The sequence below is a fragment of the Streptomyces sp. NBC_01465 genome, from assembly GCF_036227325.1.
In the GTDB taxonomy this organism is placed as follows: domain Bacteria; phylum Actinomycetota; class Actinomycetes; order Streptomycetales; family Streptomycetaceae; genus Streptomyces.
The window spans coordinates 8,229,184-8,285,729 of the sequence record NZ_CP109467.1 but is presented as its reverse complement, the minus strand read 5'-3'; the positions used below and the strand labels follow the sequence as shown (position 1 = coordinate 8,285,729).

The 56,546-nt window shown below is 70.9% G+C and carries 52 protein-coding genes (2 of these 52 only partly in view); 22 read left to right on the top strand and 30 right to left on the bottom strand.

What is annotated here, in order from left to right; genetic code table 11:
• The 3 genes from OG707_RS38390 to OG707_RS38380 form a co-directional block, all read right to left on the bottom strand.
• Positions 1-204, bottom strand: the 5' end (the start) of a protein-coding gene (locus OG707_RS38390; RefSeq protein WP_329126503.1) for a putative bifunctional diguanylate cyclase/phosphodiesterase. 1,971 nt of this gene lie to the left of the window's left edge; 204 of the gene's 2,175 nt are visible here — the first part of the coding sequence; it begins with the start codon at positions 202-204; its stop codon lies off the left edge, out of view.
• Complete coding sequence (locus OG707_RS38385; protein ID WP_329126502.1) at positions 201-1,013, bottom strand: SAM-dependent methyltransferase; 813 nt, start codon at positions 1,011-1,013, stop codon at positions 201-203. Before OG707_RS38385 ends, OG707_RS38390 begins: the two co-directional genes overlap by 4 nt.
• 201 nt (positions 1,014-1,214) lie before the next feature.
• Complete coding sequence (locus tag OG707_RS38380) at positions 1,215-2,156, bottom strand: SCO0930 family lipoprotein (protein ID WP_329126501.1); 942 nt, start codon at positions 2,154-2,156, stop codon at positions 1,215-1,217.
• A 213-nt stretch (positions 2,157-2,369) separates the two neighbouring features.
• Here OG707_RS38380 and OG707_RS38375 point away from each other — a divergent pair, with 213 nt between their 5' ends.
• Both OG707_RS38375 and OG707_RS38370 read left to right on the top strand, forming a co-directional pair.
• A complete protein-coding gene (locus tag OG707_RS38375; RefSeq protein WP_329128244.1) occupies positions 2,370-2,870 on the top strand; it encodes a hypothetical protein in 501 nt (166 codons plus the stop codon).
• A 17-nt stretch (positions 2,871-2,887) separates the two neighbouring features.
• Complete coding sequence (locus OG707_RS38370; RefSeq protein WP_329126500.1) at positions 2,888-3,655, top strand: bestrophin-like domain; 768 nt, start codon at positions 2,888-2,890, stop codon at positions 3,653-3,655.
• Position 3,656: 1 nt separating this feature from the next.
• On the opposite strand, the gene OG707_RS38365 is transcribed toward OG707_RS38370, so the two are convergent.
• Positions 3,657-4,421 (bottom strand): glutamate racemase, encoded by a 765-nt coding sequence (locus OG707_RS38365; protein ID WP_329126499.1) that lies wholly within the window; start codon positions 4,419-4,421, stop codon positions 3,657-3,659.
• Positions 4,422-4,594: 173 nt separating this feature from the next.
• Here OG707_RS38365 and OG707_RS38360 point away from each other — a divergent pair, with 173 nt between their 5' ends.
• Positions 4,595-5,047, top strand: a complete 453-nt coding sequence (locus OG707_RS38360; protein ID WP_329126498.1) for a hypothetical protein — start codon at positions 4,595-4,597, stop codon at positions 5,045-5,047.
• Positions 5,048-5,056: 9 nt separating this feature from the next.
• On the opposite strand, the gene hemC is transcribed toward OG707_RS38360, so the two are convergent.
• Positions 5,057-5,989 (bottom strand): hydroxymethylbilane synthase, encoded by a 933-nt coding sequence (hemC, locus tag OG707_RS38355; RefSeq protein WP_329126497.1) that lies wholly within the window; start codon positions 5,987-5,989, stop codon positions 5,057-5,059.
• 112 nt (positions 5,990-6,101) lie between these two features.
• Here hemC and OG707_RS38350 point away from each other — a divergent pair, with 112 nt between their 5' ends.
• Positions 6,102-6,275: a hypothetical protein gene (locus OG707_RS38350; RefSeq protein WP_329126496.1), complete on the top strand. Its 174-nt coding sequence runs from the start codon at positions 6,102-6,104 to the stop codon at positions 6,273-6,275.
• A 46-nt stretch (positions 6,276-6,321) separates the two neighbouring features.
• Entirely contained in the window at positions 6,322-6,789 is a 468-nt protein-coding gene (locus OG707_RS38345) for a universal stress protein (RefSeq protein WP_329126495.1), read from the top strand.
• 3 nt (positions 6,790-6,792) lie between these two features.
• Here OG707_RS38345 and OG707_RS38340 read toward each other — a convergent pair whose 3' ends face one another.
• Positions 6,793-7,998, bottom strand: a complete 1,206-nt coding sequence (locus tag OG707_RS38340; protein ID WP_329126494.1) for a CapA family protein — start codon at positions 7,996-7,998, stop codon at positions 6,793-6,795.
• 152 nt (positions 7,999-8,150) lie between these two features.
• Between OG707_RS38340 and OG707_RS38335 the strand changes: the two genes are divergently transcribed.
• Positions 8,151-8,744 (top strand): sigma-70 family RNA polymerase sigma factor, encoded by a 594-nt coding sequence (locus OG707_RS38335; protein ID WP_443071448.1) that lies wholly within the window; start codon positions 8,151-8,153, stop codon positions 8,742-8,744.
• Here OG707_RS38335 and OG707_RS38330 read toward each other — a convergent pair.
• The gene (locus OG707_RS38330; protein ID WP_329126493.1) at positions 8,666-8,875 is read right to left on the bottom strand and encodes a zf-HC2 domain-containing protein; all 210 of its coding nucleotides are present in this window, start codon (positions 8,873-8,875) and stop codon (positions 8,666-8,668) included. The two genes, OG707_RS38335 and OG707_RS38330, sit on opposite strands and share 79 nt — an antisense overlap.
• Before the next feature lie 113 nt (positions 8,876-8,988).
• Between OG707_RS38330 and OG707_RS38325 the strand changes: the two genes are divergently transcribed.
• Positions 8,989-9,477 carry a hypothetical protein gene (locus OG707_RS38325; protein ID WP_329126492.1) on the top strand — a complete coding sequence of 163 codons (489 nt, stop codon included), beginning with the start codon at positions 8,989-8,991 and terminating at the stop codon, positions 9,475-9,477.
• Positions 9,478-9,491: 14 nt separating this feature from the next.
• Here OG707_RS38325 and OG707_RS38320 read toward each other — a convergent pair whose 3' ends face one another.
• From OG707_RS38320 to OG707_RS38305, 4 genes are read right to left on the bottom strand one after another with little or no spacing between them, the layout of a single operon-like run.
• Positions 9,492-10,682, bottom strand: coding sequence for a sensor histidine kinase (locus OG707_RS38320; protein WP_329126491.1), 1,191 nt, complete (start codon positions 10,680-10,682; stop codon positions 9,492-9,494).
• Positions 10,679-12,160 (bottom strand): sodium/solute symporter, encoded by a 1,482-nt coding sequence (locus OG707_RS38315; RefSeq protein WP_329126490.1) that lies wholly within the window; start codon positions 12,158-12,160, stop codon positions 10,679-10,681. Before OG707_RS38315 ends, OG707_RS38320 begins: the two co-directional genes overlap by 4 nt.
• The gene (locus OG707_RS38310) at positions 12,157-12,519 is read right to left on the bottom strand and encodes a hypothetical protein (RefSeq protein WP_329126489.1); all 363 of its coding nucleotides are present in this window, start codon (positions 12,517-12,519) and stop codon (positions 12,157-12,159) included. Before OG707_RS38310 ends, OG707_RS38315 begins: the two co-directional genes overlap by 4 nt.
• Positions 12,520-12,564: 45 nt before the next feature.
• Complete coding sequence (locus OG707_RS38305) at positions 12,565-13,317, bottom strand: LytR/AlgR family response regulator transcription factor (protein ID WP_329126488.1); 753 nt, start codon at positions 13,315-13,317, stop codon at positions 12,565-12,567.
• 72 nt (positions 13,318-13,389) lie between these two features.
• On the opposite strand from OG707_RS38305, the gene OG707_RS38300 reads away from it, so the two are divergent.
• A complete protein-coding gene (locus OG707_RS38300) occupies positions 13,390-14,046 on the top strand; it encodes a zf-HC2 domain-containing protein (RefSeq protein WP_329126487.1) in 657 nt (218 codons plus the stop codon).
• Here OG707_RS38300 and OG707_RS38295 read toward each other — a convergent pair.
• From OG707_RS38295 to OG707_RS38275, 5 genes are all read right to left on the bottom strand, one after another.
• Entirely contained in the window at positions 14,034-14,876 is an 843-nt protein-coding gene (locus OG707_RS38295; protein WP_329126486.1) for an amidohydrolase family protein, read from the bottom strand. The two genes, OG707_RS38300 and OG707_RS38295, sit on opposite strands and share 13 nt — an antisense overlap.
• A 4-nt stretch (positions 14,877-14,880) precedes the next feature.
• Positions 14,881-15,192, bottom strand: a complete 312-nt coding sequence (locus OG707_RS38290; RefSeq protein ID WP_329126485.1) for an L-rhamnose mutarotase — start codon at positions 15,190-15,192, stop codon at positions 14,881-14,883.
• The gene (locus tag OG707_RS38285) at positions 15,189-16,145 is read right to left on the bottom strand and encodes an aldo/keto reductase (RefSeq protein WP_329126484.1); all 957 of its coding nucleotides are present in this window, start codon (positions 16,143-16,145) and stop codon (positions 15,189-15,191) included. Before OG707_RS38285 ends, OG707_RS38290 begins: the two co-directional genes overlap by 4 nt.
• A 24-nt stretch (positions 16,146-16,169) precedes the next feature.
• Positions 16,170-17,516, bottom strand: a complete 1,347-nt coding sequence (locus tag OG707_RS38280; protein WP_329126483.1) for a wax ester/triacylglycerol synthase family O-acyltransferase — start codon at positions 17,514-17,516, stop codon at positions 16,170-16,172.
• Between the two features lie 104 nt (positions 17,517-17,620).
• On the bottom strand, positions 17,621-19,693 hold the full coding sequence (locus OG707_RS38275) for a SpoIIE family protein phosphatase (protein WP_329126482.1): 2,073 nt from the start codon (positions 19,691-19,693) through the stop codon (positions 17,621-17,623).
• Between the two features lie 127 nt (positions 19,694-19,820).
• Between OG707_RS38275 and OG707_RS38270 the strand changes: the two genes are divergently transcribed.
• Together OG707_RS38270 and OG707_RS38265 are read left to right on the top strand one after the other, a co-directional pair.
• Positions 19,821-20,642: a YndJ family protein gene (locus tag OG707_RS38270; RefSeq protein WP_329126481.1), complete on the top strand. Its 822-nt coding sequence runs from the start codon at positions 19,821-19,823 to the stop codon at positions 20,640-20,642.
• Positions 20,639-21,187: a DUF1990 family protein gene (locus tag OG707_RS38265; RefSeq protein WP_329126480.1), complete on the top strand. Its 549-nt coding sequence runs from the start codon at positions 20,639-20,641 to the stop codon at positions 21,185-21,187. Before OG707_RS38270 ends, OG707_RS38265 begins: the two co-directional genes overlap by 4 nt.
• On the opposite strand, the gene OG707_RS38260 is transcribed toward OG707_RS38265, so the two are convergent.
• Together OG707_RS38260 and OG707_RS38255 are read right to left on the bottom strand one after the other, a co-directional pair.
• Positions 21,180-23,531 (bottom strand): alpha-L-fucosidase, encoded by a 2,352-nt coding sequence (locus OG707_RS38260; protein ID WP_329126479.1) that lies wholly within the window; start codon positions 23,529-23,531, stop codon positions 21,180-21,182. The genes OG707_RS38265 and OG707_RS38260 overlap by 8 nt on opposite strands.
• 96 nt (positions 23,532-23,627) lie before the next feature.
• The gene (locus OG707_RS38255; RefSeq protein WP_329126478.1) at positions 23,628-24,833 is read right to left on the bottom strand and encodes an ROK family transcriptional regulator; all 1,206 of its coding nucleotides are present in this window, start codon (positions 24,831-24,833) and stop codon (positions 23,628-23,630) included.
• 152 nt (positions 24,834-24,985) lie between these two features.
• On the opposite strand from OG707_RS38255, the gene OG707_RS38250 reads away from it, so the two are divergent.
• The 4 genes from OG707_RS38250 to OG707_RS38235 are packed head-to-tail and all read left to right on the top strand — an operon-like array spanning position 24,986 to position 28,825.
• Positions 24,986-26,026, top strand: coding sequence for a sugar ABC transporter substrate-binding protein (locus tag OG707_RS38250; RefSeq protein WP_329126477.1), 1,041 nt, complete (start codon positions 24,986-24,988; stop codon positions 26,024-26,026).
• 8 nt (positions 26,027-26,034) lie between these two features.
• Positions 26,035-26,760 (top strand): ATP-binding cassette domain-containing protein, encoded by a 726-nt coding sequence (locus tag OG707_RS38245; protein ID WP_329128195.1) that lies wholly within the window; start codon positions 26,035-26,037, stop codon positions 26,758-26,760.
• Positions 26,757-27,929 (top strand): sugar ABC transporter permease, encoded by a 1,173-nt coding sequence (locus OG707_RS38240; RefSeq protein ID WP_329126476.1) that lies wholly within the window; start codon positions 26,757-26,759, stop codon positions 27,927-27,929. The genes OG707_RS38245 and OG707_RS38240 overlap by 4 nt, the downstream gene beginning before the upstream one ends.
• Complete coding sequence (locus OG707_RS38235; protein ID WP_329126475.1) at positions 27,926-28,825, top strand: ROK family protein; 900 nt, start codon at positions 27,926-27,928, stop codon at positions 28,823-28,825. Before OG707_RS38240 ends, OG707_RS38235 begins: the two co-directional genes overlap by 4 nt.
• 515 nt (positions 28,826-29,340) lie before the next feature.
• Here OG707_RS38235 and OG707_RS38230 read toward each other — a convergent pair.
• The 6 genes from OG707_RS38230 to OG707_RS38205 form a co-directional block, all read right to left on the bottom strand.
• On the bottom strand, positions 29,341-30,180 hold the full coding sequence (locus OG707_RS38230) for an ABC transporter ATP-binding protein (protein WP_329126474.1): 840 nt from the start codon (positions 30,178-30,180) through the stop codon (positions 29,341-29,343).
• Between the two features lie 3 nt (positions 30,181-30,183).
• Positions 30,184-31,278, bottom strand: a complete 1,095-nt coding sequence (locus OG707_RS38225) for a FecCD family ABC transporter permease (RefSeq protein WP_329126473.1) — start codon at positions 31,276-31,278, stop codon at positions 30,184-30,186.
• A gap of 2 nt (positions 31,279-31,280) precedes the next feature.
• Entirely contained in the window at positions 31,281-32,306 is a 1,026-nt protein-coding gene (locus OG707_RS38220; RefSeq protein WP_329126472.1) for a FecCD family ABC transporter permease, read from the bottom strand.
• A gap of 63 nt (positions 32,307-32,369) precedes the next feature.
• A complete protein-coding gene (locus OG707_RS38215) occupies positions 32,370-33,431 on the bottom strand; it encodes an iron-siderophore ABC transporter substrate-binding protein (RefSeq protein WP_329126471.1) in 1,062 nt (353 codons plus the stop codon).
• A gap of 25 nt (positions 33,432-33,456) precedes the next feature.
• Positions 33,457-35,286, bottom strand: coding sequence for an ABC transporter ATP-binding protein (locus OG707_RS38210; RefSeq protein WP_329126470.1), 1,830 nt, complete (start codon positions 35,284-35,286; stop codon positions 33,457-33,459).
• Positions 35,283-36,974 (bottom strand): ABC transporter ATP-binding protein, encoded by a 1,692-nt coding sequence (locus tag OG707_RS38205; protein WP_329126469.1) that lies wholly within the window; start codon positions 36,972-36,974, stop codon positions 35,283-35,285. The genes OG707_RS38210 and OG707_RS38205 overlap by 4 nt, the downstream gene beginning before the upstream one ends.
• Before the next feature lie 181 nt (positions 36,975-37,155).
• Between OG707_RS38205 and OG707_RS38200 the strand changes: the two genes are divergently transcribed.
• The 3 genes from OG707_RS38200 (at position 37,156) to OG707_RS42485 (ending at position 38,911) form a co-directional block, all read left to right on the top strand.
• Positions 37,156-37,698, top strand: a complete 543-nt coding sequence (locus tag OG707_RS38200) for an inositol oxygenase family protein (RefSeq protein WP_329126468.1) — start codon at positions 37,156-37,158, stop codon at positions 37,696-37,698.
• A 25-nt stretch (positions 37,699-37,723) separates the two neighbouring features.
• Positions 37,724-38,584, top strand: coding sequence for an SDR family oxidoreductase (locus tag OG707_RS38195; protein ID WP_329126467.1), 861 nt, complete (start codon positions 37,724-37,726; stop codon positions 38,582-38,584).
• A 66-nt stretch (positions 38,585-38,650) separates the two neighbouring features.
• Positions 38,651-38,911: a hypothetical protein gene (locus OG707_RS42485; RefSeq protein ID WP_443071447.1), complete on the top strand. Its 261-nt coding sequence runs from the start codon at positions 38,651-38,653 to the stop codon at positions 38,909-38,911.
• A gap of 88 nt (positions 38,912-38,999) precedes the next feature.
• Here the strand turns inward: OG707_RS42485 and OG707_RS38185 are convergent, their stop codons facing one another.
• The 4 genes from OG707_RS38185 to OG707_RS38170 all read right to left on the bottom strand — a co-directional run bounded on the left by OG707_RS38185 (position 39,000) and on the right by OG707_RS38170 (position 48,839).
• Positions 39,000-40,472 (bottom strand): SDR family NAD(P)-dependent oxidoreductase, encoded by a 1,473-nt coding sequence (locus OG707_RS38185; protein ID WP_329126466.1) that lies wholly within the window; start codon positions 40,470-40,472, stop codon positions 39,000-39,002.
• 126 nt (positions 40,473-40,598) lie between these two features.
• On the bottom strand, positions 40,599-42,938 hold the full coding sequence (locus tag OG707_RS38180; protein WP_329126465.1) for a GH92 family glycosyl hydrolase: 2,340 nt from the start codon (positions 42,936-42,938) through the stop codon (positions 40,599-40,601).
• A 29-nt stretch (positions 42,939-42,967) separates the two neighbouring features.
• On the bottom strand, positions 42,968-46,099 hold the full coding sequence (locus tag OG707_RS38175) for a discoidin domain-containing protein (protein ID WP_329126464.1): 3,132 nt from the start codon (positions 46,097-46,099) through the stop codon (positions 42,968-42,970).
• Positions 46,100-46,241: 142 nt separating this feature from the next.
• Positions 46,242-48,839: a PA14 domain-containing protein gene (locus OG707_RS38170; protein WP_329126463.1), complete on the bottom strand. Its 2,598-nt coding sequence runs from the start codon at positions 48,837-48,839 to the stop codon at positions 46,242-46,244.
• Positions 48,840-48,971: 132 nt separating this feature from the next.
• On the opposite strand from OG707_RS38170, the gene OG707_RS38165 reads away from it, so the two are divergent.
• From OG707_RS38165 to OG707_RS38145, 5 genes are all read left to right on the top strand, one after another.
• A complete protein-coding gene (locus tag OG707_RS38165; protein ID WP_329126462.1) occupies positions 48,972-49,985 on the top strand; it encodes a LacI family DNA-binding transcriptional regulator in 1,014 nt (337 codons plus the stop codon).
• 144 nt (positions 49,986-50,129) lie between these two features.
• Positions 50,130-51,227 (top strand): ABC transporter substrate-binding protein, encoded by a 1,098-nt coding sequence (locus OG707_RS38160; RefSeq protein ID WP_329126461.1) that lies wholly within the window; start codon positions 50,130-50,132, stop codon positions 51,225-51,227.
• Positions 51,228-51,229: 2 nt separating this feature from the next.
• Positions 51,230-52,741, top strand: a complete 1,512-nt coding sequence (locus tag OG707_RS38155; protein ID WP_329126460.1) for a sugar ABC transporter ATP-binding protein — start codon at positions 51,230-51,232, stop codon at positions 52,739-52,741.
• Positions 52,734-53,696: an ABC transporter permease gene (locus tag OG707_RS38150; RefSeq protein ID WP_329126459.1), complete on the top strand. Its 963-nt coding sequence runs from the start codon at positions 52,734-52,736 to the stop codon at positions 53,694-53,696. Before OG707_RS38155 ends, OG707_RS38150 begins: the two co-directional genes overlap by 8 nt.
• Positions 53,624-54,712 (top strand): ABC transporter permease, encoded by a 1,089-nt coding sequence (locus OG707_RS38145; protein ID WP_443071446.1) that lies wholly within the window; start codon positions 53,624-53,626, stop codon positions 54,710-54,712. The genes OG707_RS38150 and OG707_RS38145 overlap by 73 nt, the downstream gene beginning before the upstream one ends.
• Here the strand turns inward: OG707_RS38145 and glgC are convergent.
• Both glgC and glgA read right to left on the bottom strand, forming a co-directional pair.
• On the bottom strand, positions 54,707-55,924 hold the full coding sequence (gene glgC, locus OG707_RS38140; RefSeq protein ID WP_329126457.1) for a glucose-1-phosphate adenylyltransferase: 1,218 nt from the start codon (positions 55,922-55,924) through the stop codon (positions 54,707-54,709). The two genes, OG707_RS38145 and glgC, sit on opposite strands and share 6 nt — an antisense overlap.
• A 29-nt stretch (positions 55,925-55,953) precedes the next feature.
• A protein-coding gene (gene glgA, locus OG707_RS38135; protein WP_329128194.1) for a glycogen synthase crosses the window boundary here: on the bottom strand, positions 55,954-56,546 show its 3' portion. The gene runs 574 nt beyond the window's last position; 593 of the gene's 1,167 nt are visible here — the last part of the coding sequence; its start codon lies beyond the right edge, outside the window; its stop codon occupies positions 55,954-55,956.

The window sequence follows — 56,546 nt, the reverse complement described above, 5'->3', positions numbered from 1 at the left end:
CGCCGCGTCGAAGGGCAGGGCGTGCAGGGCCTCGCTCAACCGGTGGGCGAGCGGCAGCAGATGCTGCTCGAACTCCGCCCGGGTGAGGGAGGTCGCCGTCGCCGGGAAGATGGCCCGGCTCCAGATCGTTGCGAACCGCCCGATTCTGTCTGCGCTGCAGTCCTGTCCGGTCGGGGGGCCGGACGCCTGCGGGGGTACGCTCACGCCTTGCGTCCCACTCCTGCGAAGCCCGCGAAGGCGAATGGGTCTTCCTGGTCGACCGGCGCCTCCGGACGCCAGTCCGGCATGGTGACGAGTCCGGGCTCCACGAGGTCGAAGCCGTCGAAGAACCCTCCGATCTCCTCGTGGGTGCGCATCACCAGCGGGTTGCGGATGTTGTTGTAGAGGTCGACCGCACCGCCGGCCTGCTCCTGCGGGACCGGAATGGTCTCGTACGAGGCGTGGCAGAGGATGAGGAGGCTGCCGGGCGCGAGAGCGTCGCGCAGGTGGGCCACCGCGCTGTACGGGTCGTCGCTCTCCTCGATGAAGTGGAGCACGGAGACCAGGAGCAGGGCCACCGGGCGGTCCAGGTCGAGGAGTTCGGCGACCTCGGGGCTGTCCAGGATCTCCTGGGGCTTGCGCAGATCGGCGGCGACGATCCGGGCCCGGTCGTTGCCTTCGAGTACGGCCTGGCTGTGGGCGACCGCCACCGGGTCGTGGTCGACGTACACGACGCGGGACTCGGGGTCCGCGGCCTGGGCGACCTCGTGGACATTGCCGAACGTGGGGATGCCGGAGCCGATGTCGAGGAACTGGGAGACGCCCTCGTCGGCGGCGAAACGTACAGCCCGGCGCATGAAGGCACGATTCGCCTGCATGACCTTGGGCAGCCCGGGCACGAACTCCATGGCCTTGCGGGCGGCTTCCCTGTCCACCTCGAAATTGTGCGATCCGCCCAAGTAGTAGTCGTAGATCCGCGACACGCTCGGCACCGATATGTCGATGCCCTGCGGGGCCCAGGCAGGACGCTCCATCAATGTCTCCAACAAGTCGCCACGACGGTCACGGCCATGTCCATGGCCAGTGTTCGAGCCGAGGCTACTGACCCTCCGGCAGGAGAGCGAGCAAAAACGGAAATTGGCGGTCCGTTATTGGTCACACGCCTCCGGCATGTGCGACCGGCCCGTCGCCGCAACGGGGGGTGCGGCGACGGGCCGGAAGTCCGTGGGGGAAGACTACTTGGAGGCGCCGATCAGCTTGGCATCGGGCGAGATCGCGTACCAGGTGCCGCCGATGCCCTGCCCATTGGTGTCGCCGGGCTTGGTGTCGCCGGAGAAGGTGTAGGTCGGCCAGCAGTTGAGGGACTGCTGCTTGAGTCCGTCGGGCCGGTTGAAGGTGACAAATCCCTTTTTGATGATGCCGGCGGTGTCGCTCTTCGCCACGGGGGCGACTACCGGCCACTTGTCGAGGCATGCGCCGGTGCAGGCGGACTTCATCGGCCAGGCGGAATCCTTCTTGAAGCGGTACACCGTCATTCCGCGCCGGTCCACGACGATGTCGCCGAGCTTCGGGTCCTTGCGGACGGAGAGGCCGGGCAGCGCGGCGACGGCTGCGGGCGCGGCCGCCGCCTTCTTGCCGTCGGGCGCCGAGGCGAACCAAGTACCGCCCACACCCTGCCCGTTGGCGTCGCCCGGCTTGGTGTCCTTGGCGAAGCGGTACATGGGCCAGCCGCCCAGAGTGAGCTGCTTGCTGCCGTCCGTCCTGACGACCTCGCCGATCACCGACGCATCGGTTCCGGCCGCGGCGGTGACACTGCCCGCGGGAACAGGTGGCCACACCTTCGCGCAATCACCGTCGCAATTCGATTTCGGCGGACTCGCGGTGTCCTTGTCGAAACGGTAGAGAGTGAATCCGGCGCTGTCGGTGACGACCTTGCCCAGTTTCTTGCTGTCCCAGACCGCGAGTTGTCCGGCGGGTTTCGCATTCCCTGCCGTCGCGTCCGAGCCGTACCCGTCCCCCGCACCGTATGCGCCGTCGCCGGCCTGCGCCGCGGGGCTCGCATTGCCCACGGCCTGCCCGTTCGCCGTCGAGGCGCCGTTGCCCTGACCGCACGCCGTCGTCAGCGCCAGCACTGCGACCGCCGTCACCGCGAGCGAGGCGTTCCGCCAGGTATTCATGTGAACTCCAGCTGTCCGTTTGTGGGTTGCGGCGCGAGGGGTGCGCCGTTCATGGCCCTAGGTACGGTCCGCGGTGCCGCTCGTGTTCAATGCGCGCCCAGAATTTTTTCGGGCCCCTGTTGAACACCTCCGGTCTCAAACGCAAAGCCGCAGTTCTCCCACCTTCCGGGGGAATCCGGGTCAACCCCGGAGTGTTTCCCTCCACTTCAGCTCATGCTGCTCGTCGTGTACCGATCGCAGCTGACCCTCATCCCGCTCATCGGGCGGCTGCTCGCCGCGGCAGCCTTCACGTGTCTGCTTCTCACCCCGCTGCCCGCCGCGGCGGACAACTGCTCCTTCGCCTCCGTGTCGCAGAACGGCGAGGCGGCTTCGGGTACGGCGATCGCGGTGTCCGGGTCGTCGAGCTGCAAGGCGGAACACCGGCCGCCCGTACGGAAACCGCCTCCGGTCCGCCACGCGCCACCGCCCCCGCCGCCTCCTCCACCACCGCCTCCGCCGCCGCCGCCTCCGCCCGTACCGGAGCCGCCGAAGCCGTCGCCGACTCCCACGGTCCGCCCGAAGCCGCCCCCGCCGCGGCCCGTCGAGATCCCCACGTACCGCAAGCCTCCGCGCAAAAAGGCTTCGACCAGCCCCTCACTCGTCTCGTTGACCCTGCTCGTCACGGCTCCCGCGGTCTTCGCGGTCGCCGTCCTGCGCCCCCGTTCCTCCCGTTGACCTGACGGAGATGTCCCATGTCGGAATGGCTCGTTCTCTCCATCGCGATGGCTGCCGCCTGTGCCGTCGTGCTGACGATCACCCTCATCAACAACCGCAGAATCGGCGATGACGACGACCCCACCGAAACCCCGGACGTCATCGAGTACATGACGATGATGATCGGCGTGGTCTACGCGATCGTCCTGGGACTGGCCATCGCCGGCGTCTGGGAGGCGCGCAGCGCGGCCCAGGAGTCCGTACGCCAGGAGGCCCAGGCCCTGCACGAGGTCGACGTCCGCTCGGAGGTCTACCCGGCCGAGGTGCGCGGCCGGATCCGTACCGACGTCAACGCCTATGTCTCCTATGTGATCGACACCGAGTGGAAGCACATGGCCGAGCACGGCGAGCTCACCGACAAGGGGACCGGGCTACTCACCCAGGTGCGCCGCGACGTCACCGACTACCAGCCGAAGACCGACCACGAGGGCCAGGCGTACCAGCCGCTGGTCGACCAGGTCGCGGCCGCCGACGACGCCCGCGGGGCGCGCGGTCAGAGCGCGGGCGCCACGATGCCGGGGGTGGTCTGGTTCGGCCTGATCACCGGAGCCCTGGTCACGGTCGGGCTGATCTTCACGCTCCAGATCCGCCGCTCCCCCAGTGAACTCCTCCTGGCGGGCCTGTTCTCCGCGCTGATCGCCTTCCTGCTCTTCCTCATCTGGGACTTCGACTCCCCCTTCGGCCGCGGCATCGCAGCCACAGCCGCGCCGTTCCTCGACCTTTTCCCGGGGGTCGGGACCGGCTGACCTACAGCAGCCGGCCCTCGGCGTACGCCAGTGCCCGCCCCGGAAGCGGAGCCTCTCGTCCGCCGAGGAGAACGGTCAGGGCGCCGTCGGCGGGCGCTCCGGGGTCGGGGCGCCCGCCGATCCGGCGCAGCGCCTGGGCGGCGACCGCGGAGGCGGATCCGTACAGGGTGGGAGGCGGCGTGTGCGGCCGCCGGAGGGCCGCGCGGATGTGCTCCGCGACGAGTTCGTAGTGCGTGCATCCGAGGACAACGGCCGTGGCGTCACCGGGAGTCCGCTCGGCCGCGGCGTCCACCATGCGGGCGACAGCCTCCTCGTCCGCGGCCTCGACGGCGTCCGAGAGTCCGGGGCACGGGACCTCGGTGACCGTCGCGCCGCCGGCGAACTCCCGGATGAGTTCGCGCAGATACGGGCTGCCCGTGGTGGCCGGCGTCGCCCAGACGGCCACGGGACCGCCGCCCGCCGCCGCCGGCTTGATCGCCGGGACGGTTCCGATGACCGGCACGTCGGGTTCAAGGCGGGCGCGCAGCGCGGGCAGAGCGTGCACGGTGGCGGTGTTGCACGCCACGATCAGTGCGTCGGGACGGTGCGCGACAGCGGCTTCGGCCACGGCGAGGGCGCGGACCGTGACGTCACCGGGGGTACGCGGCCCCCAGGGCATCCCGTCAGGGTCGCAGGAGAGGACAAGATCGGCGTCGGGCCGCAGCCGGCGTACCGCGGCGGCTGCCGCGAGGAGGCCGATTCCGACGTCCATGAGAGCAATCTTCAAGGGTGCAGCCTTCCGGTGTGCCGGTCTGTCCCGATGGGGTCGCCGGCGAGTCTTGCCGCCTCCCCGGCCCCACCGGCACAGCCAATCCCGGCCGAGTGGCCCGCTGCGCGCCCGCAGGCCCGCGTCGCCTACCGTCCATGGTGTCGGGACCGCACCGGACCACGGAGGCTCTCATGCAGACCGCTTCGCTGCCGTACGTCGACGAACACACAGCCGTCGTCTCGGCGGACGCCGACGCCGTCTGGCGCGGCGTCGGCGAGACGCTCGACCGGTCCTTCGCGGGATCCGCGATGGCCCGCTATGCCCGCCTGATCGGCGCATCCGAGACCACGAAGTCCGGACCGCGGCCCTTCGCCGAGAGCTCGACGGTTCCCGGGTTCCGGGTGACCCGCGCGGTGCCGGGCCGCGAGATGGTCCTCGAGGGCCGTCACCGCTTCTCGACGTACGCCCTGACCTTCCGTCTCGAACCCGCAGGACCGGGCAGGACGCTCCTGCGCGCCGAGACCCGGGCCGCCTTCCCCGGTCTGGCCGGCGGCGTCTACCGGGGGCTCGTCATCGGGACACGCGGTCACGTCCTGGGGATGCGCCGCATGCTCGCGTCCGTCCGCCGCCTCTCGGAGCGTTGACGCCGCCGGTCAGTGCGCGATGCCGTCGATCAGGTCGCGGGCGCCCTGGCGGAGGAGTGCCACCGCCACCGAGGTGCCGAGGGTGGCCGGGTCCAGGGGGCCCGCCCATTCGTGGGCGTTGAGGACGGTCTTGCCGTCCGGGGTGAACACCCGGGCGCGCAGGGAGAGTTCGCCGCTGCCCTCGACGTGTGCGTAACCCGCGATCGGGCTGTTGCAGTGCCCCTGGAGGACATGGAGGAACATACGTTCCGCGGTGGCCTCCTTCCACGACGTGGGGTCGTTCAGGCCGGTCACGGCGTCGATCGTGTCCGTGTCGTCCTCGCGGCACTGCAGGGCGAGGATGCCGGCGCCGATCGGCGGGCACATCGCCTCGACGGAGAGGGTCTCGGAGATCACGTCCGTACGGCCGATCCGCTCGAGACCGGACTGCGCGAGGAGCAGCGCGTCCGCGTCGCCCGCCGCCAGCTTCTCCAGGCGCCGGTTGGCGTTGCCGCGCATCGGCACGCACTCCAAGTGCGGGTGCGACGAGGCGAGTTGGGCGATGCGGCGGACCGCCGACGTACCGATCCTCGTCCCGGCGGGAAGTTCCCCGAGGGTGCGGCCCTCGGGGTCGATGAGCGCGTCACGGATGTCGTCGCGCTTGAGGAACGCCGCGAAGACGGTGCCCGCCGGAAGGGGACGGTCGGCGGGGATGTCCTTGACGCAGTGCACCGCGAGGTCGGCCTCGCCCGCGAGCAGCGCGGCGTCGACCTCCTTGGTGAAAGCACCCTTCCCGCCCAGTCTCGCCAGGTCGCCCATCCAGCGGTCGCCCGAAGTGGTGACAGGGACCACCTCGGTGCGCAGTCCCGGGTGAAGTACGGCCAACTCGGCGCGTACGCGCTCCACTTGGGCGAGGGCCATGGGAGAGGAGCGGGAGACGATACGCAGCGCGGCGGTGGACATGCACCCACGATAAAGGCGCGACGCACCGTGTATTGACCAGGGGGCTTGAAACGTCACAGACGGGGCAGGCGCGTGGTACGGAGTTGCAGGCACTGGTGGAGGTGTGGTCGTCATGGCGTCGCGGCGAGTGCTGGAGAAGTTCCCTGCCGGTGGTCCCCACGGAAGCTGGCCCGCGGAGGAGTTCGCGGCGGAGCAGCGCCGTGCCGGGGTCAAGGCGACCGTGGTGATGGATCTGAACGCGGACGCGTTCCTGGTGGTCGCTTCCCAGCGTGAGGGAAACGAATAGAACACCTGATGGGGACGGATGCGCGATCAGCCGATAGCCTCCTGCCGTGACAGATCAGCAGCATGAGCGGCAGCAGTTCGAGCGCGGCACGGACGGCCCCAAGGTGATCGTCGTCGGCATCGACGGGTCCGAATCCTCGATGCGCGCCGCGGCGTACGCCGGTGGCCTCGCCAGACGGCAGAACGCGTTGCTGGCCATCGTCTACGTACAGCCGGTGCTCTCCGCGGGGGCCGCGATGGGCGCCCCCGTCGCGGACACGACCTCGGAGATCGCGGAGGGGCTCGTGGCGGAGATCCGCAGCGCCCTCGACCGGGTGAAGGGGATCTTCGACGTGCGGTGGGAGTTCCACACCTTCCGCGGCGATCCGTACAACGGCCTGGTCACCGCCGCCGACGAGCTCAAGGCGGACGCCGTGGTCGTCGGGGCGTCGGAGTCCGCCGGCCACCGGATCATCGGATCCGTGGCCGTGCGTCTCGTCAAGGCGGGCCGCTGGCCTGTCACGGTCGTCCCGTAGCGGTCAGCTCCTGGCCATGGTCAGGCCGTCGGCCGCCGCTCCCCTGCTCAGCACCGCCTTGCGGATCGCACCTGCCACGGGACAGTACCCGGGGCTCCGGGGCCTGCCCCCGGGCAGGCACAGCACGACGCGGCCGGTGCGGAGGTTCATCCACTGCGGGACGAACTCCGCCTTCGCCACCGTCCAGCGGCCGCCCTTCTTCGCGGGCGGAGCAAAGGTGAAGCGGCCGATGGAGCTCTCGTTGCCGCGGTCGTCCTGGGCGCCGGTGGGGTTGAACATCTCGCCTGCGATCTGGTCGCCCATGCCGTAGATGATCCAGGTTCCGTTGACCTTCTCGTACGCCTGCGGGATGTGCGCGTGCGTGCCGAGGATCAGATCGATGTCGGGGCGGCCCGCGGTCTTCGACGCGGTGAGCGCGCGCCCGAGGCTCAACTGCTGGTCGTTCGGGGCGTCCTGCCACTCCGTTCCCCAGTGGATGCTCACCACCACCACGTCCGCGCCCGCCTTGCGCGCCGCCCTGGCATCGGCGACGATCTGCCGCTCGTCGATGAGGTGGACCGCCCAGGGCTGTCCTTCGGGGGCCGGGATGCCGTTCGTGTCGTAGGTGTACGCGAGCTGGGCGACCTTGGCGCTGCCGCCCTTGAGCCAGGCGGGCCGCGCCGATTCGGCCGCCGTACGGCCCGAACCCGTGTGGGCGATGCCCGCCGCGTCGAGTGCCCCCAGGGTCCTGCGGATCCCGGCGGACCCTGCGTCGAGGGTGTGGTTGGAGGCGGCCGAGCAGGAGTCGTAGCCGGTGGCCGCGAGCGCGGCGGCCACCTGGGGCGGGGACTTGAAGGTGGGCCAGCCGGTGTACGGGCCGCCGTTCGCGCCGTACACCGTCTCCATGTGACAGATCGCCAGGTCGGCGTGGGAGACGAGGGGTTTCACCGCGGCGAGCATGGGCCGGAAGTCGTAGCCGCGGCCGTGCGCGTCCTGGTGCGCGCGCTCGATGACCGACGTGTGCGGAAGTACGTCGCCCGTCGCCACCAGCGTGAACCCGCGCTGCGCGGCCGGTCCGCCGCCCGCGCCCGGTGAGGCCGGGCGTTCGGAGTCCTGGTGCGCGTGGTGCGGGGCGGGGCGTGCGGTCTCGTGCCCGGCGGTGCAGGCCGTCGTGGCCGCAAGGAGTACGGCGGCCGCCGCGGCCAGCCGCTGTGGCATGCGCTTCGTCATATCCGAATTGGGCCGGTGGGAGGGCCAATGGTCAAGCATCACGGCCGACGCTGCGACCGTTCGGCGTGCCGCTCGTCGCACCGTTCAACCGCTTGTCGCACAGCGTTGCGCAAGCGCTGTCGCCGACCGCCCTGCTGCGCTGCCATACGCCCGTGACCATCACTTCGACATCCCGAGGCACCGACGAACACGCCCTCGTCGAACTGCAGCGTGTGCACGGGCGGGCACTGCTGCACTTCCTGCTGGGTCTCACCTACGGGGACCGGCAGCGCGCCGAGGATCTGCTGCAGGAGACGCTGGTGCGCGCCTGGCAGCATCCCGAGGCGTTCGACGGGCCCCACGAGTCCATGCGGCCCTGGCTGTTCACCGTCGGACGCAGACTGGCGATCGACGCACGGCGCTCCCGGCTGGCCCGCCCCACCGAGGTGCACGACGGCGTCCTGGAGTCCACCGCGGCCGCCGGGGACCTCACGGAGCGGTCGGCTGCGGCGCTGGACGTACGGGAGGCGGTGCGGGCGCTGAGTCCCGAGCACCGGGCCGTGCTGGTGCAGATCTACTTCCGCGGGCTGAGCGTCAACGAAGCGGCCGAGGTCCTCGGGATACCGGCGGGGACCGTCAAGTCCCGTTCGTACTACGCCCTTCGGGTGCTGGGGCGCCGGCTGCCCGGTTACGGCTCCTCGTCCCCGAGCAGTTCCTCCTCGCTGGAGAGCGCGAGCAGTGACGGGGCCTCGGCGACCTCCAGATAGGCGGCTCCGCAGGCGTCGCAGGCCTGGAGATGGGCTGCCACCCGGCTGTCCTCGTCGGGCGCGAGCGCGCTCAGTACGTACGCGCCGAGGAGCGGCCGCACATGGGGGCCCGGCGGGGGTGCGTCGGTCATGGGCATCCTCGCCTTCGATGACGAATCCTGTCCTTCTGGCCACGGGGCGGCTCCCGTCCCGGTTCAATGCTCCACGGAGTTGCCTGGTCGAGAGATGAAAGAGGCGAGACGGGATGCGTCCCGAGAGTAAGAACGGGACCAGTGGTGAAGGACTACTGGTGCCGATGGCATGGATGTACGCCGAGTACATCGCCGACGAATTACTGCGCACGGGTGATCTGATGCCGCCCACGACACTGGAGTTCCGGGCGGGGCGTGATGCGCTCGCGCTGACGATCTTCCTGTCGGACGGTGCGGTCGGCGGTGCCCGGGTGGTGGCCCGTCTCGACGAGTGGCTGGCGCTCACCGCGTACAACACCCGGTGGCGTGAGTGGGTCTGCCGACGGCTCGATCAGCTGCAGGAGCGGGAGGACGGGAACGGGCCCGATCTGCCGCTGGCGCGGACGGCCTGGCGGTGGCTGGAGGAGACCGAGCTGCTCGCGGCCGATCTCGACGCCGTGGTGCCCGGGGTGGTGCCCGAGGTCGAGGACGGACCGCAGGTGTGGACTCCGGCCTGGCAGCTGGGGCTGCCGCTGGGGCATCTGGCGATCACCCTGTTCTGAGCAGGCCGGGGGGGTTACGAACCGTGCACGCCCGCACGGTACTTCGGTATGCGCAGCGTGACTTTCATGCCCGCTCCGGCGCCCGTGTCGATGACCAGGCCGTAGGCGTCTCCGTAGACCTGGCGCAGCCGCTCGTCCACGTTGAGCAGGCCGATGCCGGAGGAGGCACCGCCCTCGCCGCGCAGGATGGAGCGCAGCCGCTCCGGCTCCATCCCGGTGCCGTCGTCCTCGATGACCACTTCGGCCTCGGCTCCGGCGTCGAGCGCGCTGATGGTGATGCGGCTGCTGTCGACGGCGCCTTCGAGCCCGTGTTTGACGGCGTTCTCGACGAGGGGCTGCAGACAGAGGAAGGGCAGGGCGACGGGCAGGACTTCCGGTGCGACCTGGAGGGTGACGCTCAGGCGCGATCCGAAACGGGCCCGTACCAGCGCCAAGTACTGGTCGATGGAGTGCAGTTCGTCGGCGAGGGTGGTGAAGTCGCCGCGCCTGCGGAAGGAGTAGCGGGTGAAGTCGGCGAATTCCAGCAGGAGTTCGCGGGCGCGCTCGGGGTCGGTCCGTACGAACGAGGCGATGGCGGCGAGGGAGTTGAAGATGAAGTGCGGGGAGATCTGGGCGCGCAGCGCTTTGATCTCCGCTTCGATCAACTGGGTGCGGGAGCGGTCAAGTTCGGCGAGCTCCAGCTGTACGGAGACCCAGCGGGCCACCTCGCCGGCCGCGCGGGCGAGGACCGCGGACTCGCGCGGCGCGTAGGCGACCAGCGAGCCGAGCACCCGGTGGTCGACGGTCAGCGGAACCGCGACCGCCCAACGCAGGGGGCAGTCCAGGTCGTCGCAGGCGCTGGTGAACGCCGTGTCGCGGCCGGTGTGCAGGAGGCCCGCGACCTGGCCCATGAGCTGCGGTGCGTGGTGGTCCCCCGCCCCGTCCCAGGCGAGGACCTGCTCGCCGTCGGTGAGGCACAGGGCGTCGGTGCCGAGCAGGGAGCGGAGCCTGCGCGCGGCCTTGCGGGCGCTCTCCTCGGTGAGCCCGGCGCGCAGCGGAGGCGCGGCAAGGGATGCGGTGTGCAGGGTCTCGAAGGTGGCGCGCTCCACGGGGGTGCCGACGTCGCTCGTACGGGAAGGACGTGCGGTACGGCGCCCGAGGACGAACCCTCCGGCGAGCAGCAGCGGGCCCAGCACGATCAGCGCGGCGGCCGCCTCCCCGCTCATCGCAGCGCCTCGGGGAGGTGGAAGCGGGTCATGGCGGCGTGCGTGCCGGCCGGTATCCGGGCCGGGGTGGCCAGCGACACCAGCACCATGGCGAGGAAGCCGACGGGGACCGACCAGACGGCGGGCCAGGCGAGCAGCGTGTGGGCCCAGCCCGGCGGGACGGCGCCGCTCATCGTGACCGAGACGGCGATCAGTGCGGAGCCGCCGCCGAGGAGGAGTCCAGCGACGGCGCCCGGCGGGGTGAGCCGCCGCCACCAGATGCCGAGGACGAGCAGCGGGCAGAAGGACGAGGCGGAGACGGCGAAGGCCATGCCGACGGCGTCGGCGACCGGGACACCGGTGGTCAGCAGGGCCCCCGCCAGGGGTATCGCCATGGCGAGCAGGGTGGCGAGGCGGAAGTGGCGTACGCCGCGGGACTCTTGGGTGAGGACGCCCGCGACGGCCATGGTCAGGCCGGAGGCGGTCGAGAGGAACGCGGCGAAGGCGCCGCCCGCGACCAGTGCGCCGAGGAGGTCTCCGCCGGTGCCGCCGATGAGCCGCCCGGGCAGGAGCAGTACGGCGGCGTCCGCGTCCCCGGTGAGGGAGAGCTCGGAGGCGTACAGGCGGCCGAGCGCTCCGTAGACGGGCGGCAGCAGATAGAAGACGCCGATGAGGGCGAGGACGACAACGGTCGTGCGGCGGGCGGAGCGACCGTCGGGGCTGGTGTAGAAGCGGACGACGACGTGCGGCAGACCCATGGTGCCGAGGAAGGTCGCGACGATCAGTCCGTAGGTCGCGTAGAGCGGGTGGTCGGCCCGGCCGAGGCTGCCCGCGATGGCGAGTGCGGGGACGGCGGCGGGTGCACCGGCCGGGATGTGCGGGCGGCCGTCGTGCTGCCAGGCCAGGACCAGGAAGAGGGCGGGGACCAGGAGGGCGGTGAGTTTCAGCCAGTACTGGAAGGCCTGGACGAAGGTGATGGAGCGCATGCCGCCTGCGGCGACCGCGAGGACGACGACGGTGGCGACGATGGCCGGACCGAGCCAGTCGGGGGCGCCGGTGAGGATCGCCAATGTGAGCCCTGCGCCCTGGAGTTGGGGCACGAGGTAGAGCCAGCCCGCGCCGATGACGAAGGCGCTCACCAGCCGGCGTACGGTCTGCGACTCCAGGCGGCCCTCGGCGAAGTCGGGCAGGGTGTACGCACCGGAGCGGCGCAGCGGGGCCGCGACGAAGAGCAGGAGGACCAGGTAGCCGGCGGTGTAGCCGACCGGGTACCAGAGCATGTCGGGGCCGTGGACGAGGACGAGGCCCGCGATGCCGAGGAAGGAGGCGGCGGAGAGGTATTCGCCGCTGATCGCGGCGGCGTTGAGGCGTGGGCCCACCGTGCGCGAGGCGACGTAGAAGTCCGAGGTGGTGCGGGATATGCGCAGGCCGAAGCCGCCGATGAGGACGGTGGCGAGGACGACGACGGTCACCGCCACCACCGCATAGGCCTGGCTCACGCGGCGGGGCGTCCCTTCACGAGTCGGGCGAAGTCGCGCTCGTTGCGCTCGGCCCTGCGGACGTACCACCAGGCGATGAGGACGAGCAGCGGGTACGCACCGAAGCCGAGGACCAGCCAGACCGCGGTGGAGCTGCGCAGTGCGGCGAAGGCCAGCGGGAGGGTGCCGGCGAGGAGGGCGAGGAACGCGAACGCGCTCAGTCCGGCTCGCAGTTGGCTGCGGATGAGCGAGCGTACGTAGGCGCCGCCGAGTGCGGTCTGTTCGTCGATCTCCGACTGGGCGCGGTAGCGGGGCAGCGGTCGCACGCGCCGGGGCTCGCCCGTCACGCGCTCGCGTCGGGGTGCGGGCTCTACGGACATGGCGCGGAGTGTACGCAAGCGGTCGGGGTGTCGGGAAGGGCCTGGTCAGCGACCGGCCTGCCGCAGGAGCAGGTCGCGCAGGGTGCGGGCGTGGCGGCGGCTGACGGGGAGTTCGGCCGCGCCGATGCGGACGCTCATGGAGCCCGCGTCGAGGCGCAGTTCGTCGATACGGGAGAGCGCGACGAGGTGGCTGCGGTGAATGCGTACGAATCCTCGCGAGCGCCAGCGCTCCTCCAGCGTGGTGAGCGGGATGCGGACGAGGTGGCTGCCTTCGGCGGTGTGCAGGCGGGCGTAGTCGCCCTGGGCCTCGGCGTAGGCGATGTCGGCGACCGCGAGGAAGCGGATGATTCCGCCCAGTTCGACGGGGATCTGGTCGGCGGCGGTGTCCAGGACGGGGGCCGGGCCGCTGCCGACTTGTTCGGCGACGCGTCGTACGGCCTCGGCGAGGCGCTCGCGGCGGACGGGCTTGAGGACGTAGTCGACGGCCTTGAGGTCGAAGGCCTGGACCGCGAAGCCCTCGTGGGCGGTGACGAAGACGATGAGCGGGGGCCGGGCGAAGCCGGCGAGGAGGCGTGCGATGTCGAGTCCGGTGAGGCCGGCCATGTGGATGTCGAGGAAGGCGACGTCGATGGCGTTGTCGTCTTCGGGTCCGGCGCCGAGGGCGTCGCCGATACGGCGCAGCGCCTCGGTGGCGCTGGTGGCGCCCTCGGCGCTGCGTATCCGGGGGTCGGAGCGGAGCAGGTAGAGAAGTTCTTCGAGGGCCGGTTCCTCGTCGTCGACGGCCAGTACGCGCAGCATGAGGCCGGAGTGTAAGGGGTGAGTGATTCGGCGGCCGGGTGCGTACCTGGTGGTGAGCTGAGAGGACGAGGCATGAGGCCGCTGGAACCGCATCACGACGTCGGCGCCTATGCGCTCGGTGTACTCGGCGAGGCCGAGGCCTTCCGCTTCGAGGACCACCTCATGGACTGCCCCTACTGCGCCGGGCTGTTGGGCGATTTCGGGCGGATGGAGGCTCATCTCGCCTGGTACGCGCGGAGCACCCCGCCGGGCGCGGAGGCGATGGCCTCGGACGGCGGGCGGCTGCTGCACCGGGTGCTCGGCCTGGTGGAGGCCCGCCAGAGGACGGGCCGCAGACGGCGGTTCGTGCTGCTGGTGGCGGCCGTCGTGCTGGCCGCGGGCGGTGCCTTCGCCCTCGTACGGACCGGGGCCGGCGGGGCGGAGGGCGGGCAGCGGTGGGCGGCCACCGACCCGGCTTCGGGGGTGTCGGCGGTGGTCGCGGCGCGGCCCGCCGCCTGGGGCACGGAGGTGGGTCTTGACGTGCGCGACGAACCCCGGGCCACGACCTGTGTCCTGGTCGCCGTCGGGCGCGGTGGCGAGGAGCAGACGGTGGCCACCTGGTCGGCGTCGGACGGGAAGACCGTCCGGGCCGCGGGCGGGGCGGCCCTCCCGCTGGAGCGCATCGACCACTTCGAGGTACGGACGGCCGCGGGAGAGCGCCTGGTGTCGGTCGGGCCTCAGACTCCGTAGACGCGGGCGGCGGTCGCCCCGAAGACGTCCGCACGCTCGTCCGGGCTCAGTCCGTCCGTCAACGTGCGGGCCACTTCAAGGACTTCACCGTACGTGGCCGCCAGACGGCACACCGGCCAGTCGGATCCGAACATCAGCCGGTCGGGACCGAAGGCGTCGAGCACGGTCTTGGCGTACGGATGGAGGTCCTCGGCCGTCCAGGTGTCCCATGCGGCCTCGGCGACCATCCCGGACAGCTTGCAGACCGTGTTGGGGAGGGCGGCGAGCGCCCGCACCTGTTCGGCCCAGGGCTCCAGTGTCCCGGACGCAATCGGCGGCTTGCCCAAGTGGTCCAGCACAAAGGTGAGTTCGGGGTGCTGCGCCGCGGCCTTCGCCGCCGCGGGCAGCTGGTGCGGCAGGACCAGAAGGTCGTACGCAAGCCCGGCGGCGGCCACCGCCGCGAGCCCGCGCTGTACGTCCGGCCGGAGCAGCCACTGGGGGTCGGGCTCACCCTGCACCTGGTGGCGGATGCCCACCAGCCGGTCCCCGCCGGGGAGTTCACGCAGGGCGGCGAGCGTGTCGGCCACGTCCGGGGCGGTGAGTTCAGTCCAGCCGACGACCCCGGCGACCAGGTCGCTGCCGTCCGCGAGCGCGAGGAATTCCGGGGTCTCCTCGGCCACGGTGACCGTCTGTACGAGGACCGTGGCCGCGACCCCGGCCGCGCGCGCCTCGGGTTCGAGGTCGGCAAGCGTGAAGTCGCGCCTCAGTGGGGCAAGTTCGGGACCGGTGATCCAGTCCTGGTCCCGTACGGACAGATCCCACACATGGTGGTGGGCGTCGATGATCCGCATGCGCTCAGAGCTCCCAGGCGACGGGCAGTCCGGCCGAGGACCCCTCCGACGAATAGTCGTGGGCGACGTCGAGGAGCTGGTCCATGCGGGCCTGCCAGGCGATGTTCACCGGCAGCTTCTCCAGCTCGGCCAGCATCCGCGCGTAGTCCTCGCACTCGATGAGGTGGAAGAGGTCGGTGCCGCTGCGCCAGATCGTCCAGGAGGTGGCGCCCGCGGACCGTATCGCCGCGGTCAGCTCCTCGGGGACCTCGCGGTGTGCGGCTTCGTACTCCTCGATCCGGTCGGCGCGGACCTTGGTGTGCAGGGCGACTCTCAACTCGGCTCCTCGGTGTGCAGTTCGTCCCAGAGCGCGGCGGGGGTCTCGTGGCGCATCATGGCGGCGGCGTCGCGCACCTCGTCGGCCGACCGGGTGCCGACCAGGACGCTCGCCACGGCGGGGTGCCGGGCGGGGTAGCGGAGGGCCGCGGCCCGCAGCGGGACTCCGTGGCGGCCCGCGACGTCCTTCAAGTGCAGGGCACGGTCGAGGAGTTCGGTGGAGGCGGCGGTGTAGTTGTAGGTCGCGCCCGGCCGGGGGTCGGCGAGCAGCCCGGAGTTGAAGACGCCTCCCACGACGACGCTCTTGCCGCGCGCGGTGGCCTCGGGCAGCAGCTCGGCGAGGGCGGTGCGGTCGAGGAGGGTGTAGCGGCCCGCGCAGAGCACGGCGTCGACGTCGGTGTCGCGGAGGAAGCGGGTGAGCATCGCGGTCTGGTTCATTCCGGCGCCGATCGCGCCGACGACGCCTTCGGCGCGCAGTTTCTCCAGGGCCGGGTAGGCCTGGCCGAAGGCGGCCTCCGCATGGTCGTCCGGATCGTGCAGATAGACGAGGTCGATCCGGTCCAGGCCGAGGCGCAGCAGGCTGTCCTCGATGCTGCGGCGGATCCCGTCGGCGCTGAAGTCCCAGACGCGTCGGGCGTCGGCGGGGACGGCGAAGCCGTTGGCCAGGTCGTCACCCCCGCCCGCTGCGGGCTCAAGGATTCGTCCGACCTTGGTGGAGACGACGTACTCCTCGCGCGGCCGGTCCCGCAGCGCCGCGCCGAGCCGGCGCTCGGAGAGCCCCAGTCCGTAGTGCGGCGCGGTGTCGAAGTACCGAATGCCTTCGTCCCAGGCCGCGTCCACCGCGGCCCGGGCTTCCTCGTCGCCGACCGGGGTGAAGAGATTGCCGATCCCGGCCGCGCCGAAGGAGAGTTCGGTGACTTCGACCCCGCTGTGTCCGATCATGTTCCGCCGCATGCGACGAATATTCATCGGATCACTTCAGTGCGTCAACACCTCTGCGAGCAATTCTGCGAGCTCCTCCTTCATGCACGCCGCGAGACGGTCGGCGTCCGGCACCGCCTTGCCGTCGGCGACCAGCCCCACATGCACCCGACCGCCGTACGTGGAGAGCGCGACGGCGAGGGCCTGCCCGCGTGCCAGCGGGGCCATCGGATAGATCTCGCGCAGCGGGCAGCCGCCGAGCGAGAGGGTGGAGCGCGGCAGCGGGACACTGGTCACCAGTACGTCGAAGAGCACCCGGGCCGCACTGCCCGCCAACGACGCCCCGAACCGGTGCGCCAGCGGCGGCAGTTGATCGGCGAGAACGGCCACCGCACCGGCCCCGCGCGAGGGTCCGGCCGCCTTGTTGCGGTCCATGGCGTCACGTACAACACCGAGCCGCAGCCAGGGGTCCGGTTCGGAGACCGGCAGACCGACAAGGTAGGCCGAGAGCTTGTTCCCGGAGCTGGGAGGTGCGCCCGGGCGGCGCCGGGACACCGGCACCAGCGCCCGCGGGTCGGCGCCCGGGAGCTCCTCGCCGCGCTCCAGGAGCCAGCGCCGCAGCCCTCCGGCGACCGTGGCGATCAGCACGTCGTTCGCCGTACCGCCCACCGCGCGCCGGACCCGCAGCACATCGGTCTGGTCCAGTACGGCCGTCGCCATCCGCCGCGTCCCGCTCGAACTCGCGGTCAGCGCCGAGTCCCCCCACAGATCGAGCCTGCTGGCCCGCATCACCGAGGCCCCGATGCCCACCGCCTGCCCGAACTCCTCGATCCTGTCCCGTGCGAAGCCCGCGACCTGCCGCGGCCCCGGCAGCCACGAACGGGGCGGTACGGCCTTCCTCCGCCGGGTGCCGGCCACGGCACGCGCACCCGCGATCTGGTCGAAGATGCCGGCCCCGATCGCCACGGCGCGCATTCCGTCGGCGAGCGCGTGATGCATCTTCACCAGGACGGCGAAGGAGCCGTCTGCGCCACCCGTCAGCACGTACATCTCCCAGGGCGGGATCCCGCGCTCCAGCGGGCGCTCCATCAACTCCCCCGCGAGATCTCTGACTTCTGCGTCGAAGTCGGCTGCGGACAGCCGTACGAGCCGCACATGGCGGGTCACGTCGAAGTGCTTGTCCTCGCTCCAGGCGGCCCCGCCCACGGGCAGCCACACCCCCCGTACGCACATCCTCAGCCGGGGGATGGCGGCGGCCCGGGCGGCGAGGACGTTCACCAGTTCCTCGTCGCCGGAGCCTGGTGCGGGATCGAAGACGGCGAGCGCTCCCAGATGCATGGGGTGCTCGGCGGATTCGAGGTGCCAGAACGCGAGATCAAGCGGTGCCAGAAGCTCGGTGCTCAACGGATCCTCGATGTCATCGGAGGCGGGTGAACCAGCAGTCAATCGCCCACGGTCGGTTACGGTCAAGTACGTTCAGGATACGGACCGTTACCAGCGCGTATCCATCACATTGCCTCGCGCCGCGGCACGATGAACTCGCACCACACGCATTTACCGCTGCCTCGCGACTCGACTCCCCACACCTCCGCCAACCGGTCCACCAGCATCAGCCCGCGCCCCGAGACCCCCGACTCCCCCGCCTCACGGCGGCGCGGCAGAGCGCTGGACCGGTCCTCCACCTCGACGCGCATCCGGCGCTCGGGACCCGCGAGAACCCGGATCGTGACGATGGCCCCGCCGTCGGTGTGCATCAGCGCGTTGGTGATCAACTCGTCGGCGGCCAGCTCGATTTCATCGGACCTCTCCCGGGCGCCCCAGGCCCGGACCGCCGCACGGATCATGTGCCGCGCCGAGCTCAGCGCCTCCGGGTCGGCGGCGGCCACATGCTGCCGCAGCCGGCCGCCCGACTGCGGCAGGTCCCCGACCGTACGGCGCAGAAGCAGCAGCGCCACGTCGTCCGCGCCGCTGCGGTCGTCGACCACCTCGCACAGCCGGTCGGCCAGGAGCTGCAGATCCCTCGGGCCGCTCTCGACCGCCATCGACAGCGCCTGCATGCCGTCGTCCAGGTCCGCGCCGGGCTGCTCCACGAGGCCGTCGGTGTAGAGCAGCAGGGCATGTCCGGGGTCCAGCTCCACGGTGGTGACGGGGTATTCGAGCTGCCGGAACTCGGCGGAGAGCCCGAGCGGCAGTCCGCCCTCGACGGGCAGCCGTCGGCAGCTGCCGTCGGCGTGCCGCATCAGGGGGTCGACGTGCCCGGCGCGCACCACCTGGATGACGCCGGTGGACAGGTCGACCTCGGCGTAGGTGCAGGTGGCGAAGCGGTCGGTGTCCAGTTCGTGGAGGAAGACGGATGCGCGGGCCACGACGGTGGCGGGGGTGTGCCCCTCGGCCGCGTACGCCCGCAGCACGATGCGGAGTTGGCCCATGACGGCCGCCGCATGGGTGTCGTGCCCCTGTACGTCGCCGATGACGGCCCCGACCCGGCCGCCGGGCAGGGGGATCACGTCGTACCAGTCACCGCCGATGTCCCGGCCGAGCCGGGCGGAACGGTAGCGGACGGCGATCTCCGCCCCCGCAACCTCGGGGATGCGGCGAGGCAGCATCGCCTGCTGGAGCCCCTGGGCCAGGTCGTGCTCCTGTTCGTAGAGCATGGCGCGCTGCAGGCTCTGGGCGATGGAACTGCCGAGGGCGACCAGAAGGTTGCGCTCGTCGCTGGTGAAGCCCGTCTTGTCGCGGTAGAGCAGCCCGAGCGCGCCGATGGGGCGGGCCTGCGCGATCAGCGGCAGATACGCGGCGGCGGTGATGCCCAGGCCGCTGATGTGCGGCCACAGGCCCGGGTAGGAGGTCGCGAAGTCCTCGGGCGACTCGATGAAGCGGGGTGCGAGGGTGCGGATCACCTCGCTCATCGGGTACGGCTCGTCGACCCGGGTGTAGCGCGTGCCGGGCACGAAGCTGTTCTCCGGCCCCTCGGCGACGAGGTGGATGCGGCCGGCCTCGTGCAGACCCATGACCAGGCTGGTGGCCCCCAGGTGTTCGAGGCCCTGCGAGTCCTTCAGTACGTCGATGACGTCGCGGACGGTGCGGGCGTGCGCCAGGGCCGCGGTGGTCCCCTCGACGAGGCTCGTACGGCGGCGTCGCTCGGTGTCCAGCTCGTGGCGGGCGGCGGACTCGGCGAGCTCCTGGGCCGCGTCGCGGACGATGCCGATGATGCGGTGCGGCCGGCCTTCGGCGTTGCGGCGGATGAAGCCCTGGGTGTGGACCCAGCGCAGGAAGCCGTCGCGGCCGCGGACGCGGAAGTAGGCGCCGTAGGTGGTCGCGCCGTTCTTGAGTGCCTGGGAGACCATCGCGTCGAGCCGGGTGCCCTCGTCGGAGGGGACGCGGCGGCCGAGGGTCTCGGGGTGGCCGTCGTACTCGTCGGCGTAGAGGTCGAACACGTCGAGGGCGGACTGATCGAGGTGCATCAGTCCGCTGTCGAGATCCCAGTCGAAGCTGCCCATCCGGTTCAGGGCAAGGCTCAGATCCGGGTGTGCGGGCCAGTCGTCCGGAAGGGACGAAGTGCCCGCCGTCCGATCCACCATGGAGCCACTCTGCCACGGTTTGTCCCATTACTCGAACGGTCGGGGATTCGGACTTGAACACGTTCAATTCACGGTCTACGCTCAAGCTGCGTCTTGAACGCGTTCAACCAAGGGGTGGGGGGAACAGATGTCCGTACTGGTCGATCTGATCGTGATGCTGGGGATGCTGGTCGTGGTCCCCGCGGGGCTGCGGCTGATCGGCGACCCCCGGCTGGATCCGGTCCGTCGGCTCTGGCCGCTCGCGGCGGTGCCCGGCGCCCTCTCGCTCTGGCTGGAGCGCGGTCCGACGGCGACCGCCCTGGCCTCGGTCTACGCCCTGGCCACCGTGTTCCTCGCGGCGCACGCGCCACTGCGGCTGTACCGCAACCGCTCCCTCGCCGCCGCCGAGATCGCGGTGCTCACCGCGCTGGTCACCCCGTCCGTCGCCGGCCTCGCCCTGGTCGCCGAACGCTCGGGGCACGAACTGTTCGGCTTCGGCCTGGGAATCCTGGCGCTGACCGTGCCGCACTTCCACTTCGCCGGATTCAGCGCGGCCCTGGTCGCGGGCCTCTGCTGCCGGACGAGCGGCGGACGTACGGGAAAGCTGGCCGCGCTGAGCGTGCCACTGGGAACGCTGCTCGTACTCGTCGGCTACTTCGTCGACGACTGGGCAGAACTCGCAGGGGCACTTGTCCTCACTGCGGGCATGTGGGCCGTTTCGCTGCTGACCTGGCGGGACATTCGTACGCGCGGCCGGGACCGGCTGACGCGGGCGATGCTCGCCACCGCCGCCGGTGTCCTGGTGGCAACCATGCTCCTCGCGCTGAGCTGGGCACTCGGCGAGGCCACCGGAATTCCGCATCCCACCCTGACCTGGATGGCCGCCACTCACGGCCTCGGCAACGCGCTCGGCTTCGCACTCTGTTCGGTGCTGGCCTGGCGTCGCATCAAGGAGACTGCTGCCGTATGAATCTTCTGAGCCGGATGAACCGGACCGACCGCTCGGGCGCCCTCAACTACGAGGAGCGCGGCGCCACCCGCCTGCTCCCGCTGCCTCCCGGCTACCACCACCTCCAGGTCCGCTCCCCCGTCGGTCACGGCCGCGCGGCGTTCGAGGCCGCGGGCTCCGCCGTGACCGGCTGGCGGATGCACCGCGCCACGGGTGCGCGGGTGACGGCGGAGGTTCCGCGCGTCGAGCCGGAGACGTTCGTCGAGGTGTCGCTGGGGTTCGGGCCGCTGCGGTTCCGCGCCCCCTGCGAGGTGATCTGGACGGCGTACGAGAGCGAACGGACCGGGTTCGCGTACGGCACCCGCGCCCGCCACCCGGAGTGCGGCGAGGAGTCGTTCGTGGTCGAGCTGGCCGCGGACGGGACCGTGTGGTTCACGGTCACTGCCTTCAGCCGGCCCGCGAGCTGGTACACCCGGCTCGCGGGCCCGCTGGTCCCGGTGCTCCAGCGGGCCTACGCCCACCGGCTCACCGCGGTCCTCCGGCGGATCGCCGACGGCGCTACCTGATCTGCTCGATCTTGAAGACCCAGGCGTAACGGCCCGCGGCCCTGGCACCCGCGGGCACGTCGATCACCATTTTCCCGCCGCTCGTACGCCAGTTGAGCGGCCGGCCGTAGCCGAGCATGGTCACCTTGTCGCCGCTGCGGACCGGTACCGGCGCCTCGACGGTGAGCATGGCGCCGGGCTGTGCCAGCGAGTGGATGTAGAAGGCCTTGCCCGGCTGGACGGTGAACCGCAGGTCCTCGCCCAGCTCCGGCATCCGCGCCCAGTACGTACTGCCGTAGATCGCCTCGCCGTTGACCTTCAGCCACTGGCCCGTCTCGCGCAGCCTGGTCTGCATGATCTCGGGGATGGTGCCGTCGGCGCGCGGCCCGATGTCGAGCAGGAAGTTCCCGTTCTTGCTCGTCGCGTCGACGATCGTGTGCACGATCTCCTCCGCGGACATGTACATGCTGTCGGGGGTGGCCTGGTTGTACCCGTAGCTGAACGGGTCGAGACCCCGGCTGGCCTCCCACTTGTCGGTGACGACCGAGTCGTACGTCGTGTACTCGGGCGTCGTGAAGTCGTGCGGGCCGATGCCCGAGCGGTTGTTGACCGTCACCTCGATCGGCCGGTTGCGGTTCTTGGCGTGGTTGAAGTACTCGGCCAGGACCCGGTGGCTGTCGTTCACGCCGCCGATGTCGCACCAGATGATCTCGGGGTCGTAGCCCTCGATCAGCTCCAGCATCTGCGGGGCCTGGAGGTCCTTCACGTAGTCCTTGCCGGCGGTGTAGCCGGTGTACGGGACGGGTTCCAGGGTGTACGGGTTGCGGGGCGCGTGGCCCATCCAGGGGTTGTCGGGGTTGAACCACTCGGGCATCGAGAAGTACAGGCCGCGGTGGAGTTCGGGCGCGTACGTCCGGGACGCCTCGAAGAGCTCCTTGATCAGGTCGCGCCCCGGGCCCATCTTGACGGCGTTGCGGTCGGAGACCTTGGAGTCCCAGAGCGCGAAGCCCTCGTGGTGCTTGGAGGTGAGGACGTGGTACTGCGCACCGGCGTCGCGGAAGAGCTCGACCCAGGAGCGCGGGTTGAAGTTCTTGGCCGTGAACTGCGGTATGAAGTCGTCGTAGTTGAAGTTCTCGCCGTACACCTCGCGGTGGTGGGCGTAGGTGGGGTTGTTCGGGTCCTGCATCTGGTCCCAGTACCACTCGGCGTACTGCTTGCCGACCGGCGCCCAGGCGGGCACGGAGTACACGCCCCAGTGGATGAAAATGCCGAATTTGGCGTCCTGGAACCAGTACGGGGCCTGGTGGGTGGAGAGCGAGGCGTCGGTGGGCTGGAAGTCCGGCACACCCAGAGTGAGTTGACTCGGTGATGCCGCCGCCTCCTGGCCGCGGCCGCGGGCCACGACCCGGCCCGACTGCTGGGTTCCCGGCTCCACGCCGGGCCTGCTGCGGATGCCGATGCGCACTCTGGCCTGGTCGCCGGGGGCGAGCCGCGGGATCCGGGCGGGCTGGACCGTACGGGCGCCCGCCACGTCGACGGAGACGGTGAGCGCGTCGGAGGCGAGGATCCCGACGGTGCCCGCGTTGACGACGGTGGCTTCCACGCTCTGGGCGCCCGAGTCGAGGGAGCTGGTGGTGGAGTGGGCGGCGCGCAGGGTCAACGCCCGCCCGTCGGCGGCCGGTTGGAGCGAGAGCGCGAAGACGTGGAGCGATGACTTGTTGGCCTCGGCCGGGTTGGTGGTGGGCAGGGTGACGCCCACGATCTCCTTCGACGGGTCGATCGCGACCTCGGAGACGCCGAAGGAGACGCGGTTGGCGTCCTTGCCGCCGGACGGGTTGTAGCGGTAGGGGGCGGAGAGCGGTCCGCTTCCGGAGTACCAGTCGGGGCCACCGAGACCGGCCGTACCGGTCGAGCCGTCCGCGTAGTGCAGGGTGGCAGGACCCGAGGCCGCGCCGTAGCTGCAGGCGACGAGGAACGAGCCGGAGAGATACCGGCCCCGGGGAAGGTCGATGCGCTGCCCGAGGGCGACGATGTTGTTCTTGGCGCCCGCCGTCGAGGCGGGGAAGAGGAACGGAACTCCGTCCAACTGCACTGGCCCTGCGGGGAGTTCCTCACCGGGGAAGGTGTATCCGGAACCGTCGAAGTTGCCGCCGCGGGCGTCCGCGGTGTCGATGCCGTCGTTGTCGAACCACTGGTCGAGCGGTACGGGGACGGCGGCCGGGACCGTGCCCCAGTCGCCTCTCACTTCTCCGACCGTGTCTGCCGTTCTTGGATCCGCATCGGCCGTTGCCGGGGTGAGAAGGGCGGCGCCGACTGCCGCCCCCGCCGTCATTCCGAGTACATGGCGCCTGGGAAGTTCGGTCATGAGGTCCGATGATTGGAGCGCGATGACCGCCTGTCAATACACTTCACCGCACAGAAAGGAACTTCCCTCACTCTGACATCCGATGACTGCTGAGTGTCAGTCAGAAGCCAGGGCCCGCTGGAACACCAGGTCACGCGCCTGACGCAGCCCGGTGGCCAGCGCCCCGAGAACCACCGCGTCGTCGCCCAGCGCCGACGCCTCGATCCGCGGCGGACGCAGGGGCACCAGGTCGCCGAGCCGCTCCCGCACCGGACCCACGAGCAACTCCCCGCCGTGCGCCCCGATTCCGCCCCCGAGCACCACCAGTTCCGGGTCGAGTACGGCGATGACACTGGCCAGGGCATGGGCGAGATGGTCCGCCTCGGCCTCCACGACCCGTAGTGCCGTCGCGTCCCCGGCCCGTGCGGCATCGAAGATCCGCTTCGCACTGATGCGCCCGCTCATGCCGAAGCGCCGGGCCACGGCGACCACCGCGTCGGCGGAGGCGACGGACTCCAGCAGCCCCCGGCGGCGGGACACGGGCCCGGCGGCGAGGGGATCGCTCTCACCGAACGGCAGATACGAGATCTCGCCAGCCGCACGCTGCGCACCGCGGTGGAGCCGTCCCCCGAGAACAACTCCCAAGCCGATGCCCGTGCCGATCGACATGAAGACGAAGTCGTCGACGTCGCCGCCCAGGCCGTGCGCCTGCTCGCCGAGGGCGGCCAGATTGATGTCGTTCTCGACGAGGAAGGGCGATCCTGTCACTGTACGGAGCCGGTCCACGGAGCCCGGCCGGTTCCATCCGGGCAGATTGGGCGCGAGACGCAGCACTCCGGTCCGCTGGTCGTGGGTGCCCGGGGTGCCGAAGACGGTGAACGTGACGGCCTCCGGACCGATGCCCGCCTCCTCGGTGATCTCCCGTGCGAGCGACTCCAGTTGGGCCAGCAGACCCACGGCGCTGCGCGCCCTGGAGCGCACATCGCGGCGGACCACGGTCTCTCCCGTGAGGGTGGCGAGGGCGATCCGCACGAACGACCGGCCGACGTCGAAGGCCATCACCCAGCCGGCCTGCGGATGGATCTCGTAGAGCTGCGCCGCCCGGCCCGTTCCGCCGGTCGCCAGACCCACGGACCGCACCACGCCCACGCGTTCGAGATCGGCGAGTGCGACGGAGATCGTGGGCTTGGAGAGACCTGTGGCGGCCGCCAACTGGGGCCTGGAGACCGGGCCGTGGCGCAAAAGCTGCTCGAAGAGCGCCCGTTCGTTCATGATCCGCAGCACGCTGGTCGAGTTGGCCGTCGGATCGTCGTGTCCGGTCATCGCTGCCCCCTTCGTGAAGGACTCTCCCTTTCTTCGGCAGAGACCTTGCCAAACTCTGCCAACGGTCCCACATTCGAAGGGAACTCAGCTCAGCCTTCGGCCCTCACCACGAGGAGAGGCTCATGCGCGGTGGATGGATAGCCTTGCCGGCCGTGGCGTTACTGCTCGTCGCCGGCTGTTCCGACAGCGGAAACTCTTCCGGCAGCGGGAAGAACCCGACGATCGCCCTGCTGCTTCCCGAGTCCAAGACCACGCGCTACGAAGCCGTGGACCGCCCGAAGTTCGAGGCGAAGGTCAAGGCCCTCTGCCCCGGCTGCAAGGTGCTGTACTTCAACGCCGACCAGGACGCCCCCAAGCAGCAGTCCCAGATCGAGGCGGCCCTCACCCAGGGCGCGGACGTCCTCGTCCTGGACGCCGTGGACGCCGCGGCCGTCGCCCCGCAGATCCATGCGGCGCAGCAGAAGGAGGTCCCGGTGCTGGCGTACGACCGGCTCATCACGGGGATTTCGTACGACGCCTTCGTCTCCTTCGACAACGTCAGGGTCGGCGAGATGCAGGGGCAGGCCCTGCTGGATGCCATGAAGGCGCGGGGCGTCACGGGAAAGCCCGGGATCGTGATGATCAACGGGGCCAAGACGGACCCCAGTTCGGCCGATTACAAGAAGGGTGCGCACAGCGTCCTCGACGGCAAGGTGACCATCGGCCGGGAGTACGACACCCCCGACTGGAGCCCGGACAAGGCTCAGGACGAGATGGAGCAGGCGATCACCGCGCTCGGCCGGGACTCCGTGGCCGGAGTCCTCTCCGCCAACGACGGGATGGCGGGCGGCGCCATCGCCGCGATGAAGCGCGCCGGATACGCAAAGCTGCCGCCGATCACCGGACAGGACGCCGAACTGGCCGGTGTACAGCGCATTGTGACGGGCGATCAGTACATGACCGTCTATCTCGACATCCCCGCGCAGGCCGCACAGTCCGCCGAGACCGCCGTGGCGCTCGGCCGCGGCGAGAAGATCAAGGCGCCCACGACCGTGAACAACGGCACCGCGGGGATCCCCGCGTACATGCTCAGCCCCACCGCGGTCACCAAGGAAAAGATCAAGGACACGATCGTCAAGGACCGCTTCTACACGGTGGACCAGATCTGCACCGCCGCCTTCGCCACCGCGTGCACGGCAGCGGGGCTTCGGTAGTGGCGGCCCTGCTGGCCGTGCGGAACGTGGTCAAGCGGTACGGTCCGGTACGCGCCCTCGCCGGGGTGGACCTGGACGTCCGCGCCGGTGAGGTGGTGGCACTCGTCGGGGACAACGGCGCCGGAAAGTCCACCCTGATCAAGGTGGTGTCGGGGGTCACGCACGCCGACGCGGGCGAGATCACCCTCGACGGGCGCCCGGTCACCGTCCGCGGCCCGCACGACGCCCAGGCGCTGGGCATCTCCACCGTCCACCAGGACCTGGCGCTCTGCGAGAACCTGGACGTCGTCGCCAATCTCTTCCTCGGGCACGAGGAGCGCCGCTTCACCTGGCTCCGTGAGCTGCGCATGGAGCGCACCGCCCGCGATCTGCTCGCCTCCCTGGACGTACGGATACCCGAGATCCGCACCCCCGTCGCGGCGCTCTCCGGCGGTCAGCGCCAGTCCGTCGCCATCGCCCGTGCACTGATCGGCGCACCCCGACTGGTGATCCTCGACGAGCCGACCGCCGCCCTGGGGGTGGAGCAGACCGCCCAAGTCCTGTCCCTGGTACGGCGATTGAGGGACCGGGGTCTTGCGGTGCTGCTCATCTCGCACAATCTCGTCGACGTCACCGCGGTGAGCGACCGGGTCGTCGTGCTCAGGCTCGGCGCCAACGCGGGCGAGTTCCGGACGCGGGAGGCGACGCAGGAGATGATCGTCGCGGCCATCACGGGTGCGGGGTACGCGTCATGAAGGCGTACGCGGCCGCCGCCCGCCGGGGGCTGGCCGGGCGGGAGCTCGGGGCGCTGCCGGTCACCGTGGCCCTCGCCGCCGTCATGGCCGTCTTCTCCTCCCTCAACAGCCACTTCCTCTCCCCCGAGAACCTCACCAACCTCGCGCTGCAGATGGCCGCGACGGGCACCATCTCGCTCGGTGTGATCATGGTGCTGCTGCTCGGCGAGATCGATCTGTCGGTCGGTTCGGTCAGCGGTCTGTGCGCCGTCGTGATGACGATCCAGACGGTCCGCCACGGCCTCCACCCGCTGCTCGCCGTCCTGCTGGCGCTGGCGGCGGGCGCGGCGATCGGGCTGCTGCACGGGCTGATGTTCACCCGTATCGGCATGCCGTCCTTCGTCGTCACCCTCTCCGGACTGATCGGCTGGCAGGGCCTGTTGATCTATCTCCTCGGCAAGGGCGGCACCATCAATCTGCCCTTCGACGGATCGATCGCGAAGCTCAGCGACACCTGGCTGCCCGACGCCCTCTCCTGGACCCTGGTCGCGGTGATCACCGCGGCGTACGCGGCAGCCGCCCTGCTCACCCGCCGTGCACGGGCCGCGCTCGACCTCCCCGTGGAGCCGGTGCACCGCCCTGCCCTGCGCGTCGCGGCCCTCGCCGTGCTGCTGGCGGTCGTCGTCCGTATCCTCACCGCCGACCGGGGCGTCCCGCTCACCCTCGTGATCTTCGCCTCGCTGGTCGTCGTCCTCGACGTGCTGGTCCGGCACACCGTGGCGGGCCGCCGGATGTACGCGGTCGGCGGCAACGCGGAGGCCGCTCGCCGCTCCGGCATCAACGTCCCCCGGGTCCGCACCCTCGCGTTCGTCGCGTCCGCCACGATCGCCGCGTTCGGCGGGGTCCTCGCGGCGAGCCGCCTGTCCGCCGTCAACCAGAACTCGGGCGGCAGCGACATCCTGCTCAACGCCATCGCGGCCGCCGTCATCGGCGGGGTGAGTCTCTTCGGCGGGCGGGGGCGTACCTATGCCGCTCTGCTCGGCATTCTCGTCATCCAGTCGATCACCAACGGCATGCTGCTCCTGAGCGTCGACTCCTCGGTCCGCTTCATGGTCACCGCGCTGGTGCTCGCCCTGGCCGTGGCCCTCGACTCGCTGGCCCGCAAGGGCCGTCCGGAGGGGCTGGGATGACGCCCGGCTTCGTCCTGGGCATCGACTTCGGCGGTACGAAGGTGGCGCTGGCCACCATGGACACGGCGGGCCCGGTCCCCCGCGTCCTCGGCCGGACCCGCCTGCCGACCGCGGGCCCCGGCGGTGCGCAGGGGGTTCTGCGGCGCTCCCTCGCCGCGGCCGGCGAGCTGGTCGCCGGGACCGGAGGAGCACTGACGGGGGTCGGTGTGGCCACGATCGGCGTGGTCGACGGCGAGCGGATCCGGCTGGCCCCGACCGTGCCGGGCTGGGAGGACCTGGACCTCCCCCGGCTGCTGCGCAAGGAGTTCGGGGGACTGCCGCTCCGGATCGACAACGACGTCAAGGCGGCCACCGCCGCGGAACTGCGCTGGGGGCGGCTGAGCGGTGTGAGCAGTGGCCTCTACCTCAACATCGGCACCGGTCTGGGCGCCGGGATCGTGGCCGGGGGGCGGGTGGTGCCCGGCGCCCACGGGGCGGCGGGCGAGATCGCCTATCTGCTGCGTACCCCGGACGAACCGGGCTTCGCCGCGGGCCGCGCCCCGCTGGAGGAGCATGTCTCGGGCGCCGCCCTCGCTTCCCGCGGTGCACAGCTGCTCGGCGCCCCCGTATCGGCGGCCGCGCTCTTCGCCCGGTGGCGCGAGCCCCAAGTGCGGTCCCTGCTCGACGAGTCGGTGTCCGCGCTCGCCGCGGCGGTGGCGAATCTCTGCATCGCACTGGATCCGGAGCGTGTGGTGGTGGGCGGCGGTCTGATGGGGGCGGGGCGGCCCCTGCTGAAGCGGTTCCGCACGGCGCTGGACGCCGCGGTCCCGTTTCCGCCCGAACTCACCCCGGCCCGCTTCGTGGACGAAGCCGCACTGTACGGGGCGGTGTCGCTGGCGATGGACGTCAGGAGTTGAGGAAGCCCCGGCCCCCGGCGGATGCCGGGGGCCGGGGCGGGCGAGTCGCTGCTAGTCGATTCCCTGCAGGATGTGGGGCTCTGCCAGGTCTTCCTCGTAGCCGGCCAGCCGGATGGGCGCCGATCGGGCCCAGACATCGAGGCTGAGGAGCTTCTCGGGCCCTCGGGCCCGATCGCTTCGGTCTGCCGGACGCTTCTCGCGTTGTGTCGTTTCAGGTGTCACCGCGCACTCCTTTGTGCTCGCGTAACCGCATGGGCAAGGGCAGTTCGGACGCGGTGGCGCCGGTTGTCGGGCGGGACCGCGGCCGTGGTGCGTGCCTGTCCCAGAACGGGCCGGGGAGACTGGTAGGTCTCCTCCGGCTGTCCGTCGAGAACAGAGTAACCAAATGAGCGGGGTACCGCTCGATGATGCACGCCACCGCTGGACGATGCCTGGGGAACTGCTCGAATCGGGCCGTCCCTTTCACGCCAATTTTTCCGCTGTCTGCCCTTTCGGTGGGACGCCGGATTCCGGTGTCAGCCGGGAAGTTTCGCCGCAGGCTCCCTGTTCTCGGCGGGGGCATGGTGCCGGCCCACCGGGATGACCAGCGGCGTTGAGCTGACCGGGTCCGTCGTCACCTGGCAGCGGAGCCCGAAGACGTCCTCCACGGTGGTAGCGGTGATGACGTCGGCGGGGGCGCCCTCCGCGACGATCCGGCCGGACTTCATGGCGATCACATGGTCGGCGTACCGGCAGGCCTGGTTGAGGTCGTGCAGCACCATCACCACCGTGCGTCCCTCGCGGCGGTTGAGGTCGGTGATCAGGTCGAGGACATCGATCTGATGGGCCAGGTCGAGGTACGTGGTCGGCTCGTCGAGCAGCATCACCGGGGTGCCCTGTGCGACGGCCATGGCGATCCAGGCGCGCTGGCGCTGGCCGCCGGAGAGTTCGTCGACGGCGCGGTCGGCGAGCTCTGTGGTGCCGGTCGCCGCGAGCGCGTCGTGCACCGCCTGCTCGTCGGCCTTGGTCCACTGCCGCCACCAGGTCTGGTGCGGGGAGCGTCCCCGGTTGACCAGGTCGATGACGGTCAGCCCCTCGGGGGCGACGGGTGACTGCGGGAGGATGCCGAGCCGCTGGGCGAGCTCGCGGGTGGGGATGGAGTGCAGGGCGCGGCCGTCGAGGGTCACCGTCCCCTGGCGGGGTGTCAGCAGTCTGGCCAGGGCGCGCAGCAGCGTCGACTTGCCGCAGGCGTTGGCCCCGACGATGGCGGTGATACGGCCCGGCGGGACGGCCAGGTCGAGGCCGGTGACGACGGCCCGGTCGTCGTAGCCCAGGTGCAGGCTCTCGGCCCGCAGTTCGGGATCGGCGGTGGACATCGGTCAGCCTCCTGAGCCCGCGCGGTTGACGCGGATGAGCAGCCAGAGCAGCACCGGGGCGCCGAGCACCCCGGTGACGATCCCTACGGGCAGTTCGGTGCCGGGGATCAGTTCGCGTGCGACGACGTCGGACGCGAGGACGACGAGGGCGCCGGTGAGTCCGGCGGCGAGGGGTGGCGGCCAGGCCGTACGGCAGAGCCGCTGGGCGATCTGCGGGGCGGCGAGCGCCACGAACGCGACGGGTCCCGCGGCGGCGGTCGCGAAGGCGACCAGGCCGACCCCGGTGAGCAGGACGACGAGGCGCACCGCCTGGACCCGGGTGCCGAGCCCCTTGGCGACGTCGTCGCCGAGCTGGAGCGTACGCATGAGCCGGCCGATCAGCAGGGCGGTGGGCGCCAGGACGGCGAGGGCGGCGGCGAGCGGTGCGGCCTGCTGCCAGTCGCGGCCGTTGAGGTTGCCGACGAGCCAGCCGAGCGCGGCCTGGGCCTGGAAGCGGCCGCCCCTGGCGAGCAGGAAGTCGGTGGCGCTGAGGCAGACCCACGACACCCCGATGCCCACGAGGATGATCCGGTAGCCGGTGGTGCCGCGCCGCCAGGCGAGCCCGTAGACGAGCAGTGCACTGGCGAGGGCGCCGAGGAGTCCCAGTGCCTGGGTGCCGAGTCCGAAGTCCCAGCCCAGCACGATGCCCGCGACGACGGCGGTCCCGGCGCCCTGGGTCAGTCCGATCATGTCGGGGCTGGCCAGGGGGTTGCGGGTCATGGTCTGGAAGAGGGCGCCGGACATGCCGAACGCGATGCCGGCCAGGAGGCCCACCATGGCGCGGGGCAGGCGCAGTTCCTGGACCACCAGGAGCGTGCCCGGGTCGCCGGATCCGGTGAGGGCGCGGGCGACGTCGGCGAGCGGGATGCCGTACTCGCCGACGGAGAGGTCCCAGCAGAGGACGAGGAACAGTGCGACCACGAGCCCGGCGCAGACCACGAGTTGGCGGGGCCGGAGGAAGCCGGAGACGGGCGGGAACGTGAGCCGGAAGGGACGGCCGGCACCCGCGGGGGCGCGGGGTGCCGGTTCGGCCGTCGCGGGTGTGAAGTCGGTGGACACGGTCAGACCTCCGCGAGCCGGCGCCGGCGGACCAGGGCGATGAAGAACGGTCCGCCGATGAACGCGACGATGATTCCGGCCTGGATCTCCACGGGCCGGTCGACGACCCGTCCCAGGATGTCGGCGGCGAGCAGCAGACCGCCGGCCAGCACCGCCGAGAGCGGCAGCAGCCAGCGGTGGTCGGGCCCGAGGCCCGCGTACTGGGCGAGCACCCGGGCGACGTGCGGCACGACCAGGCCGATGAAGACGACGGGGCCGATGACGGCGACGGCCGCACCGGTGAGCAGGGTGACGGCGACGACGCCCTGGAGCCGGACCAGTCCGAGCCTGCGGCCGAGCGAGGCGGCGACGTCGTCGCCGAGCGCCAGGCTGTTGAGGGCCGGGGCGCTCGCCAGGGCGAGCAGGGCGCCGACCGCCAGGAAGGGCAGGATCCGCAGGACGGTGGAGGCGTCCTGGTCGGCGAGCGAGCCCGCCGACCAGAAGCGGTACCGGTCCAGCGCCTCGGGGTCGGTGAGGACGACGGCACTGGTGAGCGACGACAGTACGGCGGTCACCGCGACCCCGGCGAGCGCGAGTTTCACCGGGGTCGAGCCCGAACGCCCCAGCCGGCCGAGGAGATAGACGACGATGCTCGCCGCCATCGCGCCCGCGAAGGCGAACCAGACGTAGCCGAGGAGCGAGCCGATTCCGGCCACCCCGGCGGCGAGCACGATGGCGAAGGCCGCGCCCGCGCTCACCCCGAGGATGCCGGGGTCGGCCAGCGGATTGCGGGTCAGCGCCTGCATCACTGCGCCGGAGAGGCCGAGCGCGGCACCGGCCACCAGACCGAGGGCCGTGCGCGGTACCCGTACCGACCAGACGATGTCCTCGACCCGGGTTCCGACCGGCTGACCGGTCAGTGCCCGGATCACCTGGCCGGGCGGGATCTGCAGGGCGCCGAGCCCCAGCGACAGCAGGCACAGCGCGAGCAGCCCGAGGGTGAGAAGGGCCACGAGCAGGGCGGGGCGCCATCGGGCGGGGCGGGTCACGGGGCTGACTCCACGACGGGGTTCCTCACGGGTGGTTCGCTGGGGTACGGAGGCGCGGCGCGGTCAGGACGCGGGTGCGGAAACCACGGTCGCCGGCTTGCCGTCGACGGCGGCCGTCAGCATCGGGACCAGCCGGTCGACCGTGTAGGGCAGGCTCAGCGGGCTCACGAAAGAGATCGCGCTGCCGAAGGTGCTGCTCTCCTTGACCAGCACTTCGCGGCCCTGCTGGGCGACGGCGAGCTTGCCGTAGAGCGGGTCGGCGTGGAGCTTCTTGCCGTCCTTGGCGGGGTCGGTGACGATCCAGACGATGGCCTTGGTGTCGAGCAGGTCGGTGCGCTCCTTGCTGATGTTGGCGCCGAACGCGTCGCCGACGACCTTGCTCAGATCGGTGGGGAGCGTGAAGCCGAGGGCGTTCAGGAGGCGGGAGCGGTTGTCCTGCGGGCCGTAGACGTACATGCCCTCGTACGGGGTGGCCATCACGGCGGTCGCGCCCTTGAACTCCGGGTGCGCCGCTGCCGCGTCGGCGATGTGCTTCTCGGTCTTCGCGACCAGCTGCTTCGCCTCGTCGGGCCGGCCGAGCGCCTTGCCGACCTGCTCGGTCTGGTCCTGCCAGGAGATGCTCCAGTCCGGACCGTCCTTGGGCTGGGCGACGACCGGAGCGATCTTGGAGAGGGTGCGGTACTGGTCCTTGGTGAGGCCCGAGTAGAGGGCGAGGATCAGGTCGGGGCGCAGGGCTGCGATCTTCTCGACCTGGGGTCCTGTGCCGTTGTCGTGCAGGACGGTGGGCAGCGGCTTGTCGCCGAGGGCCTCCTTGGCCCAGGGTCCGACGGCTCCCTTGAAGTTGCCCAGCCACTCGGTCGTGCCGACCGGGACCTTGCCCAGCGCGATGACGGCGTCCTGGTCGGAGAGACCGACGGTGACGATCCGCTGGGGCTCGGACTTCACCGTCGTGGTGCCGTACTTGTGCGTGAGGGTCGCCGGGAAGGCGCCCTTCTCCGCCGAACTGTCGGACACCGGGGCGGTCTTGTCGTCGCTCGAGCCGGAGCCGCAGGCCGCGGCTCCGAACAGCAGCAGGGCGGACGCGGCCACGGCTGTCAGCCGGGTGCGCTGGAACAAGCGGAACATGACGGAGTCCTTCGGGGTGGTGGGTTCAGGAGTGGGTCGTGCTGCGGCTGCCGGACCAGGCCTGCCAGAGCGTCGCGTACGGGCCGCCCGCGTCGCGGAGTTCGTCGTGCGTACCGCTCTCGACGACCCGGCCGGACTCCAGCACGACGATCCGGTCGGCGGCGACGGCCTGGGTGAGCCGGTGGGCGACGATCAGGGCTGTGCGTCCTGCCAGGGCGGCTTCGGCGGAGCGTTCCAGGTCACGGGCGCCCGCGCTGCCCGCTTCGGCTGTCGCCTCGTCGAGTACGGCGACCGCGGGGTCGGCCAGCACGAGGCGGGCGAGGGCGAGTTGCTGGGCGCGGGCGGGGTCGAGACGGTGGCCGCCCTCGCCGACGACGGTGGCGAGGCCTTCCGGCAGCGCCTCGGCCCAGCGCAGCGCGTGCACCGTGGTGAGAGCGGTGCGCAGTTCGTCGTCGGTGGCGCCTGGCGAGGCGAGACGGAGGTCGTCGGCGAGCGTCCCGGTGAAGACATGGACTTCCTGGGTGACCAGGGCGACGGACGTGGTCTCGCCGTGGCCCGTCACGGTGACCGTGCCCTCGGTGGGCTGCTGGACGCCGGCGACGAGGCGGGCGAGGGTGGATTTTCCGGCCCCGCTGGTGCCGACCAGCGCCACGTGCTCGCCCTGCCCGAGGGCGAGGGAGACCTGGTGCAGGACGGGGCGGCCGGACCCGTAGGCGTGACTCACGGCATTCACGGTGACGGCGGCGCCTGCCGCTGCGGGTACGGTCCGCTGTCCGTCAGCTCCCTGGTCCTCGCCCAGATCGGTCACCCCGACCAGCCGCGCGAGTCCGGCCGCCGCCGACTGCGCGTCGTCCAGGAGCACCAGTGCGGCGTTGACCGGTCCGAAGAGGCTGTGGAAGTAGAGGGCGGCGGCCGTCGCCGTGCCCACCGAGACCGCCCCGTCGTCGACGAGGAGGTATCCGGTGACGAGTACGGCGGCCAGGCCGATGTACTCGGCGATGTGCAGGCGCTGGTAGAAGCCGAGGACCAGGTCCACGCTGCGCATGGTCAGTTGGACCGCCTTGCGGGAGCGCCCCGCGGTGCGCTCCGTGTGCTCCCTCTCGAGCTGATGGCCCCGTACGGTCGCCGCGCCGCCGATGGTCTCCAGGAGCTGTTGCTGCTGGGCGCCGTTGGCGACGCGCTGTTCGGCGTAGAGGGAGACGGCCCGGCGTACGTACCAGCGCGCGGTGAGCACTTGCACGGGTACGGCGAGGAGAGCCGCCAGCAGGAACCGTACGTCCAGCAGTGCCATGGCCACGAGGGTGAGCACGATGGCGAGGACCGAGCGGGCCATCTCGGGCAGCGCCGAGCGGACCGCCTCGGCGACCCGGGCGACGTCGCCGGTGACGCGGGCGGTGAGGTCCCCGGAGCCGGCGCGTTCCAGGCGGTCGGCGGGGAGTTGGAGCGCGCGGTCGACGAACTGCTCGCGCAGGCGGGCCAGTACGGTCTCGCCGAGGCGGGCCACCTGGGTCAGCCCGAACGTCGTGGTGATCCCCTGGCCCACGGCGACCAGCACCAGGAGGACCACGGGCAGGGTGAGGGCGGAGGCGGGACGGCTGTCGGCGACGATGTCGACGATGTGGCCCAGGATCGGCTGGACGAGCAGTCCGATCGCGGTCGCGACGACCAGGAGACCGAGCCCGAGAACGGCCCGGCCCCGGTCCGGGCGGACGAGCGTGCGCAGGGCGGCCCGGGTGCGGGCTGCTGTGGCGACGGGCAGGAGTTCCCGTTCGACGGCAGAGGTGTCTGCGGCGCCTTCGGTCACGGTGTCGCTGTCGCTGTCGGGGAGGGCCGGTATGCCGGAGACCGTGGTCATGTGAGTACCGCCGCACGGTAGACGGGATGGTTGCGTACGAGGTCCTCGTGGGGGGCCTCGGCGGTGACGGTGCCGCCGTCGATCAGAACGACGCGGTCGGTGGCGGCGAGCAGCGCGGGGCTGCTGGTGATCAGGACCGTGGTCCGGTCCGCGCGGGCGCGGCGGATTCCGGCGGCGATCCGGGCCTCGGTCGCGGCGTCCACCGCGGTCGTCGGGTCGTGCACGACCAGGACGCTGCGGTCGGCGGTCAGGGCGCGGGCCAGGGCGACGCGTTGGCGCTGTCCGCCGGAGAGCGAGCTGCCGCGCTCGCCGACCCGGCCGTCCGTGCCGCCGGGAAGGGCGGAGGCGACTTCGTCGACGGCGGCCGCGTCCATCGCGGGCCGGGGGTCGGCTCCCGGGGGTGCGGCCGCGGTCACGTTGTCCATGAGGGTTCCGTCGAAGAGCTGGGCGTCGTGCTCGGCCACCAGCAGGGCCGAGCGCAGGGATGCGGGGGCCAGTTCGGCGAGGGGTACGCCGTCGAGTTCGACGCGGCCCCGGTCCGGGTCGCAGCGCCTGGCCAGGCAGTTCAGGAGGACCGTCGCGTGCGCGGGGTCGGTGACGACGATCCCGAGGTGTTCGCCGGGCCGTACGGTCAGGTCGACGGAGTGAAGCGCCCCGTGGCCGAGTCCGTGCAGCCGCAGTTCACCGGTGACGGGTGAGCCGACCTCGGCGGTGCCGCCGGCTGTTTCGCCGGGAGCGCTCAGCACGTCGGCGATCCGCGCGGCGGAGGCGCGCGCCTTGGCGAACTCGGCGCCGACCCAGGCCAGCATACCGATGGGGCCGGGCAGGAAGAGGGCGAGACCGACGGCCGAGACGAGGGCGCCGAGGCCGATGGTGTCGTTCAGCACGAGCCGTCCGCCGACGAGCGCGACCAGGGCGATGAACGACCCGGTGAGGGTGAGCATCAGCCCGGTCTGCAGGGCTTCGGCGCGGGCGGCGCGCACGTTGGCCGCCAGGGAGGCCTGACTGGTGTCCCGGTAGCGGTCGACGGCGGCGCGTTCGGCCCGCAGTCCCTTCAGTACGCGGATCCCGGCGATCAGGTCGGCGGCGACCCCTGAGGCGTGCGCGGCGCGTTCCTGCTCGGCTTCGCTGCGGTGCTCCAACGGGCGGGCCAGGAAGTGGCCGAGGGCCATCAGGACCGGAGCGCCCACCAGGACGAGCAGCCCCAGCGGCAGGGAGGCGCGGAGCAGGAGCACGGCGCCCGCCACGACTCCGACGACGGCCGCGATGCCGAGGGTCAGGGCCATGTTGAGCGCTCCCACCCTGCGGGCGTCCTCGGTGGCCACGTTCACCAGCGCCCCGGGCGGCCGTCCGGCCTCGGCGCCGCCGTGCGGGGCGAGGACCCGTCCCACCAGGTCCAGGCGCAGCTCGTGCGCGGCCTGTTCGGCGGCCCGCTCTCCGGCCTTGCAGCCGAACCGGAAGCCGAAGGAGAGCACGGCGTAGACGGCGGCGAGCACCACGAGCCAGCCGGCGAGGGCTCCCCCGTCGGGGCGCACCACGGCCCGGTCGACGATCAGGCCGATGAGGACCGGTACGAGCGCCTCGCCGGTCTGGTGCGCGGCGCCGAGCACCGATCCGACGACGACGTCCCTGCGCTGTCCCGCGACGGCACGGCGTATGACGCCGCGTCCGGACTCAACTGCCCCCACTGACCTGCCCCTCAGCACTCACCCCCGACCAAAACGAAGGCAAGGCTAACCTAAACATCAGGGGATTGGCAGCCCGGCCCCCGCGGGAACGAGTAGGGAGGGTTAAGGCCCCGTTGGCCCGGGCGACAGATGGCCCTGATCTGCTCGGCGAGGACGCCGCCACCCATGGGGAGGAGCAGAGATGTCGCCGGCCACCGTCGATGAGCTGATGGAGTTGTTGCACGCCTGCCGGAATGCCTGGGACGCCCCGGACCGCAGCGGCGACCCGGTCGATCTCTACGACCACGCACTGCAGACCGCGCACCTGCTGCGGCGCTCCTACCCCAGCGACAAGGAGCTGCAGGTCGCGGGCCTCGTCCACGATCTGGGGCATCTGCTCTCCCCCGGCGACGACGCGGGCCACGCGGACCGGGCCGCGGATGCGGTGCGCGGGCTGCTCGGGGCGCGGGTGGCCGGGCTCGTACGGCTGCATGTGCCCGCGAAGCGCTATCTGGCGACGGTGGAGCCGGGGCGGGCACTGTCCCCGCAGAGTGCGCTGACGATGGGCGTGCAGGGCGGGGTGATGACATCCGAGGAGGTCGCCGCCTTCGAGCGGGATCCGCTGTGCGAGGCGGCGGTGACGCTGCGGCAGGCAGACGACGCGGGGAAGGTCGTGGGGCTGGACGCCGGGATCATGGAGGACTGGCGGCCCGTACTGGAACTCGTTGCCTCACAAGCTTCCTGACGGTCCGTCATGAGATTGTGAGGGGATGGACACTCAGATACTCGACGGCAGGACGGCCCTCGTCACCGGCGCCTCGCGCGGCATAGGGCTGGCCATCGCGCAGGCGCTCACGGCGGCCGGGGCGCAGGTCTGCGTCACCGCGCGCGATCCTGACGGAGTGGCTGCTGCCGTACGGGAGTTGACCGCCGCCGGAGCGCGGGCGGTGGGCTGCGCGGGCACGGTCGCCGATCCGGGGCACCTCGCGGACTGCGTCGACCTGGCGGTGCGGGAGTTCGGCCGGGTGGACGTCCTGGTCAACAACGCGGCCACCAATGCCCCGTTCGGCCCGCTCATGGACGCCGACCCGGATGTCTGGCGCGAGGCGTTCACGGTGAACGTGGAGGCGGCGCTGCGGCTGACGCAGCTCGTGTGGCGGGCCGGAATGCGTGAGCACGGCGGGGCGGTGGTCAACATCTGCACCGAGGGCACGCACGGCGTGGGGCCGCAGGTCGGTGCGTACGGGACGAGCAAGACGGCCCTCCTGCGCCTCACCCAGCAGCTCGCGGGGGAACTCGCCCCTGCGGTACGGGTGAACTCCGTCTCGCCCGGCCTGGTGCGCACCGAGATGGCGCGCTTCGTGTGGGAAGCGGAGGAGAAGCGGATCGCCGAGGGCCTGCCGATGGGGCGGATCGGGGAGCCGGAGGACGTGGCGCGTGCGGTGCTGTGGCTGGTCTCCGACGAGGCCCGCTGGGTGACGGGAACCGACCTGCTGGTGGACGGCGGGACCAGGGTGCGGGCGGCGAGCTCGGGACCGTACGCCGTGCACGAGGCGTTGCGCGGCGCGAAGACGACCAGCCTCAGCACGACGAACCGGCCGACGCCGGCGAGCGCCGACGCGGAGAGATAGACCGCCTGCTCGCACAGGGCGCCGGGGTCGGGCCGGAGTGCGTGCAGGAGGAGCATCGAGCCGCTGGTGACCACGTATGCCGCTGCGACCGTGGAGCCGCACCGGAGGTGGTGGCGCCAGCCGCCGCGCCGGGAGCCGAAGGTGAAGCGGCCGTGCAGCTCGGTGGCCAGGACCGTCGAGGCGACGGTGATGACGGCATTGGCGACGATCCACGGCATCACCAGCGCCAGACCGGCGACGGCGGCGCTGGAGGCGACGCCGACCCCGCCACCACAGAGCACGAAGCGCGCGAAAGAGGCGAACGGCCCCGGACCGGAGGGCAGTTGACGTGCGGAACGAACGACTGGCTGCGTCATGGCCACAACCATACGGTTGTTTATGACGCTTGTATAGGTCGTTCGTCTAAGACGCCCGTCTACCACTTCCCGGGCGCGTAGTCCTTCAGGAAGATGCCGTACAGGTCCTCGCCCGCCTCGCCGCGCACCACCGGGTCGTAGACGCGGGCGGCGCCGTCGATCAGGTCGAGCGGGGCGTGGAAACCCTCGTCGGCGAGGCGCAGCTTGTCGTAGTGCGGGCGCTCGTCGGTGATCCAGCCGGTGTCGACCGACGTCATCAGGATGCCGTCGGCCTCGAACATCTCCTGGGCGCTGGTTCGCGTCACCATGTTCATGGCCGCCTTCGCGGCGTTGGTGTTCGGGTGGCCCGCGCCCTTGTAGCCGCGTCCGAAGACGCCCTCCATCGCCGAGACGTTCACGACGTACGCGCGCCCGCTCGACGCCTGCTTCGCGGCCGCCGCCATCAGCGGGCGCAGCGCGCTGATCAGGATGAACGGCGAGGTGTAGTTGCAGAGCTGCGTCTCGAGGAGCTCGACAGGGGAGATCTGGTCGATCGTCTGCACCCAGGTGTTGGTGTCGACGACGTCCGGGACCAGCCCGCCCGCGTCGATGGCGCTGCCGTCGCGGTGGCGCGCGATGCTGGCGTTGCCCGCGACCAGGGCCAGGTCGGCGACCTTCTGCGCGTCCAGGCCGCTGACGCCCAGGGGCAGTGCGGCCAGGCCGTCGACCGCTCCGGAGTTGAAGGCGCCGATGACGTGGTGGGTGGGCAGCTCGCCGGCCGGCAGCGGGGCGCTCTCGCCCTCGACCAGGGCGGCGTATGCGGACGGCAGCCGCCGTACGGTCTGCGTCGCGTTGTTGATCAGGATGTCCAGCGGCCCGCGCTCGGCGACCTGCTCGGCCAGGGCGACGGACTGGGCCGGGTCGCGCAGGTCGATGCCGACGACCTCGAGGCGGTGCATCCAGTCCGCGGAGTCGTCCATCGCCTTGAAGCGGCGGATGGCGTCCTTGGGGAAGCGGGTCGTGATCGTCGTGTGGGCACCGTCACGCAGCAGGCGCAGGGCGATGTACATGCCGATCTTGGCGCGGCCGCCGGTGAGCAGGGCGTGCTTGCCGGTGAGGTCGGTGCGGGCGTCGCGGCGGGAGCGGTTCAGGGCGGCGCAGTCCTGGCAGAGCTGGTGGTAGAACGCGTCGACCTCGACGTAGCGCGTCTTGCACGTGTAGCAGGAGCGGGGGCGCTGGAGGATCCCGGCGATCTCGCCCTGCACGGACGACGACGGGAGGAGGCCTTGCGTCTCGTCGTCGATGCGCTCGGCGGAGCCGGTCGCGGTGGCCTCGGTCACCGCCTTGTCGTGGGCGGTCTTGGCGGCCCTGCGGTCCTGGCGGCGGCGCTGCTTCACGGTGCGGTAGATGCCGGCGGTGGCACGGCGTACGGCGATCGCGTCGGGGTGGTCGACGTCGATCTTGTCGAGTTCGTCGAGCACACTCAGGCAGAGAGCCAGCCGCTCAGGATCGATGCCGGGGCCGAAGTCCTGGCTGTCCTCTGTCACCGTCATCGTGCGTCCTCTGTCGTTCGTGCCGCATGCCGCTGCAGGCCCAAAACCTCGATTTTACGGAGTGGTACGGCCATACACCAAAACGCCCGCGCCCCTCAGCAGGGACGCGGGCGTTTCGGCCGGGGATCAGCCGATGGCGGGCGGGGCCGCCGAGGCGTCCGTACCCCAGTCCGAGGGCTTGGCGCCCACGGTGAAGGAGAGGGAGCGGCCGGAGCGGATCTCGTCCGTCGTGAGGTACGTCTTGGCGTGCGCCTTGCCGTCCAGGCTGGCCGACTGGATGTACCGGTCGCTGTCCGTGCTGCCCGGCGCGGTGATCGTGAGCTTGCCGTGCGGGTAGTAGCGGCGGTCCAGCTTCAGGTCGACGCGGTCGAAGACCGGGGTCGACAGGCCCCAGGTGTCGGTGCCCGGCTGGACCGGGAAGACGCCGATGGAGGAGAGGACGTTCCAGGCGGACATGGTGCCCAGGTCGTCATTGCCCGTCATACCGGTGGGCGCGTCCGTGAAGAGCGTCAGCGCGGCGTGCACCACGTCGGTCGTCTTCCAGGGCTGGCCGGTGGAGAGGTAGGTGTACGGGGCGATGAGGTCGGGCTCGTTCTGCGGGTTGTACTTGTCGGCGTTGTAGTACGCGTACGGGCCGTTCACCCAGACCTCGCGCGCCGTCTTGGCGGGGTCGGCCAGGAGCTTGTCGTACGCGAAGAACGAGTCGAGGCGCTGGTTGGCCGCGTCCTTGCCGCCGATCAGCGAGACCATGCCGGGCAGGTCCTGCGGGACCAGCCACTGGTACTGCCAGGACGTGCCCTCGTGGAAGCCCTCGCTCTGGGCCGGGTCGGCGGGTCCGGTGAAGGCGCCGGCCGCGTCACGGGCGCGGAAGAAGCCGGTGGAAGGGTCGAAAATCGTGCGGTAGTTCTGGGCGCGGGCCGCGTAGCGCGCCGCGTCGGCCTTGTGGCCGAGGTCGCCCGCCATCTGGCCGAGCATGGCGTCGGAGAGGGCGTACTCCAGGGTCGCGGAGGCGCCGTGGTCGAAGTCCGAGTCGCCGGGCTTCACATGGGCGCGGTCCTTGATGTAGGGCGCGTAACCGTCCTTGAGGTACTGGATGTTGGCCTCACGGCCGACGGCCGGGGAGTCGGCGGGCGGGACGCCGTCGGCGTTCTTCTTGAGCGCCTTGTACGCCTCCTCCTCGTACCCCTTGAGCAGCCCCTGCTGGTAGGCGTTGGTGAGGAACGGGGTGACCGGGTCGCCGGTCATGATGTTCGTCTCGACCGTGCCGTAGCCCCACTTGGGCAGCCAGCCGCTCTCCTCGTCGATCTTGATGACGGAGATCGCCATGTCGCGTGCCTCGCGCGGGGCGAGGAGCGAGAGGAGCTGGGTCTGGGTGCGGTAGGTGTCCCAGAGCGACCAGTTCTGGTAGTACGCGAAGCCCTTGGCGCGGTGGATCTTCTGGTCCCAGCCGGTGTAGCGGCCGTCCACGTCGCTGCCGATGTTGGGCGCGAGGAAGGAGCGGTAGAGGGAGGAGTAGAAGGTACGGCGCAGGGTGTCGCTGCCGCCCTGGGCCTGGACCTCGCCGAGCCGGCTCTCCCAGCTCGCCTGTGCCGCACGGTAGGTGCGGTCGAAGCTCTTGCCGCCCTCGGCGCGGAGGTTGGCGGCGGCTCCGCGCGCGTCGACGTAGCTGACGGCCGTGGTGGCCTCGACGGTGCGGTCCTTGGTGGTGTCGAAGCGCACCCAGGCGCCGTTGCCGCCGGTGCCGGTGGAGGCCTTGGTGCCCTCGGTGACCTTGCCGTCCTTCCACGTGCCCGACGTGGTGAAGGGGCGGTCGAAGTGGGTGACCGTGTAGAGCGTGTACGGCTTGGTGTCCTGGCAGAAGCCGCTGCCGGTGATGGCGGTGCGGATCGTACGGGAGTCGAGCACCTCGACCGTCGTGGAGACGGTCTTGTGCAGCGACTGGCCCGCGTTCAGCAGGACGTTGGCCTTGTCGGTGGCCGGGAAGGTGTAGCGCTGCACGCCCGTGCGCTGTGTCGCGGTGAGCTCGGCGGTGATGCCGGAGTTGAGCTCGGCCTTGTAGTAGCCGGGGCTTGCCTTCTCCGTGTCGTGGCTGAAGGTCGCCGCGTACTTGGCGTTGTCGGTCTCCGTGATGTCGCCGGTGGTGGGCAGGGTCGGCAGGTCGCCGCCGAGCCCGCAGCCGACGCCGGAGATGTGGATGCTGGAGAAGCCGCGGATCTGGTTCTGGGCGTGGTCGTAACCGGTGTTGTGGCCGGTGTCCGGGGAGAGCTGGACCATCCCGAAGGGCACGGCGGCGCCCGGGTAGGTGTTGCCCTCGTTCTCCGTACCGATGAACGGGTTGACCAGATCGGTCAGTTGCCCGCCGCTGTGCCCGGTGGCCTGGGCCGTGGGTGCGGCGAGGACTCCGCCGAGGAGCGCGACGGCGGCGACAGCCGTCGCCGTGCCGCGCAGCCGTTGGGTCCACTGCATGGGTGAAGACCTCCTGAGGGTCGTTGGCATCAGATCAGGCTGAGGGAGACGACGCGGGCGTCGCCGTGCCGCCAGTCCGGGACGGCGAGCGCCACATAGCGCGCGCTGCCGGAGGTGGTCAGCGTGGAGCGGCGCGAGAGGGCGCCTGCCGGTGTGTAGGTGACACCGTCGGTGCTGAACTCCACCTGGGCGGACGGGGTGCGGCCTCCGGTCCACCGCACGCGCACCCCGCTCACCGCGCGCACCGCGCCCAGGTCGACGACCATGCGGCCGCCGGGTCCTGGGGTCCAGGAGGTGCGGGTGTCGCCGTCGACGGCGGCCGCGGGGTCGGACATGCCGGGCGGGAGCGGTGCGGTGGGGAAGGTGGTGCGGCCCAGTGCGGCGTCGGTGAGGGGGTGGGGTGTCACTCCGGTCAGCCGTACGTCCTGGGTGCGGCCGGAGCGCAGCGAGACGTGCGCCGTGCGTCCGTTGGGGGCGGTGACGTTGAGACGGCAGGCGGGGCCCGTGAGCCGTACGGTGCTCGCGTCGGTGACTTCGGCGCGGATTCCGGCGGGCAGGCGGCGGCCATCCGCCGCGCGCAGGGTGAGCCGGGGCGGGAGCAGGACGGCCTGTGCGGCGTCGGTGGCCGCGTGGAACTCGGTGCCGGTCGCGGTGACGGTCTGCTCGCCCTCGTAGAGCCGTACCGCTCGGGTGTCCTGCGCGATGGCCACGGTGGTGGCGACCGGCCGGTCGGAGAGGTTGAAGAGGCTCAGGTGGTTCTCGGCGGTGCTCGCGCGCAGGGCGGCGTTGCCGCTGGTGGGGGCGGTACGCGCGGCTGCGGCCCGGGTCCGGGAGGCGTCCGCCGAGGGGTAGCCCTCGACGAGCAGGGCTGCGGCCGGTCCGTCGGCCAGGACGACGGTGTCGTCGTAGACGGCGATCGGGTGCGCGTCGCCGCGTACGACGAGGCCCGCCCTGCCGTCCACGGAGATCCAGCCGCCGGTGCTGGATAGTTGAGGGGTCGGGTAGCGCACGAGGTCGGTCCAGGTCTGCCCGTCGGCCGAGCCCTGGACGGCGTACGCCTTTCCGGCCGCGGACTCCCAGCGCAGGGTGACCCGGTCGAACGCGTGCGGTGCGCCGAGGTCCAGCGTGAGCGAGCTGTCGGCCCGGGGGCGGTCGGCGCGGGAGACCGCCCAGCGGGTGACGGGGTCGCCGTCGACGGAGAGGCGGGCCTCCTTGCCGGTGTCGGCTGAGGAGGCGGTCGCGGTGGCGGTGCGCGCGAGGTCGGTGCCGTCCGCGCCGTCGCGGACCTCGAAGGCGTAGAGGGAGTAGCCGTAGGTCGGGGCAGGGGTGATGCCGAGCATCCGTACGTAACGGAACTCGGCGCGCTCCAGGGCGAGTTCGTCGGTCCGCGCTCCGCCGGGGGCGGTGCCGCCCGCGTCCTTCGCCCGTACGGTCGTGGTGCCTTCGGCGGTGGTGTAGGTACGGGACCCGGTCAGCCCGGCGATGCCTGGCATGGTGAGGTTGCGGACCTCGATGTGGCCCTCCCCCGCGCCGGTGCCCGAGGTCGCGTAGACGACCGCGCCCGAGGGCAGGGTCGTGAACCCGGCGAAGCCGGTGGCGAGCGCCAGCATGCTCGCGCTGCCGTCGAAGCCGTCGCGCAGTGCGCTGTAGGTGGCGGTGGAGCGGGTGGTGACCTTGCCGGTGGAGGCGGGCAGGAACATCGGGGTGTGGCCGCTGAGGGCGAACAGCCAGTCGTCGTGCGCGGGCTGCCAGGCGAATTTCACGAAGCCGGGCTTGGTGACGGTGGCCGCCCAGGCGCCGGGCGACTGATGGGCGAGGATGCCGGGTCCGGTGCCGAAGTCCTTTGCACCACTGGCCCGTTCGAAGAGTTCCGCTGCGGTGAAGGGCTTCACCGGGGAGCCCTGGCGGGACCGCCACTCGTGGAGCAGATAGCTGATGGCGATCTCGGCGCGGGCCTCCGGCTCGTACTTGGGCTCGCCGGAGAACTTCGCCATGCGGTGGACCGGCGGGTACGCCTGGTAGGCCTCGAGCCGTTCCGCGAGGGCGACTTCCGCGCCGGCCGCCGACCGGTCACCGAGCACCTGCGCGAGGAAGGCGAGGGGGATGACGTCGCGGCCGTAGAGGTGCTCACGGTCCTCGACCATGGGCATCAGCGGCTCGCCCGCGTCGCTCATCATCATCAGGAGGGTGTCCCAGAGCGGTCCCGCGTTCGGCTGCGAGGTGAGGATCTCGGGGAGCGGGCGGCCCGCGGTGATGAAGTGCGCGGAGTTGCGGCCCGAGGTGCGCCAGAGCTCTTCCTGATAGTGCGGGCCGAAGGACATGTGGTTCTCGACGATGAACGTGTCGTAGAGGTTCTGAGCGGTGTTGTCGCTGATCGGGACGCCGTCCACCCGCGCCGGGTTGGCGAGGTCGGCGGCCGGGAGACCGGCTTCGTTGCGGCTCCATCGCCCGAACGTGGCGTGCCAGTCGCCCTGTTCGGGGTGGTCGGGGGCCCAGGCGATGCCGGGGGCGAGGGACTGGGCGTAGACGCCCATCTCCTCCAGCTTGGTGTCGCCCTGGAATCCGCCGGTGGCGCCGTGCGGGGTCCAGCCGCCGGAGGCCGGGTCGTCGGCGGTGCCGAGCGAGGTGGTGAACCGCGCCTGCTCGATCGCGATGGTCTCGACGTAACCCTGGGTGATGGTGTCGAGCTGGTCCCAGAGCAGCCGGGCGGCGAGAACGAAGTACGACTGGAAGGTCGTGTCGAAGAAGAGCTTCTTGCCCCATTCCGTACCGCCGTTGAGGCGGTTGGACGCAGCGAAGTGCTGGAGCGTGACCAGCGTGCGGGTGCGCAGGGTCTCCTTCTCGACTCCGGCGGCCTCAGCGTCGTAGGTCCCCCGGGTGAGGAGCAGCGCGTTGCCGAGGACGACCGCGAAGCCGAAGTCGGTCGCGGTGTAGTGGCCGGCCGCCGCGTCCCACTGCGTCTCGGACCAGCGGGTGTGGTCGAGGAGGACGCGGTAGTACGTGGCCGCGACGTCGTCGGGGGCCGACGCGCTGTCCGCAGCCGTACGGTCGGCCGCAGAGGCGGTTCCGGCAACGGCTGCGGGGGCCGCCACGAGGGCGGCGGAGAGGCCGAGGAGCTGGGCGAACCGGCGCCGGCTCAGCTCGGACGAGTGGTGCGACACGCTGGGTCGTTCCCTTCGACTGCGATCTAGACAACGTTGTCAGAATCGCGATCATTGTTGATTCCTGTCGCGCCCCCGTCAAGGGTTGTGGCAGGAGCATTCCGGCCCGCCCGGGGAGGGGCGGGCCGGAATGCCGCACGGGTCAGGCCGCCGGGCACCCCGCCGGGGACGCCTGCGACGCGTCACGGATCAGGGCGGTCTGGGCCGCCTTCAGACGCTGGACATCGGGCTTGACGATCTTCCTGTCGTAGGTCATCAGCCCGTTCAACTCGCCCTCCACATCGGAGATCTGGGTGTAGACGGCGCCGTTGTCGCCCTTGCAGACCAGGGCGCGGACCTCGGCGAGCCGGGCGAGGTAGTCGTCGGTGTACGCCGAGGGATCGACGTCGACGTAACTCTGCTGCACGGCCCAGGCGTGTCCGGGCACCGCGAGTCCGAGACCGCCGTACTCACCGCTGACCAGGGCCCGCTTGCCGTCCGCCTGATGGATCGCCGGGCTGGGATAGCCGTGTTCGTCGGCGATGTCACCGGTGCCGCCGTCGGCCCCCAGGTTGAGGCCCGACATGCTGTTGACCAGCCGGGTCGGGTCCCACGCCTTGGCCTGGTCGGCGATGCGGGCCTCGTCGTACTGCCCCCAGCCCTCGTTGAAGGTCACCCACATGACCACCGACGGGTGGCTGGAGTGCTGGTCGATCATCTGCTTCATCTCGTGCTCGTACTCGGTACGGGCAGCCGGCGAAGGGTTGACCCCGGCGGCCATGGCAGGCATGTCCTGCCAGACCATCAGACCCAGCTTGTCCGCCCAGTAGAACCAGCGGTCGGGCTCGACCTTGATGTGCTTGCGCACCGAGTTGAAGCCCATGGCCTTGTGCATCTTCAGGTCGTACGCGAGCGCCTCGTCGGTCGGCGCCGTGTGGAGACCGTCCGGCCAGAACCCCTGGTCGAGGGTGGCCATCAGGAAGGTCGGCTTGCCGTTGAGCAGAGTGCGCGGCGTGCCGTTGACCTTCTCGACGGAGACAGACCGCATCCCGAAGTAGCTGCCCACCCGGTCGGATCCGACGGTGACCTTCAGCTGGTAGAGGTGCGGATCGTCGGGTGACCACAGATGCGGGTTCGGCACGGGCAGGCTCAGCGCACTACCGGTGCGTCCGGTGACCGTGGAGACCTTGCGCTTGCCGTCGTACGCGGTCGCCGTGACCGGGACACCGTCGCGCACTCCGCGCACCTCGACGGCGAGCTTCTTGCCCGGGACGTCAGGGGTGAGCTTGAGGTCGGAGGCGTGGTCGGAGGCGACCGGCTCCATCCAGACGGTCTGCCAGATGCCCGAACTCGGTGTGTACCAGATGCCGCTGGGGTCGAGGCGCTGCTTGCCCATCGGCGGGTTCTCGCCGTTGGCCGCGTCGGTCGGGTCATAGACGCCGACAATCAGCTCCTGGGTGCGGCCCGGCTTGAGCGCGTCGGTGATGTCGGCGCTGAACTTGTCGTAGCCGCCCTTGTGTTCGGCCACCTTGGTGCCGTTGACGTACACCTCGGACTGCCAGTCGACCGCGCCGAAGTTGAGCTGGAGGCGCTTGCCGTCGCCGACCTTCCAGCCCTGGGGGACGGTGAAGGTCCTGCGGTACCACATGCGGTCCTCGTGCCGTTCGATGCCGGAGAGCTGGGACTCCACGGGGTACGGGACGAGGATCTTCTCGGCGAGCTGCTTGCCGACCGGAGGCTGCTCCCCCGCCGTGGCGGCCGCGAACTGCCAGGAGCCGTTGAGGTTCTGCCAGTTGTCGCGGGTGAGCTGGGGTCGCGGGTACTCGGGCAGGGCGTTCTTCGGACCGACCTCGTCGGCCCACTTGGTCTTCAGCTCGTAGCGGGAGTGGTTGGGCCCGCTGGACCAGAAGGCTCCGACCGCCTTGCCGCTCTCGCCGGTCAGGCCGCCGTTGCCGTCGTAGCGGATGTCGGCGAGACCGTTGGCGTTGCCGGCCTTGTTGCCGACGACCGGCTCCTTGAGCGCGACGGTGAGGCTGCGGAGGTCCTTGGGGTCGGCCTTGATCGCGCCCAGCGGCCAGGTCGCGCCGCCGATGACCGCGTTCAGGTGCGACGCCAGATCTGCGGGGATCGCGGCGAGCTTCTGGGCGAAGTCGAGCTTGAGCGTACGGCCGTCGGCCTGGACGGTGGAGGCGATGGCTCCGTCGTAGTCGTAGCCGTCGGGCAGCAGGAAGGCGGACTGGGGCACGGGAACCTTGGTGCCGCCGGGCTCGGTCCACCTCAGATGGAGGTTGGAGCCTCCGAAGTGCTCGAAGTACTCGACCTTGATGTCGTAGGCCTTGCCGGCGGTCAGCTCGACGGGCTGGGAGGTCTGTTCCTTGTCCCAGTCGTCGACCCAGTGGTCGATGACCGGCTGTCCGTCGATCCAGAGACGGAAACCGTTGTCACCGACCATGGAAAACGTTGTCAGGCCGGACTTCTCGGGGACGATTCTTCCGGTCCAGCGGATGCTCGCGTCGTCGGCCTGCCCGGTGGCCGAGGTGAGCCGGGACTCGAGGGACTGGAAGTCGATGGACGGGTCGAAGCCGGTGGCCTTGAGCTGGGCGAAGTCGAAGGCACCGGGGGCGGATTGGGTGTAGTACTCGCCCTTCAGCCCGTGCACGGCGACGGGTTCGTCGGCGGCCGACGCGGCGGGTACCGCGGACAGCCCGGCGACGCCGAGGGCGGCAGCGAGGAGTAGGGCCAGTTTGCTTCTGATGCGCACGGATCCTCCTTGGTGAGGAAGGGTGGCGGCTCGTTGCAACAGTCTGTACAACGTTGGAAGGAACGGCAGTTGGCATGACAGCACGACTCCGGTCCGCTGTCCAGGTGCATGACAATTGACAGGGGAGAGTCAGTGGGGGTCAGCCTCAAGGACGTCGCCGAGCACGCGGGCGTCTCGATCAAGACCGTCTCGAACGTCGTGAACAACTACCAGCACGTCACGCCGGCCATGCGCGCCAAGGTCCAGGCGGCGATCGACGAGCTCGGTTACGTACCGAACCTGACCGCCCGCCACCTGCGAAAAGGCCGCACCGGCATCCTCGCGCTCGCCGTCCCCGAGCTCGGCAACCCCTACTTCGCGGAGCTGGCCGGCGCCGTCGTCGACGCGGCCGCCGAGCACGACTACACCGTGCTGCTCGACCACACCCGGGGCGAGCGGGCCCGCGAGATCCTGGTGAGCCAGGGCTTCCGGGCCCGGGTGATCGACGGGCTGATTCTCAGCCCGATCGAGCTGGAGGCGGAGGATCTGCGCAGCCGCGACCACGACGCACCGCTGGTGCTGCTCGGCGAGCGGGAGTACGACCTGCCCTTCGACCACATCGCCATCGACAACGTGGCCGCCTCCCGGCTCGCCGTACGGCACCTGATCGGCCTCGGCCGCACCCGGATCGCCTTCCTCGGCGCACGCACCGACCGGAGCAACCGCCCGGCCCATCTGCGCCTGCACGGCTGGCGCGAGGAGCTGACGGCTGCCGGGCTGCCCGCGCCGGACAGCCTCGTGGCTCCGACCAGCGGCTGGGACCGTGGGGACGGGGCGGAGGCGATGGCGCGGCTGCTGGAGTCGGGGCAGCGGCCCGACGCGGTGTTCGCGTACAACGACCTGGTCGCGATCGGTGCGATGCGGGTGCTCTCGGAGCGGGGGCTGCGGGTGCCGTGGGACGTGGCGGTGGTGGGTTTCGACGACATCGCCGAGGGGCGGTTCGGGGCGGTGACGCTCACCACGATCTCGCCCGACAAGCAGTCGATCGCGCGTCTCGCCGTCGAGTCCGTACTGCGCCGCCTGGAGGCCCCGGGACCGCTCGGCGGACGTGAACTGGCCGCCGAATTCAGGCTGGTGGAACGGGAGAGCACGCTGGGGCGACGCTGACCCCCGGCCCGTCCCAACCCTGACGCGGGGGGTTTACAGCGCTCTTCCAACGATGTAAAAAGTGCCCCGGAACGCCGAGTTGACTCATCTTGAGCCCGTCTCCCGTGCGCCTCAGCCACGGGTCAGTGCAGATCTGGGGACGCCATGAAGCCGACCGCTCTTCGTCGACGCACCACCACCAGGACCCTCGTGGCCACCGGCCTCGCCGCCAGTCTCGCGCTGGCGGCGGGGTGCGCCAAGTCCGAGGACTCCGGCTCCAAGACTCCGACCGCATCGGACACCGCCGATGCGGGCCAGAAGGTCGCCACGCCCACCGCAGGCGATGCGAAGACCTGCACCATCGACCAGTTCGGCGGCTCCAAGATCGACCTCAAGGGAGCCACGATCGGCTTCTCGCAGTCCGAGAAGGAGGCCAACCCCTTCCGGATCGCCGAGACCGCGTCGATCAAGGCCGAAGCGCAGAAGCGCGGCCTGAAGTTGCTCACCGCCAACGCCCAGTCGCAGTTCTCCAAGCAGATCAGCGACGTCCAGGACCTGATGGCCAAGGGTGCGAACCTGCTGGTCATCGCCCCGCTCAACTCCGACGGCTGGGGGCCGGTGTTCAGCAGCGCCGCTGCCAAGCACATCCCGATCATCACGATCGACCGCAAGATCAACGCCACTGCCTGCAAGGACTACGTGAGCTTCATCGGCTCGGACTTCATCTCGCAGGGCAAGCGCGCGGCGGACCAGATGATCACGGCCACCGGCGGCAAGGGCGAGATAGCCATCCTGCTGGGCGCCGCGGGCAACAACGTCACCACCGAGCGCACCAAGGGATTCAAGGACGAGATCGCCGCGAAGGCCCCGGGCCTGAAGGTCGTCTTCGAGCAGACCGGTGAATTCGCCCGCGAGAAGGGCCAGTCGGTCACCGAGCAGCTCATCCAGTCCAAGCCCGGCATCACCGGGATCTACGCCGAGAACGACGAGATGGGACTCGGCGCGGTCAACGCCCTCAAGGGCGCGGGCAAGAAGGCCGGCGCCGTCAAGATCGTGACGGTGGACGGCACCCGCAACGCCGTCCAGGGGATCGTGGACGGCTGGATCAGCGGCGTCGTCGAGTCCAACCCGCGGTTCGGTCCGCTGGCCTTCCAGACCCTCGACGACTTCACCAAGGGCCAGAAGGTCTCCCAGAACATCGTGATCCAGGACTCCGAGTACTCGAAGGACAACGCCAAGAGCGACCTGGGCAAGGCGTTCTGACCGTGCTCTCCGTCTCCGGCCTGACCAAGGTCTTCCCCGGCGCCCGCGCCCTCGACGGGGTCGACTTCACCGCCGAGCCCGGTGAGGTCCACGCCCTGATCGGGGAGAACGGCGCCGGGAAGTCCACCCTCATCAAGGTGCTGACCGGCGTCTACCGCCCGGACGAGGGCGAAGTGACGTACCAGGGCGAGCCGGTGCGCTTCGCCACCCCGCTCGACGCCCAGCACGCGGGAATCTCCACCATCTACCAGGAGGTGAACCTGGTCCCGCTGATGAGCGTGGCCCGCAACCTCTTCCTGGGCCGCGAACCGCGCGGCAGGTTCGGCCTCATCGACTTCCGCCGGATGCACCGCGAGGCGGACGAGGCGCTGCGCGCGCTGGGTGTACGGGTCGATGTGCGCAGGCCGCTGCGTTCGCTGGGCATCGGGGCGCAGCAGATGGTGGCGCTCGCCCGCGCGGTGTCGGTCGACGCCCGCGTCGTCATCATGGACGAGCCGACCTCGTCCCTGGAACCGCGCGAGGTGCAGACCCTGTTCGGGGTGATCCGGATGCTGCGCGGGCGCGGCATCGCGGTGATCTTCGTCAGTCACCGGCTGGACGAGCTGTACGAGATCTGCGACGCGGTGACCGTGCTGCGCGACGGCAAGGTCGTGCACACGGGCCGCATCAAGGGCCTCGACCGGCTGAAGCTGGTCTCGCTGATGCTCGGCCGGGAGATGAGCGAGGTACGGAGCGAGGGGCTCACCAAGTTCACCGGGGACCACGACACGGGCGACGAACCCGTACTGCAGGCAACAGGATTGACGGTACGTCACACACTGCACGACGTGTCGCTGACGGTCCGTCCCGGCGAGGTGGTCGGACTCGGCGGGCTCCTCGGTTCGGGGCGCAGCGAGACCGCCAAGGCGATCGCGGGAGCGCTGCCGCCCGACGCGGGCAGGGTGTCCGTCTCGGGTGTCGCGGTCCGTACCGGCTCCACCCCCGCGGCGATCAGGGCCGGCATCAGCCTGCTCCCCGAGGACCGCAAGGCCGAGGGCATTGTTCCGGGGCTTTCGGTACGCGAGAACATCGCGCTGGCCGCGCTGCCCGGACTCTCCCGCTTCGGACTCGTGGACGAGAAACGCATCGACCGGATCGTGGAGACCTTCATGAAACGCCTCCGCATCAAGGCGTCGGGCCCGCACCAGAAAGTGGGTGAACTCTCCGGCGGAAACCAGCAGAAGGTCCTGCTGGCCCGCTGGCTGGCGATGCAGCCCAAGGTACTGCTGCTCGACGAGCCGACCCGGGGCATCGACGTCGGGGCGAAGGCCGAGGTGCAGAGCCTCATCGACGAACTCGCCGAGGACGGCCTGGGCGTACTGCTGATCTCCTCCGACCCCGAGGAACTGATCGAGGGATCGGACCGCGTGGTCGTACTCAAGGACGGAGCCGTGGTGGCCGAACTCACCGGCGACGGTGTCACCGAGGACGCGCTGCTCCGGGCGATCGCCACGCAGGGAGGACACGATGACTGAACTGGCACTGCGTCGCGAATCGCTCGACAGGCAAAGGCTGCTGACGCTCCTTCAGGAGTACGGCGTGTACGTGGGCGTGGCCGTCCTCATCCTCGCCAACATCGCGTTCACTCCGCTCTTCCTGTCCACCGAGAACTTCCGCACCCAGGCCGTCCAGGTCGCCCCGGTCATCATCGTGGCGCTCGGCATGGCGCTGGCCATCGGCAGCGAGGGGGTCGACCTCTCGGTCGGCTCCGTGATGGCGCTCTCCACCTCCCTGCTCTCCCTCTATCTGGGGTACGGGGTGTGGGTCGCGCTGATCGTGGCCGTGATCGGCGGCGCCGTGGTCGGCGTGGCCAACGGGGCCCTGATCGCCTTCATCGGCGTGCAGCCCATCGTGGCCACGCTGGCGCTGATGGTCGCGGGCCGGGGCATCGCCCAAGTACTGCTGCCCCAGCTCAAGGACATCCGGGACCCGTCCATGGCCTCGCTCGGTTCGGGGGCGCTGCTCGGGATCCCGTATCTGGTGCTGATCGCGGCGGCGCTCGCCCTGGCCGTGGCCTTCACCGTCCGCCGTACGACCTTCGGACGGCAGTTGCTGGCCATCGGCGACAGCAGGCCGGCCGCCCAGCTCGCGGGGCTTCCCGTGCGCCGGGTGCTGATCCTGGTGTACGTCGTCTCCGGTGTACTGGCGGCCCTGGCGGGTGTCCTGGCTTCGGCACGCCTCACGGCGAGCGACCCGACGTCTCTGGGCACGCTCATGGAACTCTCGGCGATCACCGCTGTGGTCGTCGGCGGCACACCACTGAGCGGCGGCCGGATCCGCATCGGCGGAACGGTGGCGGGCGCCGTCCTCATCCAGCTGCTCACCGCCACACTCATCAAGCACAATGTGCCGACCTCATGGACGCAGATCGCCCAGGCCGTGGTGATCGTGCTCGCTGTGTACGTCGCACGGGAACGAGGGAAGCGGTGACCGCCGTGCAGACCGTGGAGGCCGAGAAGCCCGCCGCAGACGAGGAGCCGATCGGCTCCGGCCGGACCGAGCGGCTCAGTGCGCTCGCACAGCAGCACGGGGCGCTGGTCACGCTCGTCGTGGCGGTGATCGTCGCCTCGCTCTCCTTCGGCTCCTTCCCGACCACCACCAACTTCTCCAACATGGCGCTCTCTTCGGCCTTCCCGGCCGTCATCGCGCTCGGCATGACCTTCGTCATCATCACCGGCGGCATCGATCTCTCGGTCGGCTCGCTCTTCGCCCTCGGCGGTGTGCTGGCCGCCTGGGGTTCGCAGTACGGGACAGCCGTGGCACTCCTGCTGCCGCTGGCCGTCTGCGGACTGATCGGCCTGGTCAACGGGTTGCTGATCTCCCGGGCGCGGCTCGCGCCGTTCATCGTGACGCTGGCCTCGCTCCTCGCCGCGCGCGGCATCCTGCTCGCGATCACCGACGAGGGCGCGACCACCTACCTGGTCGACAAGGACTCCGTCTTCGCCCGCATCGGCCAGGACAAGCTCCTGGGCATCGGCGTTCCGGTCTGGATCACCGTCGTGCTCTTCGTGCTCGGCGCGGTGGTGCTGCGGCGGACCCGCTTCGGCCAGTACGTGTACGCGGTCGGCGGCAACGAGGACGCGGCGGCGCTGATGGGCGCCCCCGTCGCCCGTACGAAAACCTCCGTCTACACACTGTCCGGGCTCTGCGCCGGACTGGCCGGCGCGCTCAACGCCGCCTGGCTGATGTCCGGTGTCACGATCCTCGGCACAGGCATGGAACTGGACGCGATCTCGGCCGTGGTGATCGGCGGCACCCTGCTGTCGGGGGGCTTCGGCTTCATCAGCGGCTCGCTCGTCGGCGTACTCCTCCTGAAGGTCATCCAGAACGTCATCAACCAGATCGGCTCGCTCGACTCGGCCTACCAGCAGGTCGTCAGCGGCGCCTTCCTGGCCGTCGTCGTCATCGCCCAGACGTGGCTGGGCCGCAGGCGCCGGATGCTATGACACCGGCTGGCCCTTGCCGAGCGCGATGACACCGTTCTTGGAGACGGTGTAGAGCTCCTCGTCCCGTTCGGGGTTGACGCCTATCGTCGCCCCGGGCGGGACGTCGACGTTCTTGTCGAGGATCGCGTTCCGTACGACCGCGCCTCTGCCGACGCGCACCCCGTGGTGCAGTACGGAGCCCTGCACGACGGCGCCCTGCTCGACGACGACGCCGGGCGAGAGCACGGATCCCGTGACCTGGCCGCGAATGACGCAGCCCGCGCTGACGATCGACTCGCCCGCGATGCCGCCGGAGACGAAGCGCGCCGGGGCCTGCGGTCCCGCGTGGGTGTACATGGGCCAGCGGCGGTTGTAGAGGCTGAACAGCGGCTGCTCCGAGATGAGGTCCATATGGGCCTCGTAGTAGCTGTCGAGGGAGCCGACGTCACGCCAGTAGCCGTGCTCGCGCGGGGTCTCCCCCGGCACGTGGTTGTCGTCGAAGTCGTAGACCTGCGCCACACCGCGCTCGGTGAGCATCGGCAGGATGGAACCGCCCATGTCGTGGACGGAGTTCTCGTCCTCGGAGTCCTGGTGAAGGGCGTCGACCAGGACCTTGGTGGAGAAGAGGTAGTTGCCCATGGAGGCGAACACCTGGTCGCGGTTTCCGGGGAGCCCCGGCGGATCAACGGGCTTCTCCAGGAAACGTTCCACGCGCATGCCGTCCGACGCTGGGGTGATGATGCCGAAGGACGATGCCTCGGCGCGCGGGACCTTGATGCCGGCGACCGTGACGCCCGCGCCGCTCTCGATGTGGCGCTCCAGCATCTGCCGGGCGTCCATGCGGTAGACATGGTCGGCGCCGAACACCGCGATGTAATCGGGCTGTTCGTCGTGGACGAGGTTGAGGGACTGCAGGATCGCGTCCGCGCTCCCCAGATACCAGCGCGGGCCGAGCCGCTGCTGGGCCGGGACCGGGGTGACGTAGTTGCCCAGCAGGCTGGACATCCGCCAGGTGGTGGTGACATGCCGGTCCAGTGAGTGCGACTTGTACTGGGTCAGCACACAGATCCGCAGGATGTCGGCGTTGACGAGGTTCGACAGGACGAAGTCGACGAGCCGGTAGGTCCCGCCGAACGTCACCGCGGGCTTCGCCCGGTCCGCGGTGAGCGGTAACAGCCGCTTGCCCTCTCCTCCCGCCAGTACGATCCCGAGCACCGAAGGTCCACCCCGCATGGCCGCTCCCCCTGCTAGGACTTGCCCTGCTACGACTGCGACTTGACGATCTCCTCGTACACCTCGAGCGTGCGCCGCGCGACCATGTCCCAGCCGAACTCACGCACCGCCCGCTCACGCCCCGCGTCGCCCATCCGCTGCGCCGCCGAACGGTCGGCGAGTACCCCGTTGAGCGCGTCGGCAAGCCCCGCCTCGAAGGCCTCCGGGTCGTCGCCTCCGTACGGTACGAGCACACCGGTGCGCCCGTCGGCGACGACCTCGGGGATGCCGCCGACCGCCGAGGCGACGACGGCGGTGCCGCAGGCCATCGCCTCCAGATTGACGATGCCCAGCGGCTCGTACACCGAGGGGCAGACGAACACCGCTGCCCTGCTGAGGAGTTGGATGACATCGGGGCGCGGCAGCATGTCGGAGATCCAGTGGACTCCGTCGCGGGTGCGGCCCAGTTCGTCGACGAGCGTACGGAACTCCCGCTCGATCTCCGGGGTGTCGGGAGCCCCGGCACAGAGCACCAGCTGCGCCGCCGGATCGAGGCGGTGCGCGGCGCGCAGGAGGTGCGGGACGCCCTTCTGGCGGGTGATGCGGCCGACGAAGAGGACGAAGGGGCGGTCGGGGTCGATGC

Excerpts from the sequence above, each read along its gene's own strand:
- OG707_RS38145 (WP_443071446.1), top strand. The coding sequence starts at position 53,624 with ATGGACGCAGATCGCCCAGGCCGTGGTGATCGTGCTCGCTGTGTACGT.
- OG707_RS38255 (WP_329126478.1), bottom strand. The coding sequence starts at position 24,833 with ATGACCGGACACGACGATCCGACGGCCAACTCGACCAGCGTGCTGCGG.
- OG707_RS38260 (WP_329126479.1), bottom strand. The coding sequence starts at position 23,531 with ATGACCGAACTTCCCAGGCGCCATGTACTCGGAATGACGGCGGGGGCG.
- OG707_RS38275 (WP_329126482.1), bottom strand. The coding sequence starts at position 19,693 with ATGGTGGATCGGACGGCGGGCACTTCGTCCCTTCCGGACGACTGGCCC.
- OG707_RS38200 (WP_329126468.1), top strand. The coding sequence starts at position 37,156 with ATGTCGCCGGCCACCGTCGATGAGCTGATGGAGTTGTTGCACGCCTGC.
- OG707_RS38300 (WP_329126487.1), top strand. The coding sequence starts at position 13,390 with ATGAGGCCGCTGGAACCGCATCACGACGTCGGCGCCTATGCGCTCGGT.
- OG707_RS38230 (WP_329126474.1), bottom strand. The coding sequence starts at position 30,180 with ATGTCCACCGCCGATCCCGAACTGCGGGCCGAGAGCCTGCACCTGGGC.
- OG707_RS38215 (WP_329126471.1), bottom strand. The coding sequence starts at position 33,431 with ATGTTCCGCTTGTTCCAGCGCACCCGGCTGACAGCCGTGGCCGCGTCC.
- OG707_RS38180 (WP_329126465.1), bottom strand. The coding sequence starts at position 42,938 with ATGCAGTGGACCCAACGGCTGCGCGGCACGGCGACGGCTGTCGCCGCC.
- glgC (WP_329126457.1), bottom strand. The coding sequence starts at position 55,924 with ATGCGGGGTGGACCTTCGGTGCTCGGGATCGTACTGGCGGGAGGAGAG.
- OG707_RS38240 (WP_329126476.1), top strand. The coding sequence starts at position 26,757 with ATGAAGGCGTACGCGGCCGCCGCCCGCCGGGGGCTGGCCGGGCGGGAG.
- OG707_RS38235 (WP_329126475.1), top strand. The coding sequence starts at position 27,926 with ATGACGCCCGGCTTCGTCCTGGGCATCGACTTCGGCGGTACGAAGGTG.
- OG707_RS38310 (WP_329126489.1), bottom strand. The coding sequence starts at position 12,519 with ATGTCCGTAGAGCCCGCACCCCGACGCGAGCGCGTGACGGGCGAGCCC.
- OG707_RS38195 (WP_329126467.1), top strand. The coding sequence starts at position 37,724 with ATGGACACTCAGATACTCGACGGCAGGACGGCCCTCGTCACCGGCGCC.
- OG707_RS38320 (WP_329126491.1), bottom strand. The coding sequence starts at position 10,682 with ATGAGCGGGGAGGCGGCCGCCGCGCTGATCGTGCTGGGCCCGCTGCTG.
- hemC (WP_329126497.1), bottom strand. The coding sequence starts at position 5,989 with ATGTCCACCGCCGCGCTGCGTATCGTCTCCCGCTCCTCTCCCATGGCC.
- OG707_RS38370 (WP_329126500.1), top strand. The coding sequence starts at position 2,888 with ATGTCGGAATGGCTCGTTCTCTCCATCGCGATGGCTGCCGCCTGTGCC.
- OG707_RS38350 (WP_329126496.1), top strand. The coding sequence starts at position 6,102 with ATGGCGTCGCGGCGAGTGCTGGAGAAGTTCCCTGCCGGTGGTCCCCAC.
- OG707_RS38375 (WP_329128244.1), top strand. The coding sequence starts at position 2,370 with ATGCTGCTCGTCGTGTACCGATCGCAGCTGACCCTCATCCCGCTCATC.
- OG707_RS38210 (WP_329126470.1), bottom strand. The coding sequence starts at position 35,286 with ATGACCACGGTCTCCGGCATACCGGCCCTCCCCGACAGCGACAGCGAC.
- OG707_RS38380 (WP_329126501.1), bottom strand. The coding sequence starts at position 2,156 with ATGAATACCTGGCGGAACGCCTCGCTCGCGGTGACGGCGGTCGCAGTG.
- OG707_RS38185 (WP_329126466.1), bottom strand. The coding sequence starts at position 40,472 with ATGACGGTGACAGAGGACAGCCAGGACTTCGGCCCCGGCATCGATCCT.
- OG707_RS38385 (WP_329126502.1), bottom strand. The coding sequence starts at position 1,013 with ATGGAGCGTCCTGCCTGGGCCCCGCAGGGCATCGACATATCGGTGCCG.
- OG707_RS38150 (WP_329126459.1), top strand. The coding sequence starts at position 52,734 with ATGACTGAACTGGCACTGCGTCGCGAATCGCTCGACAGGCAAAGGCTG.
- OG707_RS38330 (WP_329126493.1), bottom strand. The coding sequence starts at position 8,875 with ATGACCGACGCACCCCCGCCGGGCCCCCATGTGCGGCCGCTCCTCGGC.
- OG707_RS38265 (WP_329126480.1), top strand. The coding sequence starts at position 20,639 with ATGAATCTTCTGAGCCGGATGAACCGGACCGACCGCTCGGGCGCCCTC.
- OG707_RS38285 (WP_329126484.1), bottom strand. The coding sequence starts at position 16,145 with ATGCGGCGGAACATGATCGGACACAGCGGGGTCGAAGTCACCGAACTC.
- OG707_RS38160 (WP_329126461.1), top strand. The coding sequence starts at position 50,130 with ATGAAGCCGACCGCTCTTCGTCGACGCACCACCACCAGGACCCTCGTG.
- OG707_RS38270 (WP_329126481.1), top strand. The coding sequence starts at position 19,821 with ATGTCCGTACTGGTCGATCTGATCGTGATGCTGGGGATGCTGGTCGTG.
- OG707_RS38325 (WP_329126492.1), top strand. The coding sequence starts at position 8,989 with ATGCGTCCCGAGAGTAAGAACGGGACCAGTGGTGAAGGACTACTGGTG.
- OG707_RS38305 (WP_329126488.1), bottom strand. The coding sequence starts at position 13,317 with ATGCTGCGCGTACTGGCCGTCGACGACGAGGAACCGGCCCTCGAAGAA.
- OG707_RS38360 (WP_329126498.1), top strand. The coding sequence starts at position 4,595 with ATGCAGACCGCTTCGCTGCCGTACGTCGACGAACACACAGCCGTCGTC.
- OG707_RS38295 (WP_329126486.1), bottom strand. The coding sequence starts at position 14,876 with ATGCGGATCATCGACGCCCACCACCATGTGTGGGATCTGTCCGTACGG.
- OG707_RS38340 (WP_329126494.1), bottom strand. The coding sequence starts at position 7,998 with ATGACGAAGCGCATGCCACAGCGGCTGGCCGCGGCGGCCGCCGTACTC.